This window comes from Microtetraspora sp. NBRC 16547 (assembly GCF_030268965.1).
In the GTDB taxonomy this organism is placed as follows: Bacteria; Actinomycetota; Actinomycetes; order Streptosporangiales; family Streptosporangiaceae; genus Microtetraspora.
Window position 1 is genome coordinate 543,161 of record NZ_BSSE01000001.1, and the last position, 55,066, is coordinate 598,226.

Here is a 55,066-nt window from a genome sequence, read left to right on the forward strand (position 1 = left end):
TGGAACACTTGGTACGACGGAGCGGCGCATTGCGGGAGCCGGTACCAGGTCGAATTGATTTCGCACATCGAACGGTGCAGGAGTATCTGGCAGCTGAGCAGCTCGTCGAAGACGAGGACATGGAGGTAGTGGTCGAGCGGGCACATTTAGACCAATGGAGGGAGGTAGTAGTGATGGTGGCCGGGCACGCAACCGGAAGGCTACGGCGGGAGTTGCTGCAAGGATTGCTTAATCGGGCAGACTCGGGGGACCGACATGCACGAAAGCTCCGGATGCTGGTCGCTGCTTGCCTGGAGACCATTCAAGAGATCCCGGTCGAATTGAGGGGCAGCATCGAGACATGCCTCGCGACGGTCATACCACCTCGGAATGAGGACGAGGCGAGGATGCTGGCAGTGGTAGGCGAAGAAGTCCTACACCGGCTACCCGACAGCCTGTCGGGACTCACCGCCAAACAGGCTGGCATGACCGTGCGCGTAGCCTGGCTAATCAACGGGGCCGGCGCCATCGAGAAGTTAGCCGCCTACGCCAGCGATTCACGTTCAAAGGTACAGGATCAACTTATCGCCGGATGGCTCTATTTCGACACAGAAACATACGCACGGGACGTTTTGGTCAAGGCGCCACTGAATACCCGTGTCTTTATCGATAACCACCGGCTACTACCCAGCCTTCGACATCTGAACAATTTGACCTACCTGTCCATATATACCGATAACGAGATCACGGACATTAGCTTTGCGCGAAACCTTTCCCGGCTGCTGTGGTTAGATTTAAATGGTCTCGACACGAATAATCTAGACCCGGTGGGGCAGCTTCGTAACCTGCGTCGGCTATGGATTAGCATGAGTACCGAGCGACATGTCAGTATGGCCACGCTTGAAAACCTCGGCCACCTACAGGATCTCTGGTTGTGGAATGTCGAGCAAAGCGACCTCACATTCCTCGACCGGCTCCCTCGACTGAAAGGCCTTGGGCTTGAGCTCCCGCGGGAGGATCACGATCTTTGGTACGAGCCACTATCTCGGCAGAACGAGCTGGTACGCCTGTCGCTAGGCACTTCGGGGCAGAAGATTAATCCGCTGACGTTCGCCCAGATGCGCCAACTAGAATCCCTTGCATTCTTTGGAACATGCGACACTAGCGGTATCCTAAACGTCCTCGCCGAAATCTCCGCTCCACTGACCTACCTAAGCGTCAGCAGCCCTAGACTCCAGGATCTGCAGACCTTACCAAGACTGCCGGTGGCCGATCTGCAGATAGACTCCTGTAGAACCTTCGAGGGTCTAGGCGATAATCCGAATCTGAAATCTCTCAAACTCGCTAATCTGCTAATGAGTGACCTCGCACCACTGGCCAAGCTATCTAACCTTGAGAGCCTCGTTCTCAACTCGGCTCGCCAGGTCGCTGACCTTGCTCCGCTCGCGCACTGCCCAAATCTCAAATACCTTGAATTGCGCGATGTGGCGGTCAACGTCGACTTGGCCCCCCTTGCCAAAACAGGGCTCCATATCACGCTTGGTCAGACTCAGTCAGTTCGAAACGCGCATCTGCTGGATGACACAACGAAAATCGGTCGTGAGCGCATGGACTTCTAAGGATTCATGACGCATATCCGTATGTAGCGCCCACACCCTGATCTTCCCGTTTGCCGTCGTCCCACCGCGGAGCGGCAGCGGGCCGGCGACGGAGGCGCAAGCCCGGCCTCGCGTGTACGTCAACCCGGTCGTGGTTCCTCGGCCATTGAATGCCATCAGTCACGGCCAGGCTTGAGCCGTAGGAGCCGATCTGCTGGGCTTGCCTGGGGCGATGGCGCTCGGGACGATCAGGGCTCCCCGCCGCCAACTGACCTGGCTCTTGATCGGCGATCATCCCGGAGCCGGAGTGCCCCCGCCGGAGGCACAATGGACCTCGGCCCGCTATGACGCGCTCGCGTGGTCGCGGTGACTGGCGTCGTGTCCGTCCTGGTGGTTGCGTCTCGCGGCTGTCATGCGTCTGCCTGTACGGGAGCGGCTGGCATCCGCGCGTCAAGGACCCGGAGACCGGCGAGAGCAAGCCGAAATGGGTGAGCGGCTTCGCCACTGAAGATGGCGCCAAGGCGGCCCGTGACGAGGCGCGGGTCAAGGCCCGGCGCGGCGAATACATCGACCGGAACGCGATCACAGTCGCGGAATACCTCGCCGAGTGGATCGAGGGCCACGCCGTGGAGATCAAGCCGAAGACGCTCGCCGGATATCGCGTGATGATCCGCCTCTACATCGAGCCGAACATTGGCAGGGTACGGCTTCAGGCTGTACGCCCGGCCACCCTCACGAAGCTCTACCGGGATCTGCTGACGGCCGGCCGTAGGAACGGCAAGGGCCTCGCCCCGAACACGGTCAAGAACGTGCACACCGTGCTCCGCAAGGCGCTCAGTGACGCTGTTCTCGTTGACGAGATCCTGCCCAGCAACCCCGCCGAACGCGCCAAGCTTCCGCGCGCCCAGGTCACTGAACCGGGCACCGTGTGGACTCCGGCACAGCTCCGCGGATTCCTCACCGCCGCGAAGACTCACCGGCTGTTCGCGTTCTTCCACCTCGCCGCTTACACGGGCGCCCGTCGTGGCGAGCTGTGCAACCTGCGGTGGGCTGATGTCGACCTGGACACGCCCCAGATCCGCGTGATGGGCTCCTCGGCCGTGGTCGAGGGCGAGAGGATCGAGGGCACCACCAAGGGCGGGCGGTCCCGCGCCGTCAGCCTGGACGCCGAGACCGTCGAAGTCCTCCGCGAGCATCGCAGGCGCCAGAAGGCTGACCGGCTCCGCCTCGGGGAGTCGTGGAGGGGCGCGGACGACTACGTGTTCACCACCGGATGGGGAGAGCCGATCTATCCCGACACGGTCAGCTCTCTGATGCCCACCCTGATCAAGGCGTACAACGACACGAAGCCCAGCAAGCCGCTCCCCCACGCCCGGCTACACGACCTACGGCACATCCATGCGACCACACTTCTGCTCGCTGGTGTCCCCGTTCACGTCGTCGCGGCCCGCCTGGGCCACTCCGACCCGGCGATCACTCTCCGGGTCTACGCACACGTGATCAACGAGCAAATGGCGAGCGCGGCCGACGTCTTCGCCAACGCGATCAAGGCCGCGTAAGCCCGCTGTTAGCAAGGGTGTTAGCAAGATCCCAGATTTGTCCGGACAAAGACAAGGCCCCTGACCGCGAAACCGCTGGCCAGGGGCCTTACACATCCGAGCCGCCTTGGGGAATCGAACCCCAGACCTTCTGTTTACAAGACAGATGCTCTGCCGATTGAGCTAAGGCGGCGTACCGCCCACGAGTTTAGTGGGCCGGAGGCGGTACCGTCACCGAGGATTCACCGGCGACGCTGACGGGCGATCTCGTAGAGGGCGATGCCGGCGGCGACGCCCGCGTTGAGCGACTCGGCCGCGGCGTTCATGGGGATGCGAACGACCTGGTCACAGGACTCGCGGACCAGGCGGGACAGCCCCTTGCCCTCGGAGCCGACGACCACGACGAGCGGCTCGGCCGCCAGCTCGACATCGCCGACATCGATGGACGCGCCGCCGTCGAGGCCGATAACGAACAGCCCGCTCTCGCGGTACGCCTGCAACGTCTGGGTGAGGTTGGCGGCACGGGCGACGGGCAGGTTGGCCAGCGCGCCCGCCGACGTCTTCCAGGCCCCGGCCGTGACGCCCGCCGAACGACGGGACGGGACGAGCAGGCCGTGGGCGCCGAACGCGGTGGCCGACCTGGCGATGGCCCCGAGGTTGCGCGGGTCGGTCACGCCGTCGAGGGCGACGATCAGCGGCACCTCGGCGGCATCCTGTGCCCGCTCCACGAGCTCGGACGGGTGAGCGTACTCGTACGCCGGCAGCTGAAGCCCGATCCCCTGGTGAACGCCACCGTCGGTCAGCCGGTCGAGCTTGTCGCGCGAGACCTCCAGCAGCGCGATGCCCCGATCAGCGGCGATCTTGATGGCCTCGCGGACGCGGTCGTCGCTGTCGATGCGCTGCGCGACGTAGAGGGCGTTCGCGGGGACACCGGCGCGGAGCGCCTCAAGGACCGGGTTACGGCCGCCGATGACCTCCGGCGCGTCCTCGCGGCGCGCCTTGGACTGCGCGCGAGCGGGCCGCGCCACGCCGGCGGCCTCGCGTTCGATCCGCTCGGTGCGCGCCTTGTCCTTGAACCAGTGGCGCATGTGGGCCGGGGGCGTCGCGCCCCTGCCCGCGAGCGAACTGCGGCCCTTGCCGCCGGTTCCCCTGGTGGACCCCTGCTTCCGTGAGGGCTTCCCTGAAGCCTTTCCCGCCATGGTCTCTAGGGTAGGGGCACCGCTAGCGTGCCAACTCCCAGCGTGGCCCCTGGGGGGTGTCCTCGACCACCACGCCAGCGGCGGCGAGCTGCTCGCGGATGGCGTCGGCCGCGGCGTAGTCCTTGCGGGCTCGCGCCGCCTGGCGCTGCTCCAGGGCGACCGCGACCAGGGCGTCCACCACCTCGCGCAGCCCGGAGTCGCCCGTGCCGCGCCACTGCTCCGAACGCGGGTCGAGGCCGAGCACGTCGAGCATGTTCTGCGTCTCGGCCAGCAGCCGCGCGACCTGCTCCTTGTTGCCCTGGGCCAGCGCGACGTTGCCCTCGCGTACGACCTCGTGGATCACGGCGAGCGCCTGCGGGACGTTGAGGTCGTCGTTCATCGCGTCCACGAACGCCTGGGGCAGCGGGGCCACGGCGTCCACGTCGTGGATCACCTCGGCCGCCCGGGTGACGAAGCCCTCGATGCGCCGGTATCCGGCGGCCGCCTCCAGCAACGCCTCCTCGGAGTAGTCCATCTCCGAGCGGTAGTGCGCCGCGACGAGGTAGTACCGCAGCTCGACCGCCCGCACCTTGCGCAGCATGTCCGGGATGAGCAGCGAGTTGCCCAGCGACTTGCTCATCTTCTCGCCGCCGAGCTTGAGCATGCCGTTGTGCAGCCAGTAGCGGGCGAAGCCGTCGCCCGCGGCCTGCGACTGGGCGATCTCGTTCTCGTGGTGCGGGAAGATCAGGTCGACCCCGCCGCCGTGAATGTCGAACGTGCCGCCGAGGTACTTCGTCGCCATCGCCGAGCACTCCAGGTGCCAGCCCGGCCGCCCGCGTCCCCACGGAGTGGGCCATGTCGGCTCACCCGGCTTGGCGCCCTTCCACAGGGCGAAGTCGCGCGGGTCGCGCTTGAGCGAGTCGGTGTCGGTGTCCCCCGCGGCCCGCATGTTCTCCAGCTTCTGGTTGGAGAGCTTGCCGTACCGGTCGGCGTAGGACACCACGTCGAAGTAGACGTCGCCGCCCGCGGCGTAGGCGTGCCCCTTGTCGATGAGCCGGCGCATCAGGTCGACCATCTCGGGGACGTGGCCCATGGCGCGTGGCTCGACGGTCGGCGGCAGGCATCCGAGCTGGTCGTACGCCCAGGTGAAGGCGCGCTGGTTCCGCTCGGCCACGACGAACCAGGGCACGCCTTCCTCGGCGGCCACTCGGATGATCTTGTCGTCGAGGTCGGTGACGTTCCGGCAGAACGTGACGTCGTATCCCAGACGGATCAGCCACCGCTGGAGCACGTCGAAGTTGAGGCCGGACCGGATGTGACCGATGTGTGGCGGAGCCTGGACGGTCGCACCACACAAATACATCGAGACCCGGCCGGGCTCGACCGGTACGAAATCACGGACCGTACGCGTGCTGGTGTCGTAGAGGTTCAGGCTCACGATGGCAAGGCTAATGCCTCACGCCGCACCACAGGCCGACTTGCGGGACCGTGAACGCGGTCCGTGTGAACTCACGTCTCCCACGTACCACTCATAAGGCCAGAAATCACTCAGCGGAGATATACCTTTAGCGGCTTCCGTCGGGCAACATCGCGCCATCCGGTGATCCTGGTCCGATACGCGGCTCATGTTACTTCTCGTCCGCGATCGGCGGGGCTGCTCCCATTCTGTAGGCTCGAAACGCCATGGACGCCTCTCCCCCCGCGGCGGCAGGCACCGCCTCCCGCCCGCCAGAATCCCCATCCGCCAGACTCCCAACGGCGCTTCGCCGCCTCGCCGTCGGCATCGCGGGTCTCGCGGTCGCCCTGTTGGCCGCGGCGGCCTGCGTGCTCTCCTTCGACGACCTGCGCGCTCTGGCGATCGCCGGTCAGGCGGAGCCGCGCTTCGCCTACCTGTACCCCGCCGCATTCGACGCGCTGCTGGTCGTCGCGCTGATCAGCGTGCCGCTGGTCCGCACCGGACGACCGCTGCTCCGGCTGCAGGCGGGCCTCATCCTGACCCTGCTGATGGCGGCCGCCGCCACCGCCACCGTCGCAACCGCCGTGGGCGCGACCCCCGACGTACGGCAGGCCGCCATCGTGGTGGCACTGCTCCCCTGGGTGATGTTGAGCGTCGGGCTCTGGCTACTGCTCCTCCTCGCCAAGCAGGCGCAGGGGCACTGGTCGGAGCAGGACTCTTTGACGGACGCGGCCGAGATCGTCCCCTTCGAGCGCGACGAACGGTCTCTTCCGCCCGGAGCCGCGACGACCGCGGAACTCCCGGCCGTCTCTGCTCACGACGAAATCGCTGCGGACCCCGCCGTCTCCACGCAGGAGGAGGCCACTCCGGCAGCCACCGAGCCCACTCCGACCCACGCGCCGGCCCGGCCCGTACGGCAGGCGCCCGCGCCGGATCCGGCCGAGGAGCCGTCGCCCACGGCGGTCGCGGAGATGCCCCAGGAGGACGACACGACCCCCACGGACACCGAGACGTCTTCCACCACCGCGGACGCCGAACCCGCGAGCGGGCGACCCAACCGGCCGATCCAGTGGGGCGACCTCGTCCGGCCGCACGTCGGCGACGTCCTCGTCCACCCTCGTCCGCTAAGCGAGTCTCCCGCTCAGCCCGTCCAGGAAGCCGCCGCGCAGGCGAGCGCGGAGCCCGACACACCGGCGGAGCGGCCCGAGCAGGCCACGCCGACGGACGCCGACCGGACCGAGGAGACCGAGCAGGACGAGCAGCACGAGCAGCACGAGCAGGACGAGGATCGACCTGCCGGACGGCGTGACGACCCGCACAGCGAGCCACGCGGGTCCGAAGCGGAGGTCGACACCCAGCCGATGCGCCGGCTTACCGATATCCCTGATCCGGCCCACGAAACGGACGCAGCCGACGACGAGGAGATCGCAGAGGCCAGGCGGCGGCCGTACGGCACGGCGAAGGAGGCCGCGGACGAGCCGGTGCCGATGGACCCGCCCTCCGGGCGCATGCGCAGCACCCCGCTCCCGCCGGACTGACCGCTCCCACCGAGATCGCCGCGAAGCCACGGCTCAAGCCCGATGCACAGGCCCGGAAGCAGGCCTGTGCATCGCCCGGGAACACGACCCCGGAACAAGCGACACCGCGGACGGAACGGCCCCCTTGGGCGCACGCCGCGGAATGCGTGGAACGGCCCGCCCGACCCTTCTGAGACGTCGGGCGGGCTGTTCCAGCTGGAGGGGCGGTCGCCCGCGCACAGGGCGTCCAGCGGCCATAGTGGGTCTCAAGGGAGATCACTACCCCGCCTATCGGAGATATTCCGTTACCCGGCACCCTTTACTGCTTGGTCCCCTTCAGCCGGGTGACCGTGTACACGCCGACGATGGCGAGGAGCAGCTGAATGAGATGCTCGGTCCAGTCGATGCCCTTCGTGTTCGCGACTCCGAGCACACTGGCGATCAGCGAGCCGATCAAAGCGGCCACGATGCCGACGATGATCGTGAGTCCGATGCTGATGTTCTGGCGGCCCGGAAGTATCAGTCGCGCGAGCGCCCCGATGATGATGCCGATGATGATGGCACCGAAGATCGCTCCGATCATTACCAGCCCCCCGTCGAAGTGACGTATTTCACTTTCGACTTGGAGTTTTACCCGGCTGGCCGACAAATCATCAAAAATGGGGCGGCGACCCTTTCCGCGCCTGGATTCCGGGTCGCCACCCCCGTGCTGAATAGGACGCCGCTGCACCCATCTGGGTTTGCATGCCCCTTTGGAGTGGGCCGCCCTTTCTCGCGAGCCGAGCCCGCGAGGGTCAGCCGAAGACGATCGCGGTCGCGATCGCCGCGATGCCTTCTCCTCGTCCGGTGAGCCCCAGGCCGTCCGTGGTGGTGGCACTGACGCTCACAGGAGCCCCCACAGCGGCCCCGAGGGCCTTCTCCGCCTCCGTACGGCGAGGCGCGAGCTTGGGGCGGTTTCCGATGATCTGGACCGCCACGTTGCCGATCTCGAAGCCGGCGGCCCTCACCTGGCGGGCCGCCTCCTCCAACAGGACGGCGCCCGAGGCTCCGGCCCAGCGTGGATCGGCGGTCCCGAAAAGGCCGCCGAGGTCCCCGAGACCGGCGGCGGAGAGGAGGGCGTCGCAGCACGCGTGGGCCGCCGCGTCCCCGTCGGAGTGTCCGGCGAGCCCGGTCTGCTCCGGCCAGTGCAGGCCGGCGAGGTGGAGTTCACGGCCGGATGCGAAAGGGTGGACATCGACGCCGATGCCCACCCTTGGTGATGTCGTGTTCAGGAGTTCAGCACCTCGTCGAGCAGTGCCTCAGCCTTGTCCTCGTTGGTCTTCTCTGCCAGCGCCAGCTCGCTGACAAGGATCTGCCGAGCCTTGGCGAGCATTCGCTTCTCACCGGCGGAGAGCCCGCGCTCCTTGTCGCGTCGCCACAGGTCGCGAACGACCTCGGCCACCTTGTTGACGTCACCGGACGCCAGCTTCTCCAAGTTGGCCTTGTAGCGGCGGGACCAGTTGGTCGGCTCCTCCGTGTGCGGCATCCGCAGCACGTCGAAGACGCGCTCGAGCCCTTCCTGGCCGACGACATCACGAACACCGACGAGCTCGGCGTTTTCCGCTGGCACCTGGACGGTAAGGTCGCCTTTGTCGACCTTCAACACCAGGTAGGTCTTTTCCTCACCCTTGATGGTTCGGGTCGTGATGGCCTCGATCCGAGCAGCCCCATGGTGGGGGTAGACGACAGTGTCGCCGACCTGGAAAGTCATGTGACAAGTACCCCTTCCGCTGTACTCCAGAGTACCACGCGCTCACAGGGCCCCGGAACAGTGAAATCAACATAACTGCAGGTCAAGACGTCATTTTAGGACTTGACAAGCAGTCGACTCTGTGAATGGCAAAGCGGGACATACTAGGTGACCTGCAAAACCAGGGGGCCCAGTACAACGAGGCCGGGTCCGTGACCGCTGCCGGGCGCGGATATGGTGTTTTCTGCTCATAAACGTGCTTACCAAGGAGATTCGAACCGTGAGCAGCACCAGCCGCCGCAGGGTGATCGCCGTTGCCGCGCTCCTCGCCGTCGCCCCTGCGTTGGCCGCGTGCGGCGCCGGGTTCGACGCCAACGTCAACGTCCCGTACGCCCCGACCGAGGCGGGTGTCCACATCAGCGGCACCGGCGTGGACAGCGAATACGGCCACAACGGTGTGAAGATCAGCCAGGCGTTCATCCTCGGGCCGGAATCCGGCGGCCAGATCGCGGCCGGCGGCTCCGCGCCTCTCTACCTGACCATGGTGAACACCAACGCCGACGCCGACGCCCTCACCGCGATCGTGCCCGACAGTGGCCAGGCCACCTCCGTGGCGATCCCCAACGCGTTCCAGCTCACGCCCGACACGCTGACGAAGTCCGCGAACACCACCGTCGAGGGGCTCAAGCAGCGGCTGCTCGGCGGCGAGACCGTGAAGCTGACCCTCAAGTTCAAGAACGCGGGCGACGTGACGATGTCCGTTCCGGTGATCCCGCGCAGCCGCGAGTTCGCCACCCTGCCGCCCGCTGAGAACGCGCAGCCCCCGGCAGCGGACACCGCGACGGGCACTGCGACCGACGCCGCCACCGGCACCGAGACCGGCACCGAGACCGAGACCGGCACGGACACCGAGACGACGAGCTCCCACTGACGCAAGCGCACTGACGCAAGCGCGCCGGCGCAGACGCGCTCACACGACGAAGAACCCCTTGCCTCGTACGAGGCAAGGGGTTCCGTCGTATCCGGGGTCAGGCCTCCGCGGGGTCGAACTTGTAGCCCAGCCCGCGGACGGTGAGGATGCAGCGCGGGTTGGACGGGTCGGACTCGACCTTGGCGCGCAGCCGCTTCACATGGACGTCCAGGGTCTTCGTGTCGCCCACGTAGTCGGCGCCCCAGACCCGGTCGATGAGCTGGCCGCGGGTGAGCACCCTGCCGGCGTTTCGGAGCAGCACCTCCAGCAGCTCGAACTCCTTCAGCGGGAGCTGCACGTGCTCCCCGCGTACGGCGACGATGTGCCGGTCGACGTCCATCCGGACGGGGCCGACCGCGAGGATGGCCGACTCCAGCTCCTCCACATCGCCCTGGCGCCGGAGCACCGCCCGGATGCGGGCCACCAACTCGCGCGAGGAGAAGGGCTTCGTCACGTAGTCGTCGGCGCCCAGCTCCAGGCCCACCACCTTGTCGATCTCGCTGTCCTTGGCGGTCAGCATGATGACGGGGACCTTGGAACGCTGCCGGAGCGTGCGGCACACCTCCGTACCCGGCAGGCCGGGAAGCATCAGGTCGAGCAGGACGATGTCCGCGCCGTTGCGGTCGAAGGCCTCCAGCCCCTCCGGGCCGGTGGCCGCGACGGCCACCTCGAAGCCTTCCTTGCGGAGCATGTAGGAGAGGGCGTCCGAGAACGACTCCTCGTCCTCGACAACGAGTACTCGGGTCACTTCGCGGCCTCCATGGGGGTCGATGTGCTTTCTGCGGCCCCCGCCGTGCCGCCGAACGCGGGAAGGCGGAGGGTGAAGGTCGATCCGGAGCCTTCCTTGCTCCAGACCGTGACCTCGCCGCCGTGGGCGGCGGCGACGTGCTTGACGATGGCGAGCCCGAGGCCGGTCCCGCCGGTGGCCCGCGATCGGGCGGTGTCCACCCGGAAGAAGCGCTCGAAGATGCGCTCCTGGGCGAACTCGGGGATGCCGATGCCCTGGTCGCTGACGCTCACCTCTACCGAGTCACTCGCCGGCCGGACGCTGACCACGACCCTGGTGTGCTCGGGGCTGTAGGCCACGGCGTTGTCGATGAGGTTGTGCAGAGCGGTGACCAGCAGGTCCTCGTCACCCCATGTGCGCAACCCATCCCTGCCGCCGGCGACGAGGGTGATGTTCTTGGAGGACGCCTTGGTGTTGCAGCGGTCGATCGCCTCGTGGACGACGTCGTCGACGAGCACCGCACCCGGCGTCGGGATGGGGTCGGCGCCCTGGATCCGGGAGAGCGTGATCAGGTCCTGCACCAGGTAGGTCAGCCGTGCCGCCTCGTGCTGCATCCGCCCCGCGAAGCGGGTCACCGCCTCGGGGTCGTCCGCCGCGTCCTGGATGGTCTCGGCGAGCAGACTGAGCGCGCCGACCGGCGTCTTGAGCTCGTGGCTGACGTTCGCCACGAAGTCGCGCCGGACCGCCTCGACCCGGCGGCTCTCCGTCTGGTCCTCGGCCAGGACGAGCACCTGCCCGTGCGACCCCAGCGGGGCCACCCGGACGGCGAAGGTCGTCGACTCCTGGCCGAACCTGCGTCCCGCCGTCTCGATCTCGCTCTCGCGGATCTCTCCGTCCCTGCGGACCTTCCGGGCGAGGACGAGCAGTTCTGCGGCCATGAGGGACTCACCGCGCACCAGGCCGAACGCGCGGGCGGCCGAGCTCGCGCGCAGCACCTTGTCGTCCCGGTCGAGGACCACGGCCGACGAGGGGAGTACCGCAAGGACGGAGGCCACACCGGACGAAAGCATGTCGTCGGGGGTCTCGCTCCGCTGTTCATGGTCCGACTGGCGGCTGATCGCCAGCATGACGACGGCCCCCAGGATGAACCCCGCCATCGCCGCCAGGCTGGCCAGCAACTCGTTCACGGTTCCAAATGTAGGCGGCCTTTCTCGCCCTGTATCCTCCTAGACAGGGCGTGACCATGGCTTTTCCGGAAACGTTCATCTGACGGTCGAGGTTCGTTCACGAAATCCCGCGTAGCGTGATCCGCATGCGCGACGCCTACCACGATGAGCTGGAAGCCCTGACCGACCGCCTGGTGGAGATGACCCGGCTTGTTCGCTCCGCCATGTCGCGGAGCACCACCGCACTGCTGGACGCCGATCTCCAGCTCGCGGAGAGCGTGATCTCCCGCGACGAGGAGGTCAACCGCCTCTACGCCGAGATCGAGACCTCCATCTACGAAGTGATGGCCACCCAGCAGCCCGTGGCCGTCGACCTGCGCACCGTCATCACCGCGCTGCGGATGGCCTCCAACCTGGAGCGCATGGGCGACCACGCCGAGCACATCGCGAAGGTGGCCCGGATGCGCCACCCCGAGTCGGCGATCCCGGCGGAGCTGCGCGACTCCTTCGTGGAGATGGGCGCGATCGCCGAACGCCTGATCGTCAAGACCGGGAGCTGCATCGTCTCCCGCGACGTCGAGACGGCCAAGGAACTGGAGAGCGACGACGACGCGATGGACCGGCTGCACCGCCGGCTCTTCCGCGTGCTGCTCGACAAGGGGTGGGCGCACGGCGTCGAGGCCGCGATCGACATCACCCTCGTGGGGCGGTACTACGAGCGGTACGCCGATCACGCGGTCAGCGTCGCGCGCGACGTCGTCTACCTCGTCACCGGCTCGCGGAGCGCCGACTGACGTTCATCCCGTGACGGCGCGGCAGGACATCCTGCCGCGCCGTTTCGCGTCCGGCGCCCGCGGGGGCGGTACGGCCCGCGGGCGGTACGGGGATCAGCGGCCCTGGTTGGCGACGGCCTCGATGGCGGCCGCGGCCGCGGTGGGGTCGAGGTAGTCCCCGCCCGGGTTCAGCGGACGGAAGTTCTCGTCCAGTTCGTACCGCAGCGGGATGCCGGTCGGGATGTTGAGCTTCGCGATGGACGCGTCGTCGATGCCGTCGAGGTGCTTGACCAGCGCCCGCAAGGAGTTGCCGTGCGCGACGACCAGCACGGTGCGTCCCGCCGCCAGGTCGGGGACGATCCGGTCGTACCAGTACGGAAGCATCCGCTCGACGACGTCCTTGAGGCACTCGGTCCGCGGCATGATCTCCGGCGGGAGCAGGGCGTACCGCGGGTCGCCGATCTGCGAGTACTCATCGTCGTCGGCGATCGGCGGCGGCGGCGTGTCGTAGGAGCGGCGCCAGAGCATGAACTGCTCGTCGCCGTACTCCGCGCGGGTCTGGGCCTTGTCCTTGCCCTGGAGCGCTCCGTAGTGACGCTCGTTCAGCCGCCACGAGCGATGCACGGGCAGCCAGAGCAGGTCGGCCACTCCCAGCGCGAGGTTGGCCGTCCGGATGGCCCGGGTCAGGAGCGAGGTGTGCACCACATCGGGGCGGACGCCGGCGTCGAGCAGGAGCTGCCCGCCGTGCCGCGCCTCCTTCTCGCCCGCCGGGGAGAGCGTGACATCCACCCACCCGGTGAACAGGCCCTTGACGTTCCACTCGCTCTCGCCATGCCGCAGCAGCACCAAAGTCGCCATAGCCCGAAAGCTTAGTCCGTAAGGCTTATGCGGGGTCCCTCGCCGGATCGGCGAACCTCGCGAAGGCCTGCAGGTTGGCGAGGGACTCACCGCGCTTGACCCGCCACTCCCACTCCTTGCGGATGGAGGAGGCGAACCCGAGTTCGAGCGCGCGGTCGAAGGACTCGTCGGAGTAGGTGAGGACGCATCCGAGCACCCGGTCGATCTCGGCCTCGGTCACCGCGTCGAAGGGCACCCGGCCGACGAGATGGACGTCGCCCTCCGGATCGAGGGCGAAGTGGACGCCGTACATCGAGCCGTTCTTGGTCAGCAGCCACCGGTAGAACTCGGCGTGGTTCTCGTCCGGCTGACGGCAGAAGAACGCCTCCACGTTGAGCGCCTGGTCGCCGAGGACGAGCCAGGTCATGGTGGCGAGCTTGTGCTGGCCGGGCAGCCTGACCAGGAACGCGCCCGGCCGCGGCCGCTCGTAGGCGAGGTCGGCGGCCTTCAGCGCTCCGTCGATCACGCCTTCCAGATCACTCATGTCTCCTCCTCGCCGGGCGGGGCCGTGCTCCCCTGCCCCGCCGTCCGGGGCGCGAACCCCGGCGTCGCCGGTTTTCCCCAGATTAGGCCGAGCCCGCCGGGGCTCAGGAGTTGACGGCGATCGGGACGCGGTGCAGCCGGGACATCGCTCCGGCGTACACGTCGGCGAGCCGGGCGGCCGTCGCCGACCAGCCGAAGGCCTCCGCGTGCCGTACGGCGTTGCCGGAGAGGTGGTCCAGCCAGGTGGGACGGCCGAGGAGGCGGCGCAGCGCCACCGCCCATTCGTGGGGGTCGTGCCCGTCCACGAGGATGCCGGACACGCCGTCCTTCACGGCCGTGCGGAGGCCGCCGACGGACGCCGCCGCGACCGGGGTGCCGCACGCCTGGGACTCCAGGGCGACGAGCCCGAAGGATTCGTTGTGCGAGGGGACGACGGTCACGTCCGCCGCCCGGTACCAGTCGGCCAGCTCCTGCTGCGGCGCGGGCGGCGACAGCCGTACGACGTCGGTGATGCCGAGCTCTCCGGCGAGATCGGTGAGCAGGGACGGACGGGCCAGGCCGTTGCCGCTCGGGCCGCCGACGAAGGCCACGACGAGCCGGGAGCGGAGCGACGGGTCCTCCGCGAGCATGCGGGCGACCGCCTTCATGAGCACGTCGGGCCCCTTCAGCGGCTGGATCCGGCCGACGAAGAGCAGCACGTGGGCGTCCTGCGGGAGGCCCAGGCGGTGCCGGGCCGCCCCTTGGGACGCGGGCTGGAAGACGCCGAGGTTGACGCCGGGATTGACGACGGCGACCCGGTCTTCGGGCGCGTCGTACAGCTCGATCAGCTCGCGCGCCTCGGCGGCGGTGTTGGCCACCAGGCGGTCGGCGACGCCGACGACCTGCTCCTCGCCGAAGACGCGGACGGTGGGCTCGGGCCGGTCGCCTTCGGCGAGCAGCAGGTTCTTCACCTTGGCCATGGTGTGCATGGTGTGCACGAGGGGGATGCCCCAGCGCTCCTTGGCGAGCCAGCCCACCTGCCCGGAAAGCCAGTAATGGGAGTGGATGACGTCATAGCGGCCCGGCTCGTACATCGCCTCGGTGCGCAGGACGCCGGACAGGAAGCCGCAGAGCTGGGCGGGAAGGTCCGCGCGGTCCAGCTCCTCGTACGGCCCGGCGGTGACGTGCCGGACCAGGACGCCGGGAGCGATCTCGGCCGTCGGCGGCAGGTCCCGCGCGGTCTGCCGGGTGAAGATCTCGACCTCGATCCCGAGGGCGGCGAGCCTCTTGGCCGCCTCGACGACGTACACGTTCATCCCGCCGGCGTCGCCCGTACCGGGCTGGTCCAGCGGCGACGTGTGCATGCTGATCGTCGCCACCCGATTGACCCGACGCCGTCTGAGCGTCACCCGAACCACCTCCAGATGGGTAACAACCCTGAGAAACCTGACAAGATTCCCGAATCGCTCCGGTTCCGCAGCCTTTCAGAGCGCCTGGAAAGATGAGTACTCCGCCCAAGGTTTGGAAACCCGGTTTGGAGCAGCGATGACGAAGACGGCAGTGGTGACCGGAGCCAGCAGCGGCATCGGCGCGGCGACGGCCCGGCGGCTCGCGGCCGAGGGCTTCGACGTCGTGGCCGCGGCCCGGCGGCGCGACCGGCTGGACGAGCTGGCCGCCGAGGTGCCCGGCATCCGCCCGGCGACGCTCGACGTCACCTCGCAGGAGTCCGTCGACGCCTTCGCCGCCGAGCTGGCGCGGTGCGACGTGCTGGTCAACAACGCGGGCGGCGCGTTCGGTCTCGAACCGGTGGCCTCGGGCCTGGTGGACGACTGGCAGCGCATGTACGACGTCAACGTGATCGGCTCGCTGCGGATGACCCGGGCCCTGCTGCCCAAGCTGATCGCGTCCGGCGACGGCGTGCTGCTGATGCTCACCTCGGTCGCCGGCCTGGTGTCGTACGAGGGCGGCGGCGGCTACTGCGCGGCCAAGCACGCGCAGACGTCGATGACGGAGACGCTGCGGCTGGAGCTGTGCGGCCAGCCGGTCCGCGTCGTCGAGATCGCGCCCGGCATGGTCCACACCGAGGAGTTCTCCCTGACGCGGTTCCGGGGCGACGCCGAGAAGGCCGCCAAGGTCTACGACGGCGTGCCCGACCCGCTCACCGCCGACGACGTGGCCGACGTGATCGCCTTCGCCGTCACCCGCCCCGCGCACGTCAACATCGACCGACTGGTGATCCGGCCGCGCGCGCAGGCCGCCCAGCACAAGGTCCACCGGGTCTGACGTGCGCTTCGCTGTCCGGCCTGACGTACGGTCTGACGTGCGCAGACCCGTCGGCGAGATCACCCGCGGCACCACCGGGCACAACCGGCTCCGGCGGTCCGACCGCTGGATCGCCGCCGTCCACGCTCCGCTGCTCCGCTCGGCTCCGGTGGCGCCGCTCATCGTCGACCTCGGTTACGGCGCCTCGCACACCACCACCCTGGAGCTGTTCGTACGGCTCCGCGCCGTCTGCCCGCGCGTCGAGGTCACGGGCGTCGAGATCGATCCCGCTCGGGTCGCGGCGGCCCGGCCGTACGAACGGGACGGGCTCACGTTCGTCAGGGGCGGCTTCGAGCTCCCGGTGCCGCGGCCGCCGCGGATCGTACGGGCCTTCAACGTGCTCAGGCAGTACACCGAGGCCGACGCCTGGGCGTACTGGGACCTGCTGCGGTCACGGATCGACCCCGACGGCCTGATCGTCGAGGGCACCTGCTCGGAGATCGGCCACCGCGCGGTGTGGGCGGCGCTCGGGGCCGAGGGGCCGCGCACGCTGACGTTCGCCGCCAGATTCGGCGGGTTCGAGCGCCCGTCGGACCTGGCGGAGCGGCTGCCCAAGACGCTGATCCATCGAAACGTCCCCGGCGAGCCCATCCACGACTTCCTCCGCCAGTGGGACCGCGCCTGGGCGACCTGCGCCCCCTTCGCGCCGTACGGCTCCCGCCAGCGCTGGATCAGGACGGCGGAGCTGCTGGCGCGAGACTGGCCGGTGGTGCGCACGCCTCCCCTGGGCGGGCCGTCCCGCTGGCGTCTCGGCGAGCTGACGATCCCCTGGTCCGCGATCGCCTGATCACCTCAGCCGCTGAGCGCCCGGCCGCTTCCACGCCGAGATTCCCGGGCCTTCCGCCACAGCTTCCCCGGACGTTCCACGCCGAGGTTCCCGGGTCTTCCGAGACGGCTTCCCGGGCGTTCCGCACCAAAGTTTCCGCATGGGGCGGCAAACCCCCGGACTGGTTCCCGCCGATTCACCCGAATTCTCGTAGAACGCGGTCGAAGACCTCATATGCTGCCAAGTCGAAGAGCACGAAACGCGCCTCGTCGAGATTCGACCCGGATCGCAGCACAGTGGTGACCGAGATGCGGGCGGCGTCGTCCATCGGCCAGCGGTAGACACCGGTCGAGACGGCGGGGAACGCGATCGTCGCCGCGCCGAGCGCGTCGGCGACCTTGAGCGACTCCCGGTAGCAGGAGGCCAGCAGGTGAGATCGGTCCTCATTTCGCGAGTACACCGGCCCGACGGTGTGGATGACCCAGCGGGCGGGCAGCCGTCCCGCCGTGGTCGACACGGCCTGGCCCACCGGGAGGCCGCCGCCGTACCGGGACGCGCGCAGCGCCCGGCACTCCTCCAGGATCTCCGGACCGCCCTTCCGATGGATCGCGCCGTCCACCCCGCCACCGCCCAGCAGCGAGGAGTTGGCCGCGTTGACGATCGCGTCCACGCGCTGCTCGGTGATGTCTCCTTGAACCAGCGTGAGCTTCATGACACGCGCCCCTCTACGACACGTAGTACTACCCCGAGTAGGCTTGTTGGCGTGAAAGGACTTGGCGATCTTGAACGTAGCATCATGGACATCCTTTGGGCGCAGAGCACGCCCCTGACCGCACGCGAGGTCGGCCGCCTGATCGCGGACCGCGACCTAGCGCCCACCACCGTGATGACCGTACTCGACCGTCTTTCCCGCAAGGGGTTCCTCAATCGCACCCGGGACGGGCGCGCCTGGCGCTACGAGCCCGCCGAGAGCCGTGACGCGTACGTCACCGAGCTCATGCTCGAGGCCCTGGACCTGACGGGAGACCGCAGCGCCGCGCTGACGCGCTTCGCCCAGGCGGTTTCCGGGTCGGAGGCCGAGATCCTGCGAAGAGCCCTCACGGAGCTGGAGGAGCAGTGATCGCGGCGGCTGTCCTGGCGGCACTCGCCCTGGCATGCGCGGTCGGCGCCTGGCGTCTGACCTCCGCGCGTTGGACGTGGCGTGCCCCTCGCACGGCCATCCTGCTGTGGCAGTCCCTCGGAGTGACGTGGGGGCTCGCCACCACCGGAGCCCTCTTCGCGTATGCCCTGGCCCCCTACGGCGCCGGGGTCGTGCACGGGCTCTCCATTATGCTCACCCGCGCCGAGTTCAACGTGCGCGAGCCGCACGACGTGATCCGGCTCTGCGCGCTGCTCAGCGGCTTCACCCTGCTCGCGGTGCTCGTGGCGGTGCTCGTCGCGGCCGGCGTGCAGACGCTCCGCGCCCAGCGCCGCCACCGCATGCTGCTCTCGCTGATCGCGAGGGACGAGCCCGCCGTGCCGGGCGTCCGCGTGGTCGACCACCCCGGCGCGGCCGCGTACTGCGTGCCGGGGCTCAAATCGCAGGTCGTGATCAGCGCGGGCACGCTCGACCTGCTCTCCCAGGACGAGCTCGACGCGATGCTCGCGCACGAGATCGCGCACGCCCGCGAGCGGCACGACCTCGTGCTGCTGCCGTTCGGCGCACTGCTCCACGCCCTCCCCTGGTCGGGCGTGGTCCGAGACGCGCAGGCGTCCGTGGCGCTGCTGATCGAGATGGCCGCCGACGACCACGCCCGCCGCTTCTGCTCTCCGAAGCGGCTGGCCACAGCGCTCCTCCGCTTCGGCGCCGCCACCGCCGTCCCGACGCCGCACGGCGCGCTCGGGGCCACGTCGGGGCAGAACGTGATGGCGCGCGTCAACCGGCTCATCAAGCCGGATCTCGACCTTCCCGCGCATGTCCGGTACGGCATCCTGGCCGCGTCCGTGGCCCTGGCCGTCTCGGCCCCGTTGCTCTGGTTGCTCCCCGCCTGACCTCTCCCCTGCTTGCAGGTGTTTCTCGTCGAGTTTGCAATTGCAAGCAGTTCGTGTGCAGACTAGAGGGTATGGAACTACCGAAGGTCGGCTCCATCGGCGAGTACATCCGCCAGCAGCGGCAGCAGGCGAAGATCTCTCTGCGCCAGCTCGCCGCGCAGGCGGGGATCTCGAATCCTTATCTGAGCCAGGTCGAGCGCGGCCTGCGCAAGCCGAGCGCGGAGATCCTGAACCAGATCGCCAAGGGTCTGCACATCTCGGCGCAGGCGCTGTACGTGCAGGCCGGGCTGATCGAGGATCGCGAGCCGGACAGCGATGTGCTGACCGCGATCCGGGCCGACGTCACCATCACCGAGCGGCAACGCCAGGTGTTGATCGACATTTACGAGTCGTTCCGCAAGGAGAACCGTGCAGGGAGTCCGGAGGCCCAGCCGTCGCAACCGGCTGAGCCCCCGCCTGGTGACGCGGTTCATACGGAGAACACCGCCACACCGGATTCCAAGGAAGGTTAACCGATGACTCTCACCACCGAAGTCAAGAAGATCACCGAATCCAAGCCGTTCTACGCGGTCGCGGGCGCCGGCGACTACGCCGTGGAGAAGCTGCGCGAGCTGCCCGACCAGCTCCAGAAGCTGCAGGCCCGCAGGGGCGAGCTGCGCGAGACCGCGAAGGACATCCCGGTGAAGGCCCGCGAGTACGCCACGACGTTCCAGGACAAGGCCGAGGCCGTCGCCAAGGACTTCCCGAGCAAGGCTCGCGAGTACGCCGACACGGCCGCCAGCCGGTTCACCGAGCTGTACGAGGAGCTCGCCGTGCGCGGCCGCAAGATCGTCAGCAAGGTGAGCGGCGAGGCCGCGATGGAGCTCGAAGAGGTCTCCAAGTCCGCCGGGGCCGCCTCCACCGAGCGGAAGCCCAGCCGTCCTCGCGCCACGCCCAAGGCCTGAGACGCCGCCTGAGACGCCGCCTGAGATGCCGCGACGCAGGCCCGCCACCGGCTCCGGCCGGGTGCGGGCCCGCGCCATGTCCGCCTTCGACCCGCCCCGGGATCGCCGGCCGGACCGGCGGCCCGACCGGCAACCCGACCAGCGGCCCGACCGGCGGCCGGGCCGACGCTGATCTGCGGTCGAATCGGCGGTTGGGCGGGCGGCGCCCGGCACGTCCCGTACCCCACTAGTCTGGGGGCGACAGAGACCGTGACCGCCTGGGAGAGTCCATGTTCGGCCCCGTCAACAACATCCTCAGTCTCATCTTCTGGCTGCTGTCCATCGGGGCCTTCATCCTGTCGATCTCGGCGCTGATCCACGCGGTCCGCATCCCCTCGCGCGCCTTCCAGGCGGCGGGCAAGCAGACCAAGCAGCTGTGGATGATCATCCTGGGACTGGCGACACTGTTCACGTTCGCCGCCGCGGTCAACTACTTGGGCATAGGGATGGGCATGCCGGGCCTCCTCACCATCCTCTCGGTCATCGCGTCCGGCGTGTATCTCGCCGACGTGAAGCCCGCGGTCAACCAGTACCGCGGTGGCGGCAACCAGGGCCCGTACGGCCCCTGGTGATCTGGATAGCCCCGGCCTTCAGGACGAGTGCGAGCCCCAGGACCACTCCGGGCCGGTCAGGGCTGAAGGGGCCGCCGAGTCACCGGCGAGACCCCGCGCCCGCAGGGTCCCCGCGAGCCAGTGCGCCAGCCTCAGGTGCCCGTACAGCGTGGGGTGGACGCCGTCGGACAGGAGCACCCTGGACCGGTCGCCCTTGATCCACTGCTGGGGCAGCGGGTCGAGGAAGGGCACCCCCGCCAACCAGGCCGCGCCCGCGATGGCGTCCCTGGTGCGGTAGGCCGCCTGCGGCGCGGTGTCGATCCAGATGGGGCCGACAAGCACGATCTTGGCCAGCGGCCAGCGTTCCCTGACCTCTCCCACAAGGCGGAGTACGGCCTCGCGCACGGTTGAGGGCCGTGCCCGCCGGTCGTTGTGCCCGCCGGAGACGACGATCAGATCAGGGGTGGGCCGCCAGGCGAGCTGCCGGGCGAAGGACTGCTCGAACGTGCGGCCGACCCGGCCTCTGGCGACGTAGCCGGTGCCCGCGCCTCCCGCCGTGATCAGCTGCCAGCCCAGGGCCCTGGCCGTCCCCGCGGCGTACGTGTCCCACTCGGCGACCGGCCCGGAGCCGACCGTGAAGCTGTCGCCGAGGAACATCACCACCGGCGGCCTTCCCTCCGGGACCACCGCGCTGCTCTGCGCGGCGTGGCTCACCGCGTCGGCACATCCCGTGATCAGGGGGCAGATCGCCAGAACAGCGGCGGCGGAGGCCGTCAGGGGGCGCCGGACTTTCCTGGGCTCGCGCATGACACCTCTGGGGCTTGACGTCCTCCCGCGGCCGGGAAGGCGGGGATTTCAGCGATTCGAGCGATTCCAGCGGCCGGCCTTCCGGTCGGGCCCGCCGGTCGGGAGTTCACCGGCCGGGCGTTCCCGAACCCTCCCATGCGGGCGACGGCACGCCCTGCCGCGCCTGGACGAGACCGGCACGTCCCGCGTGGCCGTCGCGGAACGACCAGGCCCGAAGTTTATCCAGCGGGGTGCGACCCGCCCCGCCGATCAGGGGATTCCGCTCCCGGGCCAGGGACCGTCGCGGGCTGTCGCCGTACCGGATGGGGTGGATTTCTCCGGAAATCCACTGCCGTCCCGGCCAGATTCGGCCGAGTTTCGGCTGTGCTCTAAACCAGATTTCGGGCCGCCCATTCGGCGGGGAGCATCAGAGCCAGTCGCGCCTGCGGAACGACCGGTACAGCAGGGCCGACACCAGCACGATGAGGAACGTGGACACCCAGAACCCCCAGGCCCGCTCGAACCCGGGGAACGGGAGGTTCTGCCCGTAGAAGCCAGTGATCATGGTCGGCACGGCGATGATGGCGGCCCAGCCGGTCACCCTCTTCATGATCAGATTGAGCCGGTTGCCCTGCATGGTCAGATGCGCTTCACGGATGTTGGCGATGAGATCCCGAAGGGAGTCGGTCCACTCGGTGACCCGCAACACGTGGTCGTACACGTCCTGGAAGTAGGGGAGCATCGCGCCGTCGACGAACTCGCCGTTCCGTCGCAGCAGCGTGTTCACGACCTCGCGCATCGGCATGACGATCCGGCGGAGGAGCGCCAGGCTCTTGCGCATCTCGTAGGTGCGGCGCTGCTCGGCCGGACCGATCGGACGCTCCTCGAACAGCGTCTCCTCCAGCGCCTCGACCTGCTCGTCCATGGCCTCGACGGCGTCGAAGTGGCTGTCCACCACGTAGTCGAGCAGGCCGTGGAGCAGGTAGGCGACGCCGTACCTGGCCAGGCCCGCCGAGGAGTCCCAGCGCCGGACGACCTCGTCGATCGCGAACTCCTCGGACTTGCGCACAGTGACGAGGACGTTCCCCGTGACGAACGCCGACGCCTCGGCGACGTCCAGGCGGCCGGCCTCCTGGTCGAACGCCCCGGCGTAGACGCTGAGGAACATGTGGCTGTCGTAGACGTCGAGCTTGGGACGCTGCCGGTGCGTCAGCGCGTCCTCGACGGCCAGCTCGTGCAGGCCCAGCTCCTCGCTGATCTGGGCGAGGTCCTCCTCCGTCGGCGCGCACATGTCGAACCAGACGACCGCCGACGGATCGCCCATATGGTCGGAGACCTCCTCGACCGGGAAGTCCTCCTCCTCCAGCACCCCGTTCCGGTACAACCGCGTACGCGCCATGACGTCACAGACTAGCGAGCCCGACATCGGGACAAAGGAGGACCGATAAGGTGCTGGCTCATGGTGGATCTCGCTCGCCGGATCGGTCTGGCAGTCCTGTTCGCGGTCCTCGCGCTCGGCGCGTTCGGCACTCCCGCGCACGCGGACCGGGTGTCGGTGACCAAGGACGACGTGACCATGGAGCTGCGCAAGAACGGCGTGCTGCACGTCGTGGAGAAGATCACGCTCTCCGGCGCTCCGCTGCGCCGGACGCTGCCTACGCGGACGCGCTACGACGACGGCAACGACCGCGTCTACCGCATCTCCAACCTCAGGGGCGCCTCCTTCGACGGCGATACGATCACCTTCCTCGACAGCGGCACGGTGGAGTACGACGTGACCGGCGCCGTCACACCCCTCAGCGGCGGCGAGGAGCTGCGCTGGTCCGCGGTGGCGGGACCGGCCGAGCATGTGACGGTGTCGGTGAGCGGCCCCGGCCGGGCGGAGAACCTCTCCTGCTTCGCCGGCGAGCCGGCCTCGGCGGTCGGCTGCACCGGCGCCTCGATCGACGAGACCGGGGCGACCGTCACGTTCGAGCAGCAGGGGTTGCGGGACAACGAGGTGCTGACGATCGTCGTCGGCTACCCGAAGGGCGCGACGGGCGCAGGGCCGATCCTCGAGCACCGGTTCGAGCTGGCCAACGCGTTCACCCTGGACGCCGTGACCGGCGGCGCGCTGGCGCTGCTGCTGCTCCTGCTCGGCGGGGGCGTCGGGCTGCTCTACTGGACGCGCGGCCGGGACGCCCGGGTGGTCGGGGCCCAGTCCGGCGTGGTCATCGGGCACCGGAACGGCCAGTTCACGCCCCCGGACGACGTGCGGCCGGGCCAGATCGGCACACTGATCGACGAGCAGGCCGACGTGATCGACGTGACCGCCACCATCGTGGACCTCGCCGTCCGCGGCTACCTCAGGATCGACGAGCAGCCCCGGCAGGCGTACGACGCCCCTGACTGGCTCCTGGTCAGGTTGCCCTCAGCCCCGGTCGACTCCCTGCTCCCCTACGAGCGCGCGCTCTACGACTCCGTCTTCGACGGACGGGACGCCGTACTGCTGTCGCAGTTGCGCGGGTCGTTCACCGCCGGGCTCAGCAAGGTCCGGGACGAGCTCTACCGGGACGTGGTGACCCAGGGCTGGTTCGCCCGGCGGCCCGACTCGGTCAGGACCCACTGGACGACCGTGGGCGTCGCGGCGACCTTCCTGGGCGTCGCGGCGACGGTGGCGCTCGCCTGGTTCACGACGTACGCGCTGCTGGGCCTCGCGCTGATCATCGCGGGAGCCGCGCTGGCCGTGGGAGGCCAGTACATGCCCGCGAAGACTGCCAAGGGCGCGGGGGCGCTCGCCCGCACGCTCGGCTTCCGCGAGCATCTCGCCACCGGGGAGATCGGGGACATCCCCCCGGCGCAGCGGATCGAGCTGTTCTCCCGCTATCTGCCGTACGCGGTGGTCTTCGACAGCGTGGACCGGTGGGCCCGCGTGGTGGCCACCATCCACGGCGACGGCCGCCCGGCGGACAACCTGTACTGGTACCAGGGCCCGGCGGAATGGGACCTGTCGAAGTTCGCCGACTCGATGCGGACCTTCACAATGACGACCTCCGGCGCGATCTCCGCCGCGCGCCTGTTCCGCTCGTTCTAGGAGTCATCCCCCGGAGTCGTCCTCCGGAGTCAGGGTCGGCGAGGGACGCTCAGGGACGGCGGACGCGGACCTCGCCGACCTCCCGGCCCCCTCCCAGCAGGGGCGAGACGGCCAGCGCGTCGAACTCCGGGGCGTCCAGGCCGAGGGCGCGGAGAGCGGCCACGGTCACGGGCACCCGCGCCCTGCCGCCGCCGTCCTCGATCTTGACGGCGGCGGCGCGGCCGTCCGTGAAGGCGACCGCGTCGAAAGCCTCCGCGCCGGCCTTCACCATGAGGCCGGGCACCGCGCGCATCAGCGCCGCCTCGGGCCGTGCCGTACCGCTGGTCCATTCGGGATGGGCGCGCATGGCATCGGCGATCCGGCGCTCGGGGGTGCCCTCGTCGGCGAGCGTGAGCCGCCGGAAGGCACGCACCACGCCCACCATGGAGACGAAGAACAGCGGGGCGCCGCAGCCGTCCACGCCGGTGGCCGCGACCCGCTCGCCGGTGAACTCCTCGACGGTGGAGCGGATGGCCTTCTGCAGCGGATGTCCGGGGTCGAGGTAACTCTGGACAGGCCAGCCGTTCACGACGCAGGTCGCCAGCATGGCCGCGTGCTTGCCCGAGCAGTTCATGAAGATCCTGCCGGGCTCGACGTCCGCCCGGATCGCCCGATGCCGCGCGGCGGTGTCCTCAGGCAGGGCCTCGGGACAGCCGAGGGCGCTCTCGTCCAGCCCCGTCCCGGCCAGGATCTTCCGCACCCCCTCGACGTGGAAGTCCTCGCCCGCGTGGCTGGCGCAGGCGAGCGCGAGCAACTCGTCGTGCAGCGGGAGCCCCGACCGGACCATGCCGAGCGCCTGCAGCGGCTTCATCGAGGAACGCGGCGACACCAGGGCGGCCGTCTCGCCGTGACACATGACCGGGGACCCGGACGCGTCCACGGCGAGCACGCGTGCCCTGTGGACGGATTCCACGAACCCGGAGCGGACTACCTCGACGATCAGTTCGGACATACGGCGAGTGTACGCATTCTTCAGGATTAATCCGGCAAGCCCGATCTCTTCCGGATTCCCACCCCTCGCCCCCGATGCGCTCGGCCGCACGCGGAGTCCGCCGGGCGAAAGCGGACACGAAAGCGGACATGGCAGAATGCGGGGCCATGCGTGCGGTAGTGCAGCGGGTCAGCTCCGCGTCGGTGGTGGTCGACGGTCAGGTCGTGGGGGCGATCGACGAGCCCGGGCTGCTCGTCCTGGTCGCGGCGACCCACACCGACGGGCCCGCCGAGGCGGCCCGGCTCGCCGGCAAGCTCTGGGGGCTGCGCATCCTGCACGGCGAGAAGTCGTGCTCGGACATCGGCGCCCCACTGCTCGTCGTGAGCCAGTTCACACTGTACGGCGACGCCCGTAAGGGGCGGCGGCCGACGTGGCAGGCGGCCGCGCCCGGCCCGGTGGCGGAGCCGCTGGTCGAGATGGTCGTCGACGAGCTCCGGTCGCTGGGCGCACACGTGGAGACCGGAGTCTTCGGAGCCGATATGAAAGTGTCGTTGACGAATGACGGGCCGATCACCCTACTGATCGAGGTCTGATCCTTTCGCGCCGGAGGCGGGACAAAACAACGCAGAGGGGCGCGGCGGTGACGTGAGAAGGAGCGAGCGGGCGAGGAACGAGTCCCGAGCGACGCCGAAGGTCATCGCCTCAAGGGCGCCCCTCGCCCGTCCCGCCGGAGGCGGGACAAAACAACGCGTCAGCGGATGCGACGGCGCAGGGCGGGGTCGATCTGCACGTTGCGTCCCGCGTCCGGTGGGACGACGACCTCCTGCGTCGCGGCCACGCCGCCCGCGAGCAGGACCGAGTCCACCGGGACGGTGCGCTTCACGACGGCCAGCGCGATCGGGCCCAGCTCGTAGTGGCGGGCGGCCGAGCCGACGAAGCCGATCTGCCCCGCCGCCTCCGGCGTCCCGTCCGCCTCCGCGCGCGGCGTCACCGGGTCGCCGTGCGCCGGCAGGGTGTCCACGCTGCCGTCCAGGTGCAGGAAGACCAGCCGGCGCGGCGGATGGCCCAGGTTGTGGACGCGGGCGACCGTCTCCTGGCCGCGGTAGCAGCCCTTGCCGAGATGCACCGCCTCCCCGATCCAGCCCACCTCGTGCGGGATCGTCTTGTGGTCGGTGTCGAATCCGAGGCGGGGCGCGTGCGCCTCGATGCGCAGCGCCTCGTAGGCCCACAGCCCGGCCGGGCGGAGCCCGAGGTCCACCGCCACGGTCGCCAGCCGTACGCGCGGGATCAGCAGGTCGCCGCCGATCACGACGGTCCCCTCGGGCAGTCCGTCCGGCAGGCGTACGGCACCGCCCGGGGCGGCGACGGAGACGACGGCGTAGTCGGAGGTCACATCGGCGACCTCCACCCGCAGCATGAACCGCATCTTCTCCAGGAAGGCGACCAGTTCGGCGGCGGTGCCCGGTTCGACGTGCGCCCAGACCGCCTCACCGTCGTCAACCAGGACGAGATGGTGCTCGACCCGGCCCTGCGCGTCGAGGAACAGCGTCTCGGCGGGGCTGCCGGGCGCGAGGTTGTCGAGCTTCTGCGAGGTCAGGCTGTTGAGCCAGCTCAGCCGGTCGGGACCCGAGATGCGGACGACCTCGCGGTCGCTCCGGTCCACGACGGCCTGACCGATCGCGAGCGCACGCTGCTCGGCGAAGGGCTCTCCGTAATGAGCGGCGACCGTCGCGTCAGGGGCGTCCGCGGCGACGGCTCCGGGTGTGTCCAGCAAAGGGCTGCGCATGCCTCAAGGCTATTGCCGCCCGCCGCTGTCGCGCGCCGCGGGAGCCGTACGGGATCAGCGGCAGTCGCGGCAGCGGCCGAAGACGGTCAGGTGGCGGACGTCGGTGGCGAACCCGAGCTCCTCCTCCAGAGCGCCGACCAGACCCTGCACCAGCTCGGGCCGGACCTCGGTCACCTGGTCGCAGCCGCGACAGACGAGGTGCACGTGGTCCGCCTCGGAGGCCAGATGGTAGGTGGGCGCGCCGTGTCCCAGATGGGTGTGGGTGACCATGCCGAGCTCTTCCAGGAGCTCCAGCGTGCGGTAGACCGTCGAGATGTTGACGCCGCGCGCCGTCTCCTGAACCCGCGAGCAGATGTCCTCGGGCGTCGCGTGACCAAGCGCGGTGACCGCCTCCAGCACCAGTTGACGCTGAGGTGTGACCCGGTAGCCGCGTGCCCGCAACTCCTCGTGCCAAGTGTCGGTCATGCACCGAGTGTACGAGTCTCCGGCCCACCGATCGGCACAAATCCACCGCCGATTAATTCGCTTGCCGCGCTCCGGAGCGTCGCATAGCGTACGAGGCACGCAGAAAGGAGGTGGTCCAAACAATGAGCGATCATTATCGGACTAGCGAGGTGGCTGTCCGCTAGGACGCCGTCCATTCGGACCTCCGTCCGGATGTCGTACGACGTCCGGCGAATCCTCGACAGACACCGGAACCCCGGGCAGCCGGCGGCGTGGGACCCATCCCTCGCTTTGGTCCAGCCGGCCCGCCTCATCCTGAGGCGGAGCGCGCCCGGGGTTCTTTCTTTTTGCCGGGTGGCCGGACGGTGCGGCGGGCCTACTCGTCCGGCGTGAAGTCGGCCACCTTCTTCAGCTCCGCCGAGGTGTGCGACTGCAGCGGGTGCCCCATGGCCGCCATGTCATAGGCGTACATGAGGTTGCCGTTGACCAGGCCGTAGAGCCGGTGGCCCGCGGCGTACTCCTTCGCGGTGTCAGTGCGGGCGACCATGTCGGTGCGCAGCTCGATCTTGTGGAAGACGACCTCGCCCAGGTAGATCTCGACGATGCCGGTCGGGTGCGCGAGGCAGACCTCGATCTGGCGCCCGGGCTGGATCCGCCAGAAGCCCGACTCGGTCGACAGCGGCCGCACCTTGTCGCCCTTGTCGTCGAGCAGCCAGGTCCGGCTGTTGTACGTCAGGAACGGCTTGCCGTTGTGCCCGAAAACGACTTCCTGCCCGAAGTTCGCGCTCTCCATCGTGGGGTAGCCGACTACGCCGGCTCCCTCCCAGCGGCCGAGCAGGAAGGCGATCGGCTCAAGGTCAGGGTGTACGTCCATGGGACACGAGCTTAGGGTGTGTACCCAACTACCGCCGCTGCCGTCCAGCGCGCGCCGCATATCCCCCTTGTACGGCTTTGCGGCGGATGTAGGCTGCGAGCATGGCACGATCTCTGGTCATCAAGGTCACGGCGGGAGCGGACGCGCCGGAACGGTGCAACCAGGCGTTCACGGTCGCCGTCGCCGCCCTGGTCAGCGGTGTCCCGGTCTCCCTGTGGCTGACCGGCGAGTCCTCCTGGTTCGCCCTGCCCGGCAGGGCCAAGGAGTTCAATCTGGAGGAGGCCGCCCCGCTGGCGGACCTCCTCGACGCGGTGCTCGCCGGGGGCAAGGTGACTCTCTGCACCCAGTGCGCGGCACGGCGCGGCATCACGATCGACGACGTCATCGACGGCGTCCGGATCGCGGGCGCGTCCACCTTCGTCGAGGAGATCATGACGGACGACGTCCAGGCCCTGGTCTACTGACCCGCGGATCCGGGCCCCGACGGCCCAGCCGGTAGCGCGACGGCTCGCCGGACGGCACAGCAGCTCAGCCTGGTGGCATGACGGGTTCAGCTGGGCAGGACGGCGGCGAGCCGCTCCTCGCGCAGGTGCTGGTACCACGTGTCGTCGAGCGGGGCGAGCGGCCCGACCGCCCAGACGAGCAGCAGGTCCGCGAGGGCGGGGTTGCGGGCCAGGGCGGGCCCGTGCAGGTAGGTGCCGACCACCTTCCCCGCGTAGCAGCCCTCGGTGCCGTCGCCGTTGCCCGTGCCGACGATCGTCCGGGACAGCGGCCGCACGCCCGGCCCCAGCCGGGTGACGCCCATGTGGTTCTCGAAGCCGGTCAGCATGGGGACGCCCAGAGCCGGGTCCACCTCGGCGGCCAGCTCGCCGACCGCGCGGCGCTCCCCACGGCCGGAGCTGATGTCGAGCAGGCCGATGCCGGGCACCGGCTGGCCCTCCTCGCCACCGAAGACCGTGCCCATGATCTGGTAGCCCGCGCAGACCGCCAGCAGCGCCGCCCCACGGCCGATCGCGCGCTGCAGGCCGCCGTCCCTGCGCAGCCGCTCCGCGCCCAGGATCTGCGGCCGGTCCTCGCCGCCGCCGATGAGGTAGATGTCCCCTTGCTCCGGCACCGGGTCGGAGGACCGCACGTGGACCGTCTCGACCGACATGCCACGCGCGCGGGCCCGCTGCTCCAGGACCAGGACGTTGCCCTGGTCACCGTACGTGCTGAGCAAGTCCGGATATATCCAGACAAGGCGAAGGTGAGAGGTCATGCCGAGACTCCACTCGTCGGGCGGCGGCCGTGGTCACTCCGCACGGCCGAACTCCGTACGGATCTGCTGGAAAGCGGTGTAGTTGGCGATCACGTCGATCCGGCCGGGCGGCAGCATGGCCGCCGCCTGCCCGAACGAGTCGCAGAGCTGGAACGGCACCCCCGCCACGTACAGCCGGAGGGCGAGGTCGCGGCGGCGCTCTCCGGTGACCAGGACCGGACGCCCCATGAGAACGCGGTAGTCCACGTCCCAGAGCCAGGACGTGTCACGACCGTCGGGCCCCTGCGCGTTGACCGAAAGGATGATCGGAAGCGTGGGATCGGCGACGTCGAACGCCTCCAGCCAGCCCGCCGGGTTCTTCGCGAGCAGCAGCCGCAGCGACCGCCCGTCCCGCTCGACCGTGGTGTAGCGCCCGGCGACCGAGGTCACCTCGCGCAGCCCCAGGATCGCGTGGCCGGGTTCGAGACCGAACGCCGCCACGGTGGCGAGGGCGATCGCGCCGTTCGCCCGGTTGGCCTGGCCGGGAAGCTGCAGGTCCAGCCGCCAGCGCTGGCCACGCGGGTCGATCACGTCTTCACCGTCGAGCACCCAGGACGGCGTGGGACGGCGGAACGCGCACTCCCGGCAGGCCCAGTCGGCGCCCTTGCGGTCCAGCGGGCCACCGCACTCGGGGCAGCACCAGGAGTCCTCGCGCCAGCGCTGGCCCGCGGCCACCCAGCTGACTCTGGCGGCGCCGGACGCGGCCCAGGCGACCAGCGGGTCGTCGCAGTTGGCGATCACGAGCGTCGGCTGCGAGGCGAGGGCGCGGCGCCACTTCTGGGCCAGCAGCCAGATCTCGCCCGCGCGGTCCATCTGGTCACGGCTGAGGTTCATGAGGCAGACGACCCCGGCCTGAGTGGTGTCCAGCACCTCGGGGAGGTATTTCTCGTCGACCTCCAGCACGGCGTACGGAGCCTCCTTCGCCGAGGAGAGCGCCGAGACGTGACCGGCGGGCATGTTCGCGCCGAACGCGTTGGTGGCCACCTCGCCCAGTTGCCGCAACGCCGAGGCGATCAGGCGCGTGGTCGTGGTCTTGCCGTTGGTGGCGCTCACCAGGGCGAGCCTGCGGTCCGCCGCGAGCTGGCGAAGCAGATCCGGCTCCAACATCAGCCCGACCCGGCCGCCGATCACCGAGCCGTCACCGCGCCCGGTGGCCCGGGACAGGGTCGCGGCCGTGCGGCCCAGGGCACTGGCGAGCTGCGCCCGCAACGGAAGTTGACTCATGCGCTCCTCCTCATCTCGCTCACCATAATGCGCCGTTCGATCCTATTCGGCTTCGTGGAGGCCACCGCCGCACTGCCACATCGTTGGGGGCGCACCCGAAAACGCTCCGGTTGTTGACGCGCTCCCCAGCCTGACGGCCGGGGATTCAGCCCGTGCGCGCCGCCTCGGCTAGCCGGTGAACGAGAGCTCCGCCGGGGCGTCGCCGTCGAAGGGGAGGACGAACCGGCGGGGCCAGGAGAGCACGGTCTCCAGCCAGCCCGCTCCCATGGTCTGGGCGACGTACCGGAGGCGCTCGCGCGGCTCCACCGCGATGGCGACCGTCGTGATGTCCCGCTGGATGCCCTCGTGCTCGTCATCGCCCAGGATGACCCGCCAGGCGAGCGCGCGGTTGCGGTCCACCTCCATGGACAGCGGGTGGTGGCGCAGCGCCTTGGCCCGGTGGCCGAGCAACTCCGTCCGCGCCCCGACGACCGCCGAACCCGCAGCCGCCGAACTCGCAGCCACCGAACCCGCGGCCGCAGAGCAGGCGGTCGCGGTGCCGGCAGCCCCGGTGCCGTCCGGGCCCCGCGCGTCCTGGTCGGCGTGCCCGCCGCAGGAGCCGTTGACCCCCTGGTGCGGGTACGGCCGGCCGGAGGGGTCGATGCCGAACAGCGCGTACTCCATGGCCGGGGCCGGGCTGCGCAGGTCCGGCGCCGGATGCCCGAAGGGGAACAGCCGCTCGACCTCGTGCAGCCAGCGCACCTGGGGGATCACCCAGGCGGTTCCCGGGCGTTCGCCCGCCTGGGCCGGGGCCGGCCTTCCCGAGGGCTGCGAAGGGGCCGACGGCTCCCGGAGCCGCGTGCCGCCCTCTCCCTCGGCTGTCCCCGCCTCGCCGACCGGCTCGTGAACCGCCCGGCCGGTCGGCCCGTCACCCTCCCGCTCGCTCGCCCGGTCACCTTCCTGGGCGCTCGCCTGGTCACCTTCCGGAGCGCTCGACCGGTCACCTTCCGGAGCGCTCGACCGGTCGCGTGCGTGGTCGTCGCTTCCGCCTACCGGCTTCCGGGCCTCGGCGTCCGCCACTCCGGAACCGGGTCGGTCCGCGGGCTCCTCGAACGGCTCGCCGCAGGGCCCCTCTGCCAGTTCGCATGCGATCGCCTGCCCGGCCCGGCCGTTCGCCCCCTCGGCGGCGACCGGCCCGGCCGCGTTCACCGATCCAGCGGCGGTCGCCGTCGCTGCTATCACCACGGAGCCGACCAACTCGACTTCGCTCGGCTCGGACCCGATCCGCCCCGAGCCGTGTCCCGAGGTGCGCACGGCCGGGCAGGGAGATACCGGGCCGGCGAAACCGTGGGACGCGGCGGCGGCCGAGTCGAGCAGCGCCGCCGCGACCTCGGCCGCCTTCTCCGTGAGGAGTGCAGGGTCGAACCAGGTCCGCAGGGACCAGGCGCGGCGGGCGACGCAGCGCTCCACCAGCGTGGCGAGGAGGCATTCGCGACGCTTGGGAGGCAGCTCGGCCCAGATGTCGGCCAGTATGCGCGGCACGCCCGGCAGCGACCGGTTGGCCACGAACGCCAGGACGACGGTGTCGGTCCAGATCCGCAGCCAGGCCCATTCCGGCGCGTCCGCGAGCAGATCCGCCTCGCGGAGCTCGAACAACGTGCATGCCTTGCCCGTACGGCACTCGCGCCCGCAGGCGGCGGAGCGGCGGCCGCAGATGGGCGGGATGGGGCCGAGCATGGCGCGCTCACGACCTTCGCCCAGCGGGACCTGGACGCGCAGCGGGCGGTCCATGCCGTCGGCGAACACCGCGGCGTATCCCGGCTGCAGCGAGACGACCTGGCGCGACTGGTCCTCGCTGAGGTTCATCGCGGCGCCGACGAGCTGCCTGTCGTCTTCGGCCGGCAGCCGATGCACGACCTTCAAAGCCGTATTTTTCACGACATCGGAGACCAGCTTGGTCGGGATCTGCTCGGCCACGACGATGCCCTCGCCGTACGCCCGGATTTCGGCGAGCATGCCGGCCAGCAGCTCGACGGCGTGCGTGGAGGCGCGCTGGGAGCCGCGGTCGCGGAGCAGCCGGTGCGCCTCCTCGATCACGATGACGTGCCGGAGCCCGCCGGTGCCCTCCTCGTGGGACAGCTCCTGGCGGGCCCGCATCCGCAGGTGCTCGACGATGCGGATGATCAGCGTGCCCATCAGGAACGCCTTGTCCTCGTCGTTGGCCACGTCCTCGATCGCGAGCACGACGTTCCGCTGGAGCAGCCCCCCGATGTCCGCCGGGTGGCCACCCTCGAAGAACCGGCCCGCGCTGCCGACCCGGAGACTCCGCAGCCGCAGGCTGATGAAGCCCTCGACATCGGCTTGGACCTCGTTGCCATACCCGATCTCCTGGATCACTTCCAGAGCATGCTGCTGGAGCTGCTCCAGAGTCGGGACGGTCGGCTGAACCGCGGCGCCGGGAATGCCGCCGCCGGTGACCACGTCCCAGCCGTTGGCCTCGTAGACCCGCTGCAGGGCGAGGGACATGATCTGCGGGAACGGCTCCTCGGCGTCGAACGCCGCCATGAAAAGGGCGCGCACCATGTCGATGTGCGCCTGTACGGGATAGCCGGGCTCGGGCGCGAGCGGGTTCACGCTGAACGGCACGTTGTCCGGCGCCGAAGGGTTGATGACCGTGAGCGGGGCCAGGTGCTCGACCCGGCCGGCCATCGCGGCGTACTCGGATTTGGCCGGTTCGATGGCCAGCCACGGGATGCCGGCCTTGGTGAGCTCTTCCAGGAGGTGCCGCACCGTCTGGGACTTCCCCGATCCGGTGGCCCCGGTGATGAAGGCGTGCCGGTTGAGCGTCGCGAGGGGCACCCGGAACGTCCCGACCGCGCGGTCCTGCCCGTCCACGATCGCGCCGAGATCGATGGTCTCGCCGCTGGTGGTGTCCACCTCGCTGGTCACGTCGAAGAACCCCGCGTCGAGCACGCGTACGCCGGGGACCTCCCGGCGCGGCAGCCCCGCGAGCGCCGCCAGCGCCCCCGCCGTGGCCGCGAACGGCGCGGCCGCCCCGTCCGCCGGATCCTGCAGGGTGACGTGGAGCGCCTCGGCGAAGCCGTACACGGACTCGGGCGAGAAACCCTGGGAAGGGCCGGAGCGGACCGGCTCGGCCAAGAGGGGCCCGGACATGGCGCTGCGCAGCCGGTACGGATGGTGGCTCATCTCGACCGACCCCACCAGGACGGGGGCGATCTGCCGCAGCTCGTCCGGTCCGGCGGCGCCCGCGAGGACCCTGACGTTCCACAGCCCCGCCTCGCGGAAGGCGTCGAGCTCCTGCATCCTGCGCTCGGCCCGCTCCGCGTCGAACCGTGACCGTTCCGAGGCGTCGCCGTACTGGCGCAGCACGTTGAGCTGGGTCCGCAGGTGGGCGACCTCGGCGTCGAGCAGGTCGGTGGGCTCGGCGACCACCAGCCAGCCGAACGGCCGGGACATCAGCGTCACCAACGTGGACTCGAACAACGTCGGCTGCTTCGGCTCGTCCGGCTCGGACTGCCTGCGGTCGTTGAGCGGCGGCGCCTGGCGGCCGGGACAGGGCGTCCAGACCAGGTCGGCGAGGTCGGCGAGCCACTCGTCCCCGATCTCGACGCCGCGGGCACCGCCGGGGAACAGCAGCGGCTGCGGCCCGGTCGGCGTGACGTCGATCGAGGTGACGGCCCGCTTCGGCGGGCGGGGCGGCGTGAGCGGACCGGCGTTGGTGATCAGTTCGAGCGGCGCGCCCGCCCCTCGCGACAGCCAGCCGATCACGAACGGCCGGTTGCGCTGCGCGGCGGACAGCACGGCCGGAAGCACCGTGACGAAGTCCCACTCCGCCGACGAGCTCCGTGAGGGCGCGGCGATGGCCTGGATCCGGTACCAGGGCCCGCTCAGGGGGAACGGATGCATGAGACCCCTCAGTTGACGGTTATCAGGGGAGAGACTCTTTCGTCGATCACCTTCACACATCCATATTGGCGATCCCCTTACCGTGTCTTGCGCCAGTCGAGACGGGGCGGTGGCGGTCCGAGGTTCGGTGGCGGGGCGTCCTCGGGCCCAGATTCGGGCCCAGACTGGGACCCGGCCGCGGCCGCGGGCTCGGACGCGGGCTCGGACGCGGGCTCGGATCCGGCGGCGGGCCGCTGTCCGGCCTGTTCGGGAGCGGCGAGCGCGGCCCTCCGCACCTCCTCGAAGTCGCCCAGCGTCGTCTTCGGGAACGTGAGGATCGCCGGGTTGGCGTCGGCGAGGCGGACCTGCCGCCCATCCGCGGTCGCGTGCGTGACGATGACCGAGGTCGTCGGGAGCTGCTGGAGCTGGTACGGCTCGACCAGGAACTCGCGGGAACGCTGCAGGACGCCCTCGGCCATGTTCGTCGTGGCGTTCGTCGCGCTGCGTCCCCACTGGGTGGACTCGGTGATGTCCTCCTTGAGGTCTCCCTCGCTCTTCTCCTCCGGGTCGCTGCGGCCTTCGCCCACGGTCGAGGTGTAGAAGCCGCCGGCGCCGCTGACCGCCGAGCTGAACGTCTCGGTGAGCTGGGCCAACTCCAGCCGGTGCTCGGTGCCGACGTGCTCGCTGGCCACCCGGGCGTCCTCGGCGTTCCCCAGCCGCATGAACGCGACGGCGGCGTGGCCCCGGCCCAGCCGTTCCCTGACCGTGGGGGTGAGGCTGCGGTAGGTCAGGACGAGACCGGTCTGGGAGGTCTCGCAGGCATCCATGAGCCGGTCGAGCACGTCCCCGCGCAGCTTGTCCGCCCCCGCGACGATGATCGTGTGATACCAGGGCCGCGCCGATGCCGGCGACTGCCGCAGGATGTGCGTCAGCGCGGTCGCGACGTAGGTGCCGAGGACCCGGTTGCCGAACACGCCGGCCTGCCGGTCCATGCTGACCACCCGCAGCCGCGCCGGTGGGAGCCGTACGGCCTCGGAGCCGAGGGTCTCCAGCTTGCGCAACTGGGACTCCAGCGCCCAGGCGCGCTCGATGACGACGCGGTCGGCGACGCCCCGGCCGAACAGCGTGCCGATGCGTTCGAGCTGGGTGGCGGTGAGCAGGCCGTACCGCATGTCGTCACGCGGGTCGCCCACCTGGGCGAGGGCCCTGAGCGCGGCGGTGACCTGGTTGATCGTCGCGTTCTCGCCGAGGACCTCCAGGACGCGCTCCAGGATCGCGTTGTCGAACCCGACGTCCCTGCTGGTCTCCTCGCTGACGCTGACCACGTGGGCGAGCACGTCGGCGAACGCCTCGGGTGGGAGCGTCGCCCCCAGATCGAGCCGGGGCAGATCGACCGGCAGCACCCAGACGAGCGGGTCGTCGCCACCTCTCCTGGCCAACGCGATGAGGTCCTTGGCGATCGCGCCCTCGGACAGGTCGAGCACGGTCAGGTGGCCGCCGCTGTACAGCCGGGTCGCGCCGATCAGCGTGACCAGGGCGGACCAGCCGGGGAGCGTGCCCCCGGCGACGTCCACACGGTCGATCTCGTCGGGGACGGCGACGGCGTACCAGGTGAGCTGCTTGTCGAAGGTGCTCTTCTTCTCGGCCCACTCCCGGTATCTCGCGGCGTGCTCCTCCTGGGCGGCGACGACCTCGCGCTCCCGGCGCTCCCGCTCGCGCCGTGCCCGCGCGTGGCGCTCCTCCACCCGGAAACTGACGGCCCGGTTCCCCTGCCGGATCGCGTACGTGCAGATGCCCGCGACGCCGCCCGTCGCGACCAGGCCGATGAGAACGAACGACCAGTCCATCAGCCCGCTCAGGCCGAGGACGAGGATCCCGGCGGCCAGTACGGCCATGAACATCCGGAAGATCCGGACGGGGCGGTTGAGCAGATGCTCCTGAAGCCGCTCCCTGACGACCCAGTCGGGGTCGATCTCGGGCTCCGCGAGGTCCTCGCGCGCGGGGCGCTTCGGGGGCGGTCCCGGGTCCGGATGCAGCAGGGCGTACTGCCAGCCCAGGTAGATCCGATCCGCCTGAAGCTGGGCATGCTCGGGGTGCAGGTCGCCCACAGACCCTCCATGTCCGCCTGGATCACAGCGTAGGAGCTGGAAAGCCGATCAGGGTGGCGTTCTCGCCATTCGGACATATTTGCGGCCTTGGCCGCCGGGACGAATGCGGCCAATGGTGCAAGTGTGGTCGTACTAGCATCCATTGCCATGACGTCCTCCCCCCGTGGCGCACGCCGCCGACGCCCGGTACTCGTCCCGGTCGCCCTCGCGGTGATCACGGCAGGAATCGGCGTCACGGCGGCCTTCGGCGGTCTGAAGGAGGCGCCCGACGAGCCCCCGCCGAAGGCGCGGCCAGGTGAGGTCGTCGACCAGGGCGAGTTCCGCACCCAGTTCATCAAGGCCGTCGACACCGTCGAGCGGAGCGAGTTCGGCCAGACGAAGCGCTACCTGAACCTCGTGCTCAAGGTCACCAACACGGGAGACAGGACCGCCAACGTCGGCATGGCGCACCAAGCCGGACAGAAGTGGTCCCCTTTCGCGGGCTTCGCGGGCGCGCTGGTCCGCATGACCCCCGAGATCAAGCAGAAGTACGGCCCCGAGGCCTATGTCCTCAGCTACGGCGTCAAGAGCGCGCAACTGCACCCCGGGATCACCACGACGGTGGTCGTGCAGTACGAGCTCGAACCCTCGGCCGCCGCTCCCACCTCGGTGACCCTCGATGTGGGGCGCTTCGTCCACGAGAAGGTCGGCGGCCTGCTTGATCAGTCGCGGGCCTGGCAAATCGAAATGGAGGAGGACGCGGATCCCGCCGTCCCCGTGGTGGCCACCCAGGTCACTCTCCCCGTACGGCAGGAGGAGGCGTGATGGTGGCGACGTCTTCCGAAACCGGCACCCGCCGGCGGTCCACGGGCAAGACCAGGACCGGGGCCAGGGTGATCTCGCGTGTCGTCGGGATCGTGGTCGGCCTCGCGTTGGCGGCGGCCGCGGTCTACGCCCAGACCTTCACCCTGTCGTACGAGCAGCGCAGCTCGCCCCTCACCGTCAAGGGGTCCGCGGGCGAGCTGGTGGAGACGAACCGCTTCAGCGTGAAGGTCACATCCGTGACGGCCGCGCACGCGGTGGACACCAAGGACACCCGCGGGGAGGTCGTCAAGGTCGAGACGAGCAACCTGTTCCTCGTGGTGAACGTCACCGCCACGACGCCGAAGGAGCCGATGCAGCTGGGGACGCTCCAGCCGCCCGTCCTCCTGACCGCGGACGGCCGGCGCTACAAGCCCACGGACAAGGTCGACGACAGCCTCACCATATTCAACAAGATCATCCAACCGGGGCTCTGGTCGAGCGGCGTGCTGGTCTTCGAGGTGCCGGAGGAGGCGCTGCCCGGGGCCGGCCTCGTCGTGAGCCCACCGCAGGGGGTCATCGTCGTCGACACGTTCGCGCCCGAGGCGGAGATCGACCTCGGCCTCTCCGGCGACGCCCTGACCCGCCTGACCTCACATGCGGAGGAGTTGCACTCCTTGGTGAACAAGACCTGATGCGCGCACGAGACGACCGACCCCACGGGCACGGCGGGCCCCGCGAGGTGCCGGGCGGCACGCCCCCGGCACGCTCCGGCGACGTACGGCCGGCCGATCCGTCAGCCGAGGTGGAGAAGAGATGAGTGAGACCCCCATGGAGGGGCGGCGCCGCCGTCATCGCGAGCGGACGAGGGCGCGGGACTGGTTCTCGCCACCACCGCGGCACCAGGCGCCACAGGCCCCGCAGATCCCGATCCCCGGGCGGCTCCGCAGGGACCTGACGGACCTGCGCGTGTGGCCGCCCCTCTCCGAGGACGAGGACAAGGACAGGTCCACCCAGCCCTTCCCCGCCGTCACGGGAACCAGGGTGCCTTCTCCCGCCGCCCCCGCGCCCGCCCCGCAGCAGGCACCACAGCAAGCACCGCCGCCTCTGCCTCCGGCTCAGGAGCCGTCACCGGAACCACCCGCCTCGGGCGGGCGCGCCCCCATGCCGCGGGGCAAGCGGATCGCGCTCCAGGGCACCGGAGCGCTGCTGTCCGTCGTGATCGCGGTCGCCGCCCCTGGCTGGTTCGCCTACGGCGTTTACGAGTACGGCCGGCCGAGCGACCACATCCAGGTGGTCCAGCCCGGGCAGACGGCCACCTGGCAACACGTCTCCTGGCGCCTCACCGTGCAGCCCATCCCGGACCCGACCGGGAAGAAGGACACCTCTGACCGCCAGTGGATGAAGATCATCGCGACGAGGACGGCGCTGGACGGCGAAGGGGCGATCCGGCACGGCGCGCCCGACGTCGAGTTCAAGGACCGGGCCGGGCGCACCTGGAAGACCGAGTTGCTGAACGACGCGACTCCGCCGGACACCGAGGACAACAAGGTCGGCACGCCCTACCGGCTCGAGTTCGTCGGGGTGGTCCCGCCCGCGGTCGCGGACGAGGTCATGGTCGAGCTACGCCCGAGCATCAGTCGCAGCGTGCCCGGGCAGTCCGTCGAGGACATGATGAAGGAGTCCGTGACAATGACGGAGAAAAGGGACCAGGTGCTCAGGTTCCTCCGCTGAGAGGCGTCACCGGCCGAGACGGCTCCTGGTGGCGGCCAGGTCGAAGGTGGCGGCGATCAGGCACATCGTCAGCGTGGTCGTCACGAGATCGGTGACGAACTCCACAGGGACATCGGTGACGAACCAGAAATAGGGCCGGTCGCCGGCCAGGAGATAGCGGCCCGCCCTGCCGAGATAGTCGGATCCCACCTGGAGGCCGACGTAGCACAGGGCGAACAACCCGAAGAGCGGGGCGCCTCCCCGTACCGTCAACCGGAAAGCGTTGATCAGCGGGATCCACCGCTCGGTCCAGCCGGCGGTCAGCCGCGCAGCCACCCTGCGGGTCAGCGTGTGCGTCTGCTCCATCCGCGCCGCGACCGTCTCCAGCCGCGTCCCTCTGATCGTGGTCTCGGTGTCGTCCACGTACGCCCCGTACACCAGGACGCCGACCGTGAGCCAGGCCAGCGGGAGGATCAGCGCCTCCACAACGTACGGCCAGGCGTCGCCCATGAACCCCCAGAAGGCCGCGAATCCGGGGACGTTCGCCTCCGCGTCGGTCACCCACTCCTTGAGCGCGACCAAGGCCGTGCGGCTCCCGACCCATCCGGAGCGGGTGTCCACGGCGGTGGCGACCACGTTGATGCCGTAGAACACGAACGCGAGCTCTCCGAAGGTGGCGACGATCCCGGAGAAGCGTCCCTCGCTCGCCTCGTGCTTGCGGCCGAAGACGGTCTTCAGGACGTACGCCAGCACCATCCCGACGAGTGAGATCGTGAGGTCGAGGTTGGTGAGCCCCTCCATCACCTTGCTGTCCTGACCGCTGAACGCGTCAGTGAAGATGACGTCCGGCTGGCGGAACAGGTCGATGTCCATGAAATCCCGGACGTCCTGCAGGACGAATCCCCAGGTCATGTAGATGCCGGCGAACAGGAGGGCGGTCCGGTTGAGCGCCCCGAAGATGCCCTCGCGGCCTTCGCCGGCCGCCCGGCGCGCCTGGGTCTCCATCAGCGCGCCGCGGATCACGTGGAGCATGCCCACGGTGGTCGCGAGCGACGTCATCACGACCAGCGTGAACAGGAACACGGTCGCGATGAGGCGCGCCTGGTACCACGAGCCGTGCGAGATGGTCGCGGCGAGCAGGAGCAGCCCCCAGCGCACCACCCGACCAAGGGAGAACCACATGATCAGCGGCAGCGCGCACGACCCGGCGATCCGCAGCATGTGCACGGGGAGCGAGTACGGCGACAGCATCCACGACCGCGTGCGGGGTTCGGCGGCCTGGCGGGGGGCGACAAGCGCGGACGTATCGGACATCTGGTGCATGGTATCGGGTCCAGTCCCACCCCATCTGCAACATGCGCCCGGGACGTTCGCGGCGGTCCGACCTTACGAGTGATCGTGCTCGGCGCTCATCGTCGCCCTGGAGCGGATCACGGACAGGCCGTATCCCTCCTCCGCCTCGGCGGCGAGCCGCTCGATGCGCTCCTCACTGACGGGAACGCCTTTCGATGTGAATTGCGGCGCCCCCTTCACGACAGCGGCGTGCGGGCGTATGGACCCGATGTGCGCCCTGGAATGCCGAGAATCCGGGCGCTCACGGCGTGACGAGATCCAAGGTCGGGAAGTAGGTTCGATAGCGCGCCCCGTCCCTTGTCAGCAACGTGTAGTTCCGCACGGCCGCGTGCGCGCCGATGAAAAAGTCCGGCAGGGGAGATCTCCGCTCACCGCCACGCTTTCGATAGGCGAGGTGCGCCCTGCCGGCCAGAAACGCGGCTTCGTACGGAATGTCTTCGCGCTCGAAATCGTCGAACGGCAGCGCCGCGTCGACGGCCTCGATGCCCGGGAAACCAACCGACACCTCCGCGTAGATCACCGGGTTGATGACCACGCGTCCCCTGTCCCGCGCCCAGGCGACGGCTTGGTCCGACCAGTCGGCCCACTTCGGGTCATCGGTGGCGATGTCAAGAAGCACGCAGGAGTCGACCATGGCGACCCGATCGCCGACGACACGCAGGCTAGTCGCCACGCAGCAGCCCCATGATCTCGTCAGTGCTCATGGTCGTCGTCGCGGTCCCGCGAAGCCGCCGCGTCGCACGCTGTCCCCGAGTGGCGCTCGCCTCACGACGGACGATCTGCAGCGTGTTGCCGACTTCTATCACGTCGACCTCGTCACCTTCGTGCAGGCCGTACTTCTCGCGAATCTCGGCGGGGATGGTGACCTGTCCCTTGCTGTTCAACCGCATGGAGCTCACTCCAGACACGTATTACACCTACCACGTAACACTAAGCGGGGTCGGCGGAACGGAACAAGAAGCCGAAAGGGCCGGTGCGTCGGGAGACGCACCGGCCCTTCTGGGAGAACGCAGTTCAGACAGCGACGGCGACCTGGGCGACCTCGCCGAGCTTGGCCTCGACCGCGACGTCCTTGGTGACGCCGCCGCCCGCGATGATGCGGACCGTCCACTGGCCGGGAGCGGCGAAGAACCGGAAGATGCCCTCGTCGGAGACGACGACCTCGCCAGTGAACTCGCCGGAGTGGTCGAGCAGGCGGGCGTAGGCCGTACCGGCGCCGGAGACGACGCCCTGGATCACGGCCTGCGTCGACAGGTCGATGCCCGCCGGCAGCGCCACGGTCTGCTCCGGAGCAGCGCAACCCTGAGTGGTAGTCATCAGCGAGCCTCCCCAAGCTCCACAGGCACGCCCACGAGCGAGCCGTATTCGGTCCAGGAACCGTCGTAGTTCTTCACATTGGGCTGGTCGAGGAGCTCGTGCAGCACGAACCAGGTGTGCGCCGAACGCTCCCCGATGCGGCAGTAAGCGATGGTGTCCTTGCCGAATTCGACTCCCGCGGCGGCGTAGAGCTTCGTCAGCTCGTCGTCCGACTTGAAGGTGCCGTCGTCGTTGGCCGCCTTCGACCACGGGATGTTGCGGGCGGTGGGCACGTGGCCCGCGACCTGCGACTGCTCCTGCGGGAGGTGCGCCGGAGCGAGCAGCTTGCCGGTGAACTCGTCAGGGGAGCGCACGTCGACCAGGTTCTGCTTGCCGATCGCCGCCACGACCTCGTCGCGGAAGGCGCGGAGCGAGAGATCCTGCTCCTTGGCCGTGTAGGTGGTGGCCGGACGCTGTGGCACCTCGGTGACCAGCTCGCGGGAGTCGAGCTCCCACTTCTTGCGGCCACCGTCGAGCAGCTTGACGTTCTCGTGGCCGTACAGCTTGAAGTACCAGTACGCGTAGGACGCGAACCAGTTGTTGTTGCCGCCGTAAAGCACGACCGTGTCGTCGTTGGCGATGCCGCGGGACGACAGCAGGGCGTCGAAACCGGCCCGGTCGACGAAGTCGCGGCGGACGGGGTCCTGGAGGTCCTTCCTCCAGTCGATCTTCACGGCGCCACGGATGTGACCCTTGTCGTAGGCGCTGACGTCCTCGTCGACCTCGACGAGCACGACACCCGGCGTGTCGAGATTGGCCTCGACCCAGTCGGCATCCACCAGGACGGCGGAGCGGCTCATGTGGTTCTCCCAGGTTGTAGACGGCGGATGATCAAGTACATTTCGCAGCCCAGGCAGAAGCCGAAGGCGGCGTTGAGGAAGGCGGCCAGCAGTGCCGCTGCTGTCGCACCCAGAGCCAGGGGGGTGATCCCGGCGGTGAACCCGATCAGGCCGACAACCGCGAAGACGATGCCCACGCCCTGCGCGAACCGGAGCGGCGCCACGTCCTCCAACTCTCGCGGCGGCCCCAGCCTCGGACGCACGAACCTACGGAAGAGGTAGCCGTACGGAGAGAGGTTGAGAGCGCCGAGCACGAACACGATCGCCTGTAGAGCGAGGAGCCATGCGCTGCCCGTCACGAGGACGAGTGCGAGAACCAGAGTCGTGATCGCCGCGCCGAAACGCGGGCTTCGGGGATCGGCTTGCATCGTGAGATGCTCCTGAAGGATTCGGAATGCGGCTGGTCAGCCGCGCGGAATCACCCTCAGGCCATGCGACAGAGCGCGGTCGCGACGCGGCAGAAATCAACCGCGCGCCGCTTCGTCAGCAGCTCTGTCGTGGGAGTCATGGACTCGACAGTACCCGGCGTCTCGACATCTGTCACACAGTGTCCGACTGGTGAGACGACTTGTCCGAGCTCTGATCAACCGTGGCCGCCGCGCCGAGTGCCGCGATCACGTCGGCCTTCCTGGGCTGCCCGGATGCCCTTTTCACGATATTCCCTGAATCGTCGAGAATCAGCACGGTCGGCGTGCGCATGATGTCGAACCGTCGTACCAGGTCGAGGCGGCTCTCGGCGTCGATCTCGACGTGCCGGACTCCAGGCACCATCGCGGCGACCTCGTCCAGGATCCTGCGAGTGGCCCGGCACGGCTGGCAGAACGCGGTGGAGAACTGCACCAGCGTGGCGCGCTCCCCCAGCTCCGCGCCGATGTCCTCACCGGTCACGCCACTCGTCCCCTCGCTCGTCCTCGGGTCCGTACCCCGGCTCGTCAGGGTGCGCGACCGTACCCCAGACCGCACGGCGCGCAGCCTCCCGTCGCGGCGCCGCATGACGAGTCCGATGACCACGCCGGCGGCGAGCGTCGCGCACAGGACGACCATCCCTACCATCGGGATGGACAACCCTCACGCGGCACGGATCATTCCCCGTGCTTCAGCGGGACGGTGACGAGCGTGCGGCCGTTCGCGGTGGCCAGCTCGAAATGGCCGATGCTCTCGATCGCCAGCTCGGTCGACCCCTCGAAGGTGACCGAAGCCGCGCTGTACCCCTGGGCGGTGTTCGACCAGCTCGCCACTCCGGAGCGTGTGCCGTCCCGGCCGACGGCGGTGAGGCGGCACACCACGCCGGGGCGCAGGCCCGTGACGGTCGCCTGGACCTTGGTGCCGCCCTCACCCGCCGTGAGCTGCACCTGCATCTCGACGCTCCCGCTCCGCCCGGATTCCTCGACAGTGGAAATGTCCTGCTGCCTCAACATCTCGGCCGATCCGTCGGCCGCCCCAGAGGACTTCTCCGTTCTGGGTGCGACAGCCAAGCTGTCAGCGGCGCTCTCCTGCGCCTGCCCGGACGCGACGGAAGCACCCGCCGCGCTGTCCGTGGAGGGCTGCGCGGTGGCGATCCAGGTCGTCCCGCCCAGTGCGGCGACCACGACGGACGCGGCGAGCGCGAGCATGATCACCGTACGGCGCCTGCGCCGTACGGTCGCGGCGAGGAGGCGGTCGAGCACCTCGCGCGGCGGTTCGGTCGCGTGCTTGATGTCCTCCTCGGACACACGGGCGAGGAACGGCGGGAGCCCGGACAGCTCCGCCAGCTCGGCCAGGCAGTCGGGACACTCGTCCAGGTGCGCCTCGACCACGGCCGTCTCCTCGGCGTCGAGCGCGCCCAGGACGTACACGCCCAGCGAGATCCTGACGTCGTCGCAGGTCATGGCGCCAGCCCCCGTTCCTCCAGAGCCAGCTTCAGCGCCCGGAGTGCGTAGAAGGTGCGCGACTTGACCGTTCCCTGCGGGATGCCGAGGATCTCCGACGCCTCCTTCACCGATCTCCCCCGGTAGTACGTCTCCAGGAGCACCTCACGGTGCTCGGCCCTGAGCGAGGCCAGCGCCTCCGCGACGGCCCACGACTCGACGGCCTTCTCCAGCTCGTCGTCGGCGGGCAGCACGGCCAGCGCCTCGTCACCGGTCTCCTTCGGCCGCGACTTGCGCGCCCGGTGCTGGTCGACCACGAGATTACGTGCCACCGTGAACAGCCAGGCGCGCACCGGCCGTCCGGACAGGGCCGAGGGGTTCTTCCAGGCCCGGAGCAGCGTCTCCTGGACGACGTCCTCCGCGCGCCCGGGATCGCCTGTCAGCCGCAGCACGTATCCGTACAGGGGCCCGGCGTGGTCGTCGAAGAGCACGCGGACGAGTTCTTCGTCGGCGGTTCCGGCTGGGCTCACGTCCTCATGACGTAGCGACGGATCGTCGGGTTCAGTGGAGGGGGACATCGGTTGCCGAGCCGTCGACCGCGAGCCCCTCGGGCACCGACCTCACCTTTTTGATCTTGAGGTTGAGCGGCAGGTTCTTCAGGGGGACGTTGAATCCGATGAACTTCTCCACGTTCGGCACGGTGATGCCGTCGGCGATCTTGACATTGGTCGGGACGAGCCGGATGCCGCCCTGGACGGTCTCGATCTTCAGGTCGGCGGTGACGGGGATGTTCTGACCGAGCACGGTGACCTTGCCGGACACCCGCAGCTTGTCGCCGGCTCCGCCCTCGATCTTGACGCCGCGGGGCGCCAGCGCGTCGAGGGTCTCGCGGGAGATCACAATGGTGCCGGTCACCCGCTCGGCGCGGAGATCGGCCTTGGAGACGTCCTGGATCAGATCGGCCAGCGGGGCGGACACGCCGTAGAGCGTAGCGTCGATCTTCGAGATCGTGACGCCCTCACGGGTGAGCGAGCCGGTGGCGATGCTGATCTCCTCATAGCGCCCGGCGACCGCCTGGGTCAGAAAGGGGATGCCCTCGATGTGGACGGTGGGGGTCGAGGAGAGATCGTATTTCGCCTCAATCTGCCTGGCGATCTCTCGCTGCGCTCCCGCGACCGCCACCCGATCGAGGACGGCGAGCACGACGACAAGCAGGATCAAGAACACGACGAGCTTGCGCATCCGTCTTCCTCCGGGGGCATGCGGTCTGACGGGGGCACGCGGGTCGGCTCACCCTAGCGCCTCATCCCCCGGCAAAGGGCGGTAAAACTTCGACGACCGCGCCCTCGGGCAGATCGATCGCGTGTGGATCCCGCGTTCCCGCCGGCGCGCCGTTCACGAGGAAGGAACAGCGCCGCAGGACCTGCGCCAGATCCGGGTTGGCCGACATCCGCGCCAGCAGGTCTCCGAGCGTGGGCGCGTCGAACGGCTCCTCGTCCATCCCCGCCGCGGCCTTCGCGGCCGCCCAGTAACGGACCGTGCCCGTGGCCATGGTTCTCCTTTCCCGACCGCCCGCGATTTGTCCCGATTTAGCACACTTTTCGAGAGTCTAGTGATCACCCGCGCGTGACCGCGCGGTTACGCTGATTGTCCATGTGAAGAACTGTTTACACGCCCGACTCACATTGGACGCAATATTCCTGTGAGCTACCCTACGAAAGACGGGACCTGGGCGACGTTGCCCCCGGGTCCTTACGTGTTTGTACGGCTATAGCCGTGATGACGCGGAGGAGGCGAGCCTGTGAACGTGCACAGCGCGGTGCTCTCCCGGCGCCCCCTGCCGTTTCACTTGTGACGAGGAGGGCATGTGAGCGAGCGATCTCGACAATCCCGCGCCGCCGCGGGCGTGGCGAGGAGGCCGATGTGAGCAACCTGCTCCTGCTGACGAACGCGCTGGAACCCTCCGCTGAAATACTTCCGGCGCTCGGTCTTCTGTTGCACTCCATACGCGTGGCGCCCGCGGAGGCGTCCGCGCTGATCGACGCTGCTCCCGCCGACGCCGTCCTGGTCGACGCGCGACGCGAGCTCGTCCACGCCAAGAGCCTGTGCCGGCTGCTGCGCACCACCGGGCTGGCCTGCCCGCTGCTGGTCATCGTGACCGAGGGCGGTCTGGCCGCGATGACGGCCGAGTGGGGCATCGACGACGTGCTGCTGGACCGCGCCGGCCCGGCCGAGGTCGAAGCACGGCTGCGCATGGCGACCGGCCGGCTCTCGCTGGCCGCCGCCGAGGAGGTTCCGGACGAGATCCGCAGCGGCGATCTGGCGATCGACGAGGCGACCTACACCGCCCGGCTCCGCGGCAGCGCGCTCGATCTGACCTTCAAGGAGTTCGAGCTGCTCAAATACCTCGCGCAGCACCCGGGGCGGGTCTTCACCCGCGCCCAGTTGCTGCAGGAGGTGTGGGGGTACGACTATTTCGGCGGCACCCGCACCGTGGATGTCCACGTCCGGCGGCTCCGCGCCAAGCTCGGCGCCGAATACGAGTCGCTCATCGGAACGGTCCGGAACGTCGGCTACCGCTTCGTCCCCGACCGCGGAGGCGAGCACGCCGAGACCGGAGACCAGGAGCCCGCCCACCACTGATCCCGATCCGGCACCGATCCCGATCCGGGAGCCGATCCCGATCCGGGAGCCGGGCTCGATCCGGGAGCCGGGCTCGATCCGGGAGCCGGGCTCGTTCGCCGGCCTGCTTTCCGGCCCGTGGCCTGCCGTACGGGATGGGGGCGGAGGCCCGCCCCGGGCGGGACGGGCCTCACGAGGGTCGCCGCGATCAGCCGATCTTGGTGATCCGGGTCAGCGCGGGCGGCGCCAGCGGGGAGCTGGCCGTGAGGTAGGCCGTGAAGGCGTCGACGTCGAAGCCGCCGTCCCACGTCCACAGGTCGGTGCCCTTGGTGAACTCGGCGAAGGCGTCGCCGCCCGAGACCAGGAAGTTGTTGGCCGCGACGCGGACGGACTGGCCGTCGGTCACCGGCACCCCGCCGATCTTGAGGTCGGAGATCTTGGATCCCCATGGCGCGCCGGAGTTGTAGCTGTAGGTGAGGTTGGACGACGGCTGCAGGATCTTGGTGAACGCCTGGTTGTTCGGACCGCCCGTGAACTGCTGCTCCAGCACGGTCTTGAGCTGGGCGCCGGTAAGCGTGACGGCCTGCAGCAGGTTGTTGAACGGCTGCACCGCGAACGCCTCGCCGTACGTGACGACGCCGTCGCCCTCATTGGCCGGCGAGCTGGGGTAGGTGAGGAGGGCACGGACACCGCCCGGGTTCATCAGGGCGATGTCGGCGTTGCCGCCATCCTTCTTCGCCGCCGCGAGCTGGGCGTCCGCGATGACGTCACCGAGCGCGGTCTCACCGCTGCCACCCGCCGGAGCGACGTTGCTGATCTCCGCGGTGATCTTCCCGACGGGCGCGTTGGCCTTGGCGGAGACCTCGTCCTGCCAGTACGAGACGAGCTTCTCGATCTTCCGGTCGGCGTCGTACTTGGTGATGTCGAGGTCCTTGTTGAGCTCGCCGTTCACGGCGACGACCTTGTTGTCGGCGGTGACCGAGGAACGGATGACGTCCCCGGTCTTCCTGTCCACCTGGAAGTCGATCTGGGTGAGCACCCGGCCGAAGGAGGATCCCTGGGTGAAGTAGCGGGTGTTGCCCGCCGGGTCGGTCGTCGTGCAGATGTACGCCTGGTGCGAGTGGCCCATGACCACGAGGTCCACGTCGGCGCTGAGGTTGGTGGCGATCGTCTTACCCGCACCCGAGGTGACCGGGCAGGCGTCCGGGCTCTGGTTGGCGGCGACCGAGTCGCCCTCGTGGACCAGGGCCACCATCGCGTTGACGCCGTGCCTCTTCAGCCAGGCGGCCGCCCGGTTGCCGGCCTGGACCTCGTCCTGGAAGGTGAGGCCCGCGATGCCGGCCGGCGTCACGATGGACGGAGTGGTCTTGGTCACCAGACCGATGTAACCGATCTTGACGCCGTTCACCACACGGATCGCGATGGGCGGCAGCGGGGTCTTCCCGTCGTCGTCGACGACGTTGGCCGCGATGTAGTCGTACTTCGCGCCCTTCCACTTGCCCGCGGGAGAGCAGCCGTCGATGGGGTGGCAGCCGCCGTTCTGAATGCGGAGGAGCTCCTGCAGGCCCTCGTCGAACTCGTGGTTGCCGACGGAGGAGACGTTGAGCCCGAGCTCGCCGAGCACCTGCACGGTGGGCTCGTCGTGGTATGCCGCCGAGACCAGCGGCGACGCGCCGATCAGGTCGCCGGCCGCGACGACGTCGGTCTTGCCATGGATGTAGTTCTGCTTGATCGCGGTAGCGAGGTAGGCCGCGCCACCCGCCGACTGGACGGTCACGCCGGTCTCGTTGACGATGCGGCCGCTGGACCCGGTCGGGGTCTCCAGGTTGCCGTGGAAGTCGTTCACGGTGAGCAGCCGGATCGAGGCAGGCTGAGGCTTCTGAGGGGTGGCCGGCGACGCGGACGCGGGGTGCACGGCCATCGCCAGCCCCGTCGCCGCGGCGATGCCCGCCACCGCGAAACGGAGAAGGGAACGAGAGGTCATGGAACATGACACTAGGACCGCGACCTTTACATGAGATGGCGAAGAGACAACGATTCGCCCCGCGTGAAGATGGCGGCTTTTGCCACTGGACGGAACTGAGGTGTGCGACGTGAACGTACGTGTGGAGACCAGGAGAAGACTCGATGACCGACAGGTCGCCGACGTCATGGAACTGGTCCGTGAGGCCACCGAGGCCGACGGGGTGCGTCCGCTCAACGAGCACGTGATGTTGCAGGTCCGCCACGGCGGCGACCCGGAGGCGAGAGCCGTACTCGTCCACGAGGGCGGGACGCTCGCCGGGTTCGCGCACCTGGACCCCGCCGATCCGGTGGAGGGGACCGGCGGAGAGCTGGTGGTCCGCCCGGCGTTCCGCCGCCGCGGGCTCGGGCGGCGGCTGCTCGACGCGGTCCTGGCGGAGACGGGCGGGCGGGTCCGCCTCTGGGCGCACGGCGACCACCCCGGCGCGGCGGCGCTGGCCGCCTCCGCGGGGCTGACCCGCGCCAGGTCGCTGTGGCAGATGCGGCGCCCGCTGGACGCCCCGGTTCCCGCCGCGACCGTTCCCGACGGCGTACGGCTGCGCACGTTCGTCCCCGGCGAGGACGAGGAGGCGTGGCTCGCGCTCAACGCCCTGGCGTTCTCCACGCACCCCGAGCAGGGCGCGTGGACGCTTGCGGACCTTGAGCTCCGGAAGCGGGAGCCGTGGTTCGACCCGGACGGCTTCTTCCTCGCCGTACGGGACGACACCCTCGCCGGGTTCCACTGGACGAAGGTCCACGGCGGCGAGGGAGCCGGTGAGGGGCAGGACCGTGAGCCCGTCGGCGAGGTCTACGTGGTCGGCGTGGACCCCGCCGAGCAGGGCTCGGGGCTCGGCCGCGCCCTGACGCTGGCCGGAATCGACTACCTGCGCTCGCGCGGCCTCGCCCAGGTGATGCTGTACGTGGACGAGGAGAACAGGCCGGCGATCAGGCTGTACGAGTCACTCGGGTTCACCCGCTGGGACACGGATGTGATGTATCGCCGCTGAGGCTCCTACTCCAGGATCCAGTGCAGGCCGAGGTAGGACAGAGCGGCCACGATGGCGGCGGCGGGGATCGTGAGCACCCAGGCGGTCACGATGTTGCCCGCGATCCCCCACCGCACGGCCGACAGGCGCTTGGTCGCGCCCACGCCCATGATCGCGCTGGTGACGGTGTGCGTGGTCGAGATCGGCGCGCCGAAGCCGATGGCGGCGGTGTAGAGGACGGACGCCGCCGCCGCCTCGGCCGCGAAGCCGCGCGGCGGGTCCAGGTGGATGATCCGCCGACCCAGGGTTCGCATGATGCGCCAGCCGCCGGCGTACGTGCCGAGGGAGATGGCCGCGGCCGAGGCGGTGATGACCCACTCGGGGATCCCCGCGTCCGGCGAGACGTAGCCGCCCACCACGAGCGCCAGGAAGATGACGCCCATCGTCTTCTGCGCGTCCTGCAGGCCGTGACCGAGCGCCATGGCCGCCGCCGACACGGTCTGGGCGTACCGGAAGCCCCGGCTGGTCGACCTCGGGCTCGACTTGCGGAAGATCCAGAGGATGATGATCATGATGATGCCGCCCAGGAGGAACCCGACGACGGGCGACAACACCATGGGGATGACGACCTTCTGCACCACGCCGCTCCAATGCACGGTGGCGCTCGCGGCGATGGCGGAGCCGACCAGGCCGCCGATGAGGGCGTGGCTGCTCGACGAGGGCAGGCCGAAGTACCAGGTGATGAGGTTCCAGACGATCGCTCCGATGAGCGCCCCGCCCACGACTATCAAGCCGTGCGAGCCGTTCGGAGCGTCGATGATCCCTTTGCCCACCGTCTGGGCGACCGAGGTACCGAGGTGTGCGCCGATGAAGTTCATCACGGCGGCGAGGAGCAACGCGACACGCGGGGTCAGCGCCCGCGTGGACACGGAGGTCGCGATCGCGTTGGCGGCGTCATGGAAGCCGTTGGTGTAGTCGAACACCAGGGCGATAACGATGACGCCGATGACGAGTGCGAGCTCCACTTAGCTTTCCTTGACCGCGATCGACTCGATCGTGTTCGCCACATGCTCGAACGCGTCGGCGGCGAGCTCGAGCTGCTCGATGACCTCACGCATCTTCATGACCATGAGGGCCTCGTAGTCGCCGCTGAAGAGCTTGGCCAGGAGCCGCCGGTAGATCTGGTCGGCCTGGTTCTCCAGCCGGTTGATCTCGATCCAGTACTCGTTGAGGTTCTGCATCGAGCGCAGCCGCGGCATGGCGTCGGCGGTGAGCTCGGCGGCCCTCTCCAGTACCTCGACCTGACGCACGACCTCTTTGGGCAGGTGGTCGATCTGGTACAGGACGATGAGGTCGGCGGCGGCCTCCATGTAGTCCATGACGTCGTCGAGGTTCGAGGCGAGGCGATAGATGTCCTCACGATCGAACGGCGTAATGAAGCTCTCGTTGAGCCGCTTCATGATCGCGTGAGTGCGCTCGTCACCCGCGTGTTCGCAGGCCCGCATCTTGTCGGCCAGGGCCTCCCGGTCCGATCCGTCACTGATGATCTCTACCAGTAGCCGGGATGCGGTGACGAGGTTGTTCGCGGAGTCTGCGAACAAGTCGTAATAGCTGTCCTCACGGGGCGTGAGACGCAGGCGCACGTCATTCTCCAGAGGTGAGGTGCGGGGATGGTCCGCAGAGAAGAGTACGGGTAACCGGTTGAGATGCGAACTTAAGGGTATGCATGACCGCTTGTAACCATCTCTTCCCGTTATGGCTGCCCTGAGGTCAGGTGTTAACACCTGGGCGTTTGCGAGGCGAAGCGACGCTGTCGAGCCTGGTGAGGCTGGTGTTCAGATCTTCGAGCGGTGGAAGTTGAGGAACGACCGGCTCGGCGTCGGCCCGCGCTGCCCCTGGTAGCGGGAGCCGTACCTCCGCGAACCGTACGGGAACTCGGCCGGCGAGCTGAGCCGGAACATGCAGAGCTGGCCGATCTTCATGCCCGGCCAGAGCTTTATCGGCAAAGTGGCGACGTTCGACAACTCCAGGGTGACATGCCCGTCGAACCCCGGATCGATGAAGCCCGCCGTCGAGTGGGTGAGCAGGCCGAGCCTGCCCAGGCTCGACTTGCCCTCCAGCCTGGACGCGATGTCGTCGGGAAGACTGATCACCTCGTACGTGCTGGCCAGCACGAACTCGCCGGGATGCAGGATGAACGGCTCGTCGCCTTCCGGCTCGACCAGGCGGGTCAGGTCAGGCTGTTCCATGGCCGGGTCGATGTGCGGGTACCGATGGTTTTCGAACACACGGAAGAACCGGTCCAGCCGTACGTCCACGCTGGACGGCTGGATCATCTCCGGTTCGTACGGGTCGATCTTGACCCGTCCGGTCTCGATTTCGGCACGGATGTCACGGTCGGAAAGCAACACGCGTGCAAGGGTAACCGTCCCTACTCCGACCTAGTGGTGGGCATCGGCAGGAAGCAGCACAGCATTCCGGCGCCACACGGCTGACATGGGTGTTCATCTCCCCAGCGAGCCGTATGATCCCGACTCCGGTCAACGACGCGACACGGCCGGAACGTGAGACGTGACACGTTCGACCAGAGACTTCACCCGCGGCGCCCCGACCCATCGACAGCGGACCGCGGGACACCTCGGACAGCGCGCTCGGGGACCGCTCATAAAACGCACTGTGGAACACCTCGGACAGCACACCCAGGGACACATCGCTCAACCGGAGAATCCGGAGAACTTTCGCAACTTCTCGACCTCAACGGCGAGACCGGGCCGACTTTCCGCTAGAGTGATTGACGCGGTCGGCTCCTCGGAACGGCCGATGCGGGTGTAGTTCAATGGCAGAACATCAGCTTCCCAAGCTGACAGCGCGGGTTCGATTCCCGTCACCCGCTCCACGAGCGAAGGCCCAGGTCAGGGACACATTCCCGACTCGGGCCTTAGTTGTTTTCGGAGTCATTTCGATCTTCCGTGCCCGTTACGTGCCCGATCCGTCTGGATCTTGTTCGCTCAGAGCTTCTTCCGCGAGCTTCCCGAGCGCGTCGGCGATCGCCCGATCCCGCTCCATCGCGGTGTGCTGATAGATCAGTGCGGCCCGCGTGGTCGAGTGCCCCATGCGGTTCATCAGCTCCCGCAGGGTCGCCCCGGACTGCGACGCGAAGGTGTTCCCGGTGTGACGCAGATCATGGAAATGGAAGCCGCCGAGCTTCGCGTCCTTGAGCGCCCTATTCCACGTGCGAGTGAAGTTGGCTCGCCGGAGCTGGGCACCCTTCGGGCCGATGAACACCAGGCCCTCGTCACCCTTCTCCGCGTACGAGTTGAGATGAGCGGCGAGGTCAGGCAGCAGCAACTCCGGGACGGACACGATCCGCTTCCCCGCCTCCGACTTGGGCGGCCCGATGGTCACCGAGCCATCCTTGAGTTCGGTCGTGGTCCCGGTGACGCGGATCGTCCCGGCCACCGCATCGACGTTCTTCCTCTTCAGCGCGGCCAGCTCACCCCATCGCAGGCTCGCGAACGTGGCCAGAAGGATCAGCATCCGATACCGCGGATCGATCGCGTCAGCCAGGACGAAGACCTGCTTCATGGCCAGCACCGGCCGTTCCGGTGACTCCTCCTTACCCGCGCCCTTGATCGTGCAGGGGTTCGCCTTGATCAACCCGTCGCCGATCGCCGTATTGAAGATCGCCTTGAGGAGTCGGTACGCCTTGGCCACAGTGGCCGCGGCTATCTGCTTGATCTCCGCACGTGGAAGGTGGCCCCGGACGGCCATGTGCAGATGCGGCGCCAGGCGCTTTTGCGGTTCGACAGACGCGAAGTACTGGACATCGAACCCGGCCACGCGGCGGAGGTTCTGAACGAACCGGTCCACCAGCTTGGAGAAGTGCAGCGCGTCCCGAGCCGCCCGCGCGTAGCCATACGTGCCCGGATCGACAGGGGCACCGTTCTTCCTGACCCGCCCGTATGAGGGCAGGGTGAGCGTGATGAACATCGACGGCCGGAACGTCTTGCCGTTCGAGCCGGTGAAGGTCCGCCCGAGCGTCGAATAGCTCATGGTCCGCTTGTGGAGTCGAAACTAAGCTTCGGTCAACCCTCAACTGACGCACTTAATTCCGTTGTCCGCGCCCTTCGTGCAGAGTATGAAAGTATCGTCAGCAAGAGCGAGCCTACGCCGAACCGGGCTTTCACCAAAGCACAACGAAGAATTGGCGCGGGGGTTACTAGCTATACAGATGCATAGATTACATCTCGCGCCTCGCAAGAACGCCAGTTCGTTAGCGTCGGAGCGTCCTAAGTGGGATTATGAGACCGCTCCACCGATACTGCCGAATAGCGCTTATGAGGATCAAGGGCGGCGCTGCGCGCCGCCACGCGGCCCGCCCAGGCCGCACGCTGCGCGTGCGGCCTGGGGGCCGTTCTCGCGTGCGACGCGCGCGAGCCGCGACGGTCACGAATGTCTCTTGTACCTCCGACGAAGTTC

59 protein-coding genes, 2 tRNA genes and 1 pseudogene (2 of these 62 cut by a window edge) are annotated in these 55,066 nt (G+C 69.1%); 21 read left to right on the forward strand and 41 right to left on the reverse strand.

Annotated elements, in window-relative coordinates:
* Positions 1-1,598, forward strand: partial view of an NACHT N-terminal Helical domain 1-containing protein gene (locus tag QSK17_RS02385; protein WP_285702664.1) — the 3' end only. It extends 1,735 nt beyond the left edge of the window; only the last 1,598 of its 3,333 coding nucleotides appear in the window; the start codon falls outside the window, past its left edge; the stop codon is at positions 1,596-1,598.
* A gap of 323 nt (positions 1,599-1,921) precedes the next feature.
* Positions 1,922-3,136, forward strand: coding sequence for a tyrosine-type recombinase/integrase (locus QSK17_RS02390; RefSeq protein WP_285702665.1), 1,215 nt, complete (start codon positions 1,922-1,924; stop codon positions 3,134-3,136).
* A gap of 99 nt (positions 3,137-3,235) precedes the next feature.
* Here the strand turns inward: QSK17_RS02390 and QSK17_RS02395 are convergent.
* From QSK17_RS02395 to cysS, 3 genes are all read right to left on the reverse strand, one after another.
* Positions 3,236-3,308, reverse strand: a tRNA-Thr gene (locus QSK17_RS02395).
* Between the two features lie 49 nt (positions 3,309-3,357).
* Positions 3,358-4,314, reverse strand: a complete 957-nt coding sequence (gene rlmB / locus QSK17_RS02400; protein WP_285702666.1) for a 23S rRNA (guanosine(2251)-2'-O)-methyltransferase RlmB — start codon at positions 4,312-4,314, stop codon at positions 3,358-3,360.
* 22 nt (positions 4,315-4,336) lie between these two features.
* Positions 4,337-5,731: a cysteine--tRNA ligase gene (gene cysS, locus QSK17_RS02405; protein ID WP_285702667.1), complete on the reverse strand. Its 1,395-nt coding sequence runs from the start codon at positions 5,729-5,731 to the stop codon at positions 4,337-4,339.
* 245 nt (positions 5,732-5,976) lie between these two features.
* Here cysS and QSK17_RS02410 point away from each other — a divergent pair, with 245 nt between their 5' ends.
* On the forward strand, positions 5,977-7,287 hold the full coding sequence (locus tag QSK17_RS02410) for a DUF2637 domain-containing protein (protein WP_285702668.1): 1,311 nt from the start codon (positions 5,977-5,979) through the stop codon (positions 7,285-7,287).
* A 298-nt stretch (positions 7,288-7,585) separates the two neighbouring features.
* On the opposite strand, the gene QSK17_RS36025 is transcribed toward QSK17_RS02410, so the two are convergent.
* From QSK17_RS36025 to QSK17_RS02425, 3 genes are all read right to left on the reverse strand, one after another.
* Positions 7,586-7,996: a GlsB/YeaQ/YmgE family stress response membrane protein gene (locus tag QSK17_RS36025; protein WP_352231754.1), complete on the reverse strand. Its 411-nt coding sequence runs from the start codon at positions 7,994-7,996 to the stop codon at positions 7,586-7,588.
* A gap of 64 nt (positions 7,997-8,060) precedes the next feature.
* Positions 8,061-8,516 (reverse strand): 2-C-methyl-D-erythritol 2,4-cyclodiphosphate synthase, encoded by a 456-nt coding sequence (ispF, locus tag QSK17_RS02420; RefSeq protein WP_285702669.1) that lies wholly within the window; start codon positions 8,514-8,516, stop codon positions 8,061-8,063.
* Positions 8,517-8,533: 17 nt separating this feature from the next.
* Complete coding sequence (locus tag QSK17_RS02425; RefSeq protein ID WP_030510364.1) at positions 8,534-9,016, reverse strand: CarD family transcriptional regulator; 483 nt, start codon at positions 9,014-9,016, stop codon at positions 8,534-8,536.
* A gap of 259 nt (positions 9,017-9,275) precedes the next feature.
* Between QSK17_RS02425 and QSK17_RS02430 the strand changes: the two genes are divergently transcribed.
* Complete coding sequence (locus tag QSK17_RS02430) at positions 9,276-9,926, forward strand: copper chaperone PCu(A)C domain-containing protein (protein WP_285702670.1); 651 nt, start codon at positions 9,276-9,278, stop codon at positions 9,924-9,926.
* 97 nt (positions 9,927-10,023) lie between these two features.
* On the opposite strand, the gene QSK17_RS02435 is transcribed toward QSK17_RS02430, so the two are convergent.
* Both QSK17_RS02435 and QSK17_RS02440 read right to left on the reverse strand, forming a co-directional pair.
* Positions 10,024-10,713 (reverse strand): response regulator, encoded by a 690-nt coding sequence (locus tag QSK17_RS02435; protein WP_285702671.1) that lies wholly within the window; start codon positions 10,711-10,713, stop codon positions 10,024-10,026.
* Positions 10,710-11,849, reverse strand: a complete 1,140-nt coding sequence (locus tag QSK17_RS02440; RefSeq protein ID WP_285702743.1) for a sensor histidine kinase — start codon at positions 11,847-11,849, stop codon at positions 10,710-10,712. Before QSK17_RS02440 ends, QSK17_RS02435 begins: the two co-directional genes overlap by 4 nt.
* Before the next feature lie 155 nt (positions 11,850-12,004).
* On the opposite strand from QSK17_RS02440, the gene phoU reads away from it, so the two are divergent.
* Entirely contained in the window at positions 12,005-12,652 is a 648-nt protein-coding gene (gene phoU / locus QSK17_RS02445) for a phosphate signaling complex protein PhoU (RefSeq protein ID WP_285702672.1), read from the forward strand.
* 93 nt (positions 12,653-12,745) lie between these two features.
* On the opposite strand, the gene QSK17_RS02450 is transcribed toward phoU, so the two are convergent.
* The 3 genes from QSK17_RS02450 to mshA form a co-directional block, all read right to left on the reverse strand.
* Positions 12,746-13,489: a phosphoglyceromutase gene (locus tag QSK17_RS02450; protein WP_285702673.1), complete on the reverse strand. Its 744-nt coding sequence runs from the start codon at positions 13,487-13,489 to the stop codon at positions 12,746-12,748.
* Positions 13,490-13,514: 25 nt separating this feature from the next.
* A complete protein-coding gene (locus QSK17_RS02455; protein ID WP_285702674.1) occupies positions 13,515-14,012 on the reverse strand; it encodes a type III secretion system chaperone family protein in 498 nt (165 codons plus the stop codon).
* Positions 14,013-14,115: 103 nt separating this feature from the next.
* Positions 14,116-15,399, reverse strand: coding sequence for a D-inositol-3-phosphate glycosyltransferase (gene mshA, locus QSK17_RS02460; protein WP_285702675.1), 1,284 nt, complete (start codon positions 15,397-15,399; stop codon positions 14,116-14,118).
* Positions 15,400-15,535: 136 nt separating this feature from the next.
* Here mshA and QSK17_RS02465 point away from each other — a divergent pair, with 136 nt between their 5' ends.
* Complete coding sequence (locus tag QSK17_RS02465; protein ID WP_285702676.1) at positions 15,536-16,273, forward strand: SDR family NAD(P)-dependent oxidoreductase; 738 nt, start codon at positions 15,536-15,538, stop codon at positions 16,271-16,273.
* A gap of 37 nt (positions 16,274-16,310) precedes the next feature.
* A complete protein-coding gene (locus tag QSK17_RS02470) occupies positions 16,311-17,099 on the forward strand; it encodes a class I SAM-dependent methyltransferase (RefSeq protein ID WP_285702677.1) in 789 nt (262 codons plus the stop codon).
* A gap of 175 nt (positions 17,100-17,274) precedes the next feature.
* Here the strand turns inward: QSK17_RS02470 and QSK17_RS02475 are convergent, their stop codons facing one another.
* Entirely contained in the window at positions 17,275-17,790 is a 516-nt protein-coding gene (locus tag QSK17_RS02475; protein ID WP_285702678.1) for an O-acetyl-ADP-ribose deacetylase, read from the reverse strand.
* Positions 17,791-17,841: 51 nt separating this feature from the next.
* Here QSK17_RS02475 and QSK17_RS02480 point away from each other — a divergent pair, with 51 nt between their 5' ends.
* The 5 genes from QSK17_RS02480 (at position 17,842) to QSK17_RS02500 (ending at position 20,664) form a co-directional block, all read left to right on the forward strand.
* Entirely contained in the window at positions 17,842-18,198 is a 357-nt protein-coding gene (locus QSK17_RS02480; RefSeq protein WP_285702679.1) for a BlaI/MecI/CopY family transcriptional regulator, read from the forward strand.
* Complete coding sequence (locus QSK17_RS02485; protein ID WP_285702680.1) at positions 18,195-19,109, forward strand: M56 family metallopeptidase; 915 nt, start codon at positions 18,195-18,197, stop codon at positions 19,107-19,109. Before QSK17_RS02480 ends, QSK17_RS02485 begins: the two co-directional genes overlap by 4 nt.
* 71 nt (positions 19,110-19,180) lie before the next feature.
* Positions 19,181-19,621, forward strand: coding sequence for a helix-turn-helix domain-containing protein (locus QSK17_RS02490; RefSeq protein ID WP_285702681.1), 441 nt, complete (start codon positions 19,181-19,183; stop codon positions 19,619-19,621).
* A gap of 3 nt (positions 19,622-19,624) precedes the next feature.
* Positions 19,625-20,053: a hypothetical protein gene (locus tag QSK17_RS02495; protein WP_285702682.1), complete on the forward strand. Its 429-nt coding sequence runs from the start codon at positions 19,625-19,627 to the stop codon at positions 20,051-20,053.
* Positions 20,054-20,322: 269 nt separating this feature from the next.
* Positions 20,323-20,664, forward strand: a complete 342-nt coding sequence (locus QSK17_RS02500) for a DUF2516 family protein (RefSeq protein WP_285702683.1) — start codon at positions 20,323-20,325, stop codon at positions 20,662-20,664.
* A gap of 18 nt (positions 20,665-20,682) precedes the next feature.
* Here the strand turns inward: QSK17_RS02500 and QSK17_RS02505 are convergent, their stop codons facing one another.
* Together QSK17_RS02505 and QSK17_RS02510 are read right to left on the reverse strand one after the other, a co-directional pair.
* Positions 20,683-21,450 (reverse strand): SGNH/GDSL hydrolase family protein, encoded by a 768-nt coding sequence (locus QSK17_RS02505; protein ID WP_285702684.1) that lies wholly within the window; start codon positions 21,448-21,450, stop codon positions 20,683-20,685.
* 406 nt (positions 21,451-21,856) lie between these two features.
* Positions 21,857-22,828: a magnesium transporter CorA family protein gene (locus QSK17_RS02510; protein WP_285702685.1), complete on the reverse strand. Its 972-nt coding sequence runs from the start codon at positions 22,826-22,828 to the stop codon at positions 21,857-21,859.
* 60 nt (positions 22,829-22,888) lie between these two features.
* Here QSK17_RS02510 and QSK17_RS02515 point away from each other — a divergent pair, with 60 nt between their 5' ends.
* Entirely contained in the window at positions 22,889-24,502 is a 1,614-nt protein-coding gene (locus QSK17_RS02515) for a DUF2207 domain-containing protein (protein ID WP_285702686.1), read from the forward strand.
* 49 nt (positions 24,503-24,551) lie between these two features.
* Here the strand turns inward: QSK17_RS02515 and QSK17_RS02520 are convergent, their stop codons facing one another.
* A complete protein-coding gene (locus QSK17_RS02520; RefSeq protein ID WP_285702687.1) occupies positions 24,552-25,493 on the reverse strand; it encodes an asparaginase in 942 nt (313 codons plus the stop codon).
* 146 nt (positions 25,494-25,639) lie between these two features.
* On the opposite strand from QSK17_RS02520, the gene dtd reads away from it, so the two are divergent.
* Positions 25,640-26,065, forward strand: a complete 426-nt coding sequence (gene dtd, locus QSK17_RS02525) for a D-aminoacyl-tRNA deacylase (RefSeq protein ID WP_285702688.1) — start codon at positions 25,640-25,642, stop codon at positions 26,063-26,065.
* 158 nt (positions 26,066-26,223) lie between these two features.
* Here dtd and ygfZ read toward each other — a convergent pair whose 3' ends face one another.
* The 3 genes from ygfZ to QSK17_RS02540 form a co-directional block, all read right to left on the reverse strand.
* Positions 26,224-27,258 carry a CAF17-like 4Fe-4S cluster assembly/insertion protein YgfZ gene (ygfZ, locus tag QSK17_RS02530; RefSeq protein WP_285702689.1) on the reverse strand — a complete coding sequence of 345 codons (1,035 nt, stop codon included), beginning with the start codon at positions 27,256-27,258 and terminating at the stop codon, positions 26,224-26,226.
* Positions 27,259-27,312: 54 nt separating this feature from the next.
* On the reverse strand, positions 27,313-27,723 hold the full coding sequence (locus QSK17_RS02535; RefSeq protein WP_285702690.1) for a Fur family transcriptional regulator: 411 nt from the start codon (positions 27,721-27,723) through the stop codon (positions 27,313-27,315).
* 355 nt (positions 27,724-28,078) lie between these two features.
* Positions 28,079-28,576, reverse strand: a complete 498-nt coding sequence (locus QSK17_RS02540; RefSeq protein ID WP_285702691.1) for a heme-binding beta-barrel domain-containing protein — start codon at positions 28,574-28,576, stop codon at positions 28,079-28,081.
* Positions 28,577-28,677: 101 nt separating this feature from the next.
* Between QSK17_RS02540 and QSK17_RS02545 the strand changes: the two genes are divergently transcribed.
* The gene (locus QSK17_RS02545) at positions 28,678-29,040 is read left to right on the forward strand and encodes a DsrE family protein (RefSeq protein ID WP_285702692.1); all 363 of its coding nucleotides are present in this window, start codon (positions 28,678-28,680) and stop codon (positions 29,038-29,040) included.
* 86 nt (positions 29,041-29,126) lie between these two features.
* Here QSK17_RS02545 and QSK17_RS02550 read toward each other — a convergent pair whose 3' ends face one another.
* The 4 genes from QSK17_RS02550 to QSK17_RS02565 all read right to left on the reverse strand — a co-directional run bounded on the left by QSK17_RS02550 (position 29,127) and on the right by QSK17_RS02565 (position 37,090).
* The gene (locus tag QSK17_RS02550; protein ID WP_285702693.1) at positions 29,127-29,834 is read right to left on the reverse strand and encodes a type 1 glutamine amidotransferase; all 708 of its coding nucleotides are present in this window, start codon (positions 29,832-29,834) and stop codon (positions 29,127-29,129) included.
* 33 nt (positions 29,835-29,867) lie between these two features.
* Positions 29,868-31,097, reverse strand: coding sequence for a MurT ligase domain-containing protein (locus QSK17_RS02555; RefSeq protein ID WP_285702694.1), 1,230 nt, complete (start codon positions 31,095-31,097; stop codon positions 29,868-29,870).
* Positions 31,098-31,265: 168 nt separating this feature from the next.
* On the reverse strand, positions 31,266-35,003 hold the full coding sequence (locus tag QSK17_RS02560; protein WP_285702695.1) for a helicase HerA-like domain-containing protein: 3,738 nt from the start codon (positions 35,001-35,003) through the stop codon (positions 31,266-31,268).
* Between the two features lie 77 nt (positions 35,004-35,080).
* Positions 35,081-37,090 (reverse strand): hypothetical protein, encoded by a 2,010-nt coding sequence (locus QSK17_RS02565; RefSeq protein WP_285702696.1) that lies wholly within the window; start codon positions 37,088-37,090, stop codon positions 35,081-35,083.
* 147 nt (positions 37,091-37,237) lie between these two features.
* Here QSK17_RS02565 and QSK17_RS02570 point away from each other — a divergent pair, with 147 nt between their 5' ends.
* The 3 genes from QSK17_RS02570 (at position 37,238) to QSK17_RS02580 (ending at position 39,604) form a co-directional block, all read left to right on the forward strand.
* Positions 37,238-37,894 carry a hypothetical protein gene (locus tag QSK17_RS02570; RefSeq protein ID WP_285702697.1) on the forward strand — a complete coding sequence of 219 codons (657 nt, stop codon included), beginning with the start codon at positions 37,238-37,240 and terminating at the stop codon, positions 37,892-37,894.
* Complete coding sequence (locus QSK17_RS02575) at positions 37,894-38,565, forward strand: DUF4352 domain-containing protein (protein WP_285702698.1); 672 nt, start codon at positions 37,894-37,896, stop codon at positions 38,563-38,565. The genes QSK17_RS02570 and QSK17_RS02575 overlap by 1 nt, the downstream gene beginning before the upstream one ends.
* Before the next feature lie 121 nt (positions 38,566-38,686).
* Complete coding sequence (locus QSK17_RS02580) at positions 38,687-39,604, forward strand: hypothetical protein (protein ID WP_285702699.1); 918 nt, start codon at positions 38,687-38,689, stop codon at positions 39,602-39,604.
* 6 nt (positions 39,605-39,610) lie between these two features.
* Here the strand turns inward: QSK17_RS02580 and QSK17_RS02585 are convergent, their stop codons facing one another.
* The 12 genes from QSK17_RS02585 to QSK17_RS02635 form a co-directional block, all read right to left on the reverse strand.
* A complete protein-coding gene (locus QSK17_RS02585) occupies positions 39,611-40,897 on the reverse strand; it encodes a hypothetical protein (RefSeq protein WP_285702700.1) in 1,287 nt (428 codons plus the stop codon).
* A gap of 280 nt (positions 40,898-41,177) precedes the next feature.
* Complete coding sequence (locus QSK17_RS02590; RefSeq protein ID WP_285702701.1) at positions 41,178-41,609, reverse strand: type II toxin-antitoxin system VapC family toxin; 432 nt, start codon at positions 41,607-41,609, stop codon at positions 41,178-41,180.
* Positions 41,599-41,826, reverse strand: a complete 228-nt coding sequence (locus QSK17_RS02595) for an AbrB/MazE/SpoVT family DNA-binding domain-containing protein (protein ID WP_066933939.1) — start codon at positions 41,824-41,826, stop codon at positions 41,599-41,601. Before QSK17_RS02595 ends, QSK17_RS02590 begins: the two co-directional genes overlap by 11 nt.
* Before the next feature lie 124 nt (positions 41,827-41,950).
* Positions 41,951-42,253: a DUF1416 domain-containing protein gene (locus tag QSK17_RS02600; RefSeq protein WP_285702702.1), complete on the reverse strand. Its 303-nt coding sequence runs from the start codon at positions 42,251-42,253 to the stop codon at positions 41,951-41,953.
* Positions 42,253-43,092 (reverse strand): sulfurtransferase, encoded by an 840-nt coding sequence (locus tag QSK17_RS02605; protein WP_285702703.1) that lies wholly within the window; start codon positions 43,090-43,092, stop codon positions 42,253-42,255. The genes QSK17_RS02600 and QSK17_RS02605 overlap by 1 nt, the downstream gene beginning before the upstream one ends.
* On the reverse strand, positions 43,089-43,499 hold the full coding sequence (locus tag QSK17_RS02610) for a DUF4395 domain-containing protein (RefSeq protein ID WP_285702704.1): 411 nt from the start codon (positions 43,497-43,499) through the stop codon (positions 43,089-43,091). Before QSK17_RS02610 ends, QSK17_RS02605 begins: the two co-directional genes overlap by 4 nt.
* Before the next feature lie 56 nt (positions 43,500-43,555).
* Entirely contained in the window at positions 43,556-43,639 is an 84-nt protein-coding gene (locus QSK17_RS36030) for a putative leader peptide (protein ID WP_352231756.1), read from the reverse strand.
* 32 nt (positions 43,640-43,671) lie between these two features.
* Positions 43,672-44,019, reverse strand: a complete 348-nt coding sequence (locus tag QSK17_RS02615) for a thioredoxin family protein (protein WP_285702744.1) — start codon at positions 44,017-44,019, stop codon at positions 43,672-43,674.
* Positions 44,020-44,213: 194 nt separating this feature from the next.
* Positions 44,214-44,999, reverse strand: coding sequence for an anti-sigma factor family protein (locus QSK17_RS02620; protein ID WP_285702705.1), 786 nt, complete (start codon positions 44,997-44,999; stop codon positions 44,214-44,216).
* The gene (locus QSK17_RS02625; RefSeq protein ID WP_285702706.1) at positions 44,996-45,508 is read right to left on the reverse strand and encodes a sigma-70 family RNA polymerase sigma factor; all 513 of its coding nucleotides are present in this window, start codon (positions 45,506-45,508) and stop codon (positions 44,996-44,998) included. The genes QSK17_RS02620 and QSK17_RS02625 overlap by 4 nt, the downstream gene beginning before the upstream one ends.
* 31 nt (positions 45,509-45,539) lie before the next feature.
* Positions 45,540-46,220, reverse strand: coding sequence for an LmeA family phospholipid-binding protein (locus tag QSK17_RS02630; RefSeq protein WP_285702707.1), 681 nt, complete (start codon positions 46,218-46,220; stop codon positions 45,540-45,542).
* 61 nt (positions 46,221-46,281) lie between these two features.
* Positions 46,282-46,530, reverse strand: a complete 249-nt coding sequence (locus tag QSK17_RS02635; RefSeq protein ID WP_285702708.1) for a MoaD/ThiS family protein — start codon at positions 46,528-46,530, stop codon at positions 46,282-46,284.
* A gap of 371 nt (positions 46,531-46,901) precedes the next feature.
* On the opposite strand from QSK17_RS02635, the gene QSK17_RS02640 reads away from it, so the two are divergent.
* Positions 46,902-47,621, forward strand: a complete 720-nt coding sequence (locus QSK17_RS02640; RefSeq protein ID WP_285702709.1) for a winged helix-turn-helix transcriptional regulator — start codon at positions 46,902-46,904, stop codon at positions 47,619-47,621.
* 187 nt (positions 47,622-47,808) lie between these two features.
* On the opposite strand, the gene QSK17_RS02645 is transcribed toward QSK17_RS02640, so the two are convergent.
* A complete protein-coding gene (locus QSK17_RS02645; protein WP_285702710.1) occupies positions 47,809-49,584 on the reverse strand; it encodes a bifunctional metallophosphatase/5'-nucleotidase in 1,776 nt (591 codons plus the stop codon).
* 109 nt (positions 49,585-49,693) lie between these two features.
* Here QSK17_RS02645 and mshD point away from each other — a divergent pair, with 109 nt between their 5' ends.
* Positions 49,694-50,608 (forward strand): mycothiol synthase, encoded by a 915-nt coding sequence (gene mshD, locus QSK17_RS02650; RefSeq protein WP_285702711.1) that lies wholly within the window; start codon positions 49,694-49,696, stop codon positions 50,606-50,608.
* A gap of 5 nt (positions 50,609-50,613) precedes the next feature.
* Here mshD and QSK17_RS02655 read toward each other — a convergent pair whose 3' ends face one another.
* From QSK17_RS02655 to dcd, 3 genes are all read right to left on the reverse strand, one after another.
* A complete protein-coding gene (locus QSK17_RS02655; RefSeq protein WP_285702712.1) occupies positions 50,614-51,612 on the reverse strand; it encodes an inorganic phosphate transporter in 999 nt (332 codons plus the stop codon).
* Positions 51,613-52,230: a DUF47 domain-containing protein gene (locus QSK17_RS02660; RefSeq protein ID WP_285702713.1), complete on the reverse strand. Its 618-nt coding sequence runs from the start codon at positions 52,228-52,230 to the stop codon at positions 51,613-51,615.
* A gap of 192 nt (positions 52,231-52,422) precedes the next feature.
* Complete coding sequence (gene dcd, locus QSK17_RS02665) at positions 52,423-52,998, reverse strand: dCTP deaminase (RefSeq protein WP_285702714.1); 576 nt, start codon at positions 52,996-52,998, stop codon at positions 52,423-52,425.
* A 411-nt stretch (positions 52,999-53,409) separates the two neighbouring features.
* Here dcd and QSK17_RS02670 point away from each other — a divergent pair.
* Positions 53,410-53,483, forward strand: a tRNA-Gly gene (locus QSK17_RS02670).
* An 80-nt stretch (positions 53,484-53,563) separates the two neighbouring features.
* Here QSK17_RS02670 and QSK17_RS02675 read toward each other — a convergent pair.
* The 3 genes and pseudogenes from QSK17_RS02675 to QSK17_RS02685 form a co-directional block, all read right to left on the reverse strand.
* Positions 53,564-54,172: a tyrosine-type recombinase/integrase gene (locus tag QSK17_RS02675; protein WP_285702745.1), complete on the reverse strand. Its 609-nt coding sequence runs from the start codon at positions 54,170-54,172 to the stop codon at positions 53,564-53,566.
* A 96-nt stretch (positions 54,173-54,268) separates the two neighbouring features.
* Positions 54,269-54,655, reverse strand: a pseudogene (locus tag QSK17_RS02680) (replication initiator); the annotation flags it as partial.
* A gap of 378 nt (positions 54,656-55,033) precedes the next feature.
* Positions 55,034-55,066, reverse strand: partial view of a hypothetical protein gene (locus QSK17_RS02685; RefSeq protein WP_285702715.1) — the end only. It continues 372 nt past the right edge of the window; the window shows 33 of its 405 coding nt (coding positions 373-405); its start codon lies beyond the right edge, outside the window — the gene reads right to left on this strand; it ends in the stop codon at positions 55,034-55,036.

Bases quoted from the DNA above. Each gene is read 5' to 3' on its own strand.
- QSK17_RS02570 (WP_285702697.1), top strand. From the start codon at position 37,238: ATGACGTCCTCCCCCCGTGGCGCACGCCGCCGACGCCCGGTACTCGTC.
- QSK17_RS02560 (WP_285702695.1), bottom strand. From the start codon at position 35,003: ATGCATCCGTTCCCCCTGAGCGGGCCCTGGTACCGGATCCAGGCCATC.
- QSK17_RS02450 (WP_285702673.1), bottom strand. From the start codon at position 13,489: ATGGCGACTTTGGTGCTGCTGCGGCATGGCGAGAGCGAGTGGAACGTC.
- QSK17_RS02440 (WP_285702743.1), bottom strand. From the start codon at position 11,849: ATGGCGGGGTTCATCCTGGGGGCCGTCGTCATGCTGGCGATCAGCCGC.
- rlmB (WP_285702666.1), bottom strand. From the start codon at position 4,314: ATGGCGGGAAAGGCTTCAGGGAAGCCCTCACGGAAGCAGGGGTCCACC.
- QSK17_RS02575 (WP_285702698.1), top strand. From the start codon at position 37,894: ATGGTGGCGACGTCTTCCGAAACCGGCACCCGCCGGCGGTCCACGGGC.
- QSK17_RS02425 (WP_030510364.1), bottom strand. From the start codon at position 9,016: ATGACTTTCCAGGTCGGCGACACTGTCGTCTACCCCCACCATGGGGCT.
- QSK17_RS02455 (WP_285702674.1), bottom strand. From the start codon at position 14,012: ATGAGTGATCTGGAAGGCGTGATCGACGGAGCGCTGAAGGCCGCCGAC.
- QSK17_RS02490 (WP_285702681.1), top strand. From the start codon at position 19,181: ATGGAACTACCGAAGGTCGGCTCCATCGGCGAGTACATCCGCCAGCAG.
- QSK17_RS02500 (WP_285702683.1), top strand. From the start codon at position 20,323: ATGTTCGGCCCCGTCAACAACATCCTCAGTCTCATCTTCTGGCTGCTG.
- QSK17_RS02630 (WP_285702707.1), bottom strand. From the start codon at position 46,220: ATGCGCAAGCTCGTCGTGTTCTTGATCCTGCTTGTCGTCGTGCTCGCC.
- QSK17_RS02645 (WP_285702710.1), bottom strand. From the start codon at position 49,584: ATGACCTCTCGTTCCCTTCTCCGTTTCGCGGTGGCGGGCATCGCCGCG.
- QSK17_RS02675 (WP_285702745.1), bottom strand. From the start codon at position 54,172: ATGAAGCAGGTCTTCGTCCTGGCTGACGCGATCGATCCGCGGTATCGG.
- QSK17_RS02550 (WP_285702693.1), bottom strand. From the start codon at position 29,834: ATGACCTCTCACCTTCGCCTTGTCTGGATATATCCGGACTTGCTCAGC.
- QSK17_RS02505 (WP_285702684.1), bottom strand. From the start codon at position 21,450: ATGCGCGAGCCCAGGAAAGTCCGGCGCCCCCTGACGGCCTCCGCCGCC.
- QSK17_RS02495 (WP_285702682.1), top strand. From the start codon at position 19,625: ATGACTCTCACCACCGAAGTCAAGAAGATCACCGAATCCAAGCCGTTC.
- QSK17_RS02635 (WP_285702708.1), bottom strand. From the start codon at position 46,530: ATGGCCACGGGCACGGTCCGTTACTGGGCGGCCGCGAAGGCCGCGGCG.
- phoU (WP_285702672.1), top strand. From the start codon at position 12,005: ATGCGCGACGCCTACCACGATGAGCTGGAAGCCCTGACCGACCGCCTG.
- dtd (WP_285702688.1), top strand. From the start codon at position 25,640: ATGCGTGCGGTAGTGCAGCGGGTCAGCTCCGCGTCGGTGGTGGTCGAC.
- ygfZ (WP_285702689.1), bottom strand. From the start codon at position 27,258: ATGCGCAGCCCTTTGCTGGACACACCCGGAGCCGTCGCCGCGGACGCC.
- QSK17_RS02535 (WP_285702690.1), bottom strand. From the start codon at position 27,723: ATGACCGACACTTGGCACGAGGAGTTGCGGGCACGCGGCTACCGGGTC.
- QSK17_RS02585 (WP_285702700.1), bottom strand. From the start codon at position 40,897: ATGTCCGATACGTCCGCGCTTGTCGCCCCCCGCCAGGCCGCCGAACCC.
- QSK17_RS02465 (WP_285702676.1), top strand. From the start codon at position 15,536: ATGACGAAGACGGCAGTGGTGACCGGAGCCAGCAGCGGCATCGGCGCG.
- QSK17_RS02600 (WP_285702702.1), bottom strand. From the start codon at position 42,253: ATGACTACCACTCAGGGTTGCGCTGCTCCGGAGCAGACCGTGGCGCTG.
- QSK17_RS02620 (WP_285702705.1), bottom strand. From the start codon at position 44,999: ATGACCTGCGACGACGTCAGGATCTCGCTGGGCGTGTACGTCCTGGGC.
- QSK17_RS02595 (WP_066933939.1), bottom strand. From the start codon at position 41,826: ATGCGGTTGAACAGCAAGGGACAGGTCACCATCCCCGCCGAGATTCGC.
- QSK17_RS02410 (WP_285702668.1), top strand. From the start codon at position 5,977: ATGGACGCCTCTCCCCCCGCGGCGGCAGGCACCGCCTCCCGCCCGCCA.
- QSK17_RS02555 (WP_285702694.1), bottom strand. From the start codon at position 31,097: ATGAGTCAACTTCCGTTGCGGGCGCAGCTCGCCAGTGCCCTGGGCCGC.
- QSK17_RS02520 (WP_285702687.1), bottom strand. From the start codon at position 25,493: ATGTCCGAACTGATCGTCGAGGTAGTCCGCTCCGGGTTCGTGGAATCC.
- QSK17_RS02475 (WP_285702678.1), bottom strand. From the start codon at position 17,790: ATGAAGCTCACGCTGGTTCAAGGAGACATCACCGAGCAGCGCGTGGAC.
- QSK17_RS02540 (WP_285702691.1), bottom strand. From the start codon at position 28,576: ATGGACGTACACCCTGACCTTGAGCCGATCGCCTTCCTGCTCGGCCGC.
- QSK17_RS02580 (WP_285702699.1), top strand. From the start codon at position 38,687: ATGAGTGAGACCCCCATGGAGGGGCGGCGCCGCCGTCATCGCGAGCGG.
- QSK17_RS02510 (WP_285702685.1), bottom strand. From the start codon at position 22,828: ATGGCGCGTACGCGGTTGTACCGGAACGGGGTGCTGGAGGAGGAGGAC.
- QSK17_RS02515 (WP_285702686.1), top strand. From the start codon at position 22,889: ATGGTGGATCTCGCTCGCCGGATCGGTCTGGCAGTCCTGTTCGCGGTC.
- QSK17_RS02545 (WP_285702692.1), top strand. From the start codon at position 28,678: ATGGCACGATCTCTGGTCATCAAGGTCACGGCGGGAGCGGACGCGCCG.
- QSK17_RS02390 (WP_285702665.1), top strand. From the start codon at position 1,922: ATGACGCGCTCGCGTGGTCGCGGTGACTGGCGTCGTGTCCGTCCTGGT.
- QSK17_RS02610 (WP_285702704.1), bottom strand. From the start codon at position 43,499: ATGCAAGCCGATCCCCGAAGCCCGCGTTTCGGCGCGGCGATCACGACT.
- QSK17_RS36030 (WP_352231756.1), bottom strand. From the start codon at position 43,639: ATGACTCCCACGACAGAGCTGCTGACGAAGCGGCGCGCGGTTGATTTC.
- QSK17_RS02605 (WP_285702703.1), bottom strand. From the start codon at position 43,092: ATGAGCCGCTCCGCCGTCCTGGTGGATGCCGACTGGGTCGAGGCCAAT.